Genomic DNA, 57671 nt, shown 5'->3' on the forward strand with positions numbered 1-57671 from the left:
CACGCCCATCTTCTTCTACACCGGCTGGCCGATCCACCGTACCGGTTGGCTGGCTCTGTCCCACCGCACCGCCGAGATGAACTCGCTGATCACGCTGGGCACCATCGCGGCGTACGGCTACAGCCTTGTGGTCACCTTCGTCCCCTGGGTGCTGCCCGACATCGCCCAGGAGGTCTACTACGAGGCCGTCGCCGTCATCATCACGCTCATCCTGCTGGGCCGGCTGATCGAGACCAAGGCCAAGGCCGGCACCGGCGAGGCGATCCGGGCGCTCATCGGTCTGCAGCCGCGCACCGCGCGGGTCGTCCGCGCGGGCCAGGAGGTGGAGGTCCAGATCGAGGAGGTCGCCGTCGGCGACGTCGTCGTGGTCCGCCCCGGGGAGAAGCTGCCGGTGGACGGGCAGGTCCTCCAGGGCGCCTCCGCGGTGGACGAGTCCATGGTCACCGGTGAGCCGATCCCGGTCACCAAGACGGTCGGGGACACGGTCATCGGCGCCACGATCAACCAGACGGGCGCGTTCCGGTACACGGCCACCAAGGTCGGCGCGGAGACGATGCTCGCGCAGATCATCCAGCTGGTGCGCGAGGCGCAAGGGTCCAAGGCCCCGATTCAGCGGGTGGTCGACAAGGTCTCCAGCTACTTCGTGCCGGCCGTGATCATGATCGCGATCTGGACCTTCGCCCTCTGGGCGATCCTGGGCCCGCCACCGGCCCTGGTCTTCGCGCTGGTCGCGATGGTGTCGGTGCTGATCATCGCCTGCCCGTGCGCGCTGGGTCTGGCCACGCCCATGTCGATCACCGTGGGCACCGGCAAGGGCGCCACGAACGGCATCCTGATCCGCTCGGCCGAGGCGCTGGAGAGCGCGCACAAGCTCGACACCGTGGTGCTCGACAAGACCGGCACCATCACCAAGGGCGCCCCCTCGTTGACCGACGTGCTTCCGGCCCCGGGGTTCTCACCCCAGGACCTGCTCACGCTGGTCGCCGCCGTCGAGGCATCCTCCGAGCACCCGCTGGCGACCGCCATCGTGTCCGGGGCCGCGGAGCGCGGGCTGAGCCTGCCCGGGGCGACCGCCTTCGACTCCATCACCGGCCAGGGCGTGCGCGCGCTGGTGGCCGGCCGGGAGGTGCTGGTCGGCAACGACAGGCTGCTGTCCGCCGCGAGGATCGACGCGGCCGCGCTGCAGACCGATCTGCGGCGGCTGGCCCGAGAGGGCAAGACCCCGATGCTGGTCGCGGTCGACGGTCAGGCCGCGGGCGTCATCGGCGTGGCCGACACCGTCAAGGACGGCTCCGTCGCGGCCATCGCGGCCTTGCAGGAGCGCGGCCTCGAGGTCGTCATGATGACCGGAGACAACCGCGACACCGCCGCGGCCATCGCCCGCCAGGTGGGGATCACGCGGGTCCTGGCCGAGGTCATGCCCGAGCACAAGGCCAACGAGGTCAGGCGCCTGCAGGCCGAGGGCAAGGTCGTGGGCATGGTCGGCGACGGCATCAACGACGCCCCGGCCCTGGCCCAGGCGGACGTCGGCTCAGCCATCGGCACCGGCACCGACGTGGCCATCGAGTCCTCCGACATCACCCTGATCTCGGGCAGCCTCTCCGGACTGGTCACCGCCATCGACCTGTCGAAGGCCACCATGCGCAACATCCGGCAGAACCTGGTCTTCGCGTTCGGCTACAACGCCATCGGCATCCCGATCGCCGCCGGCGTGCTCTACCCCGCCCTCGGGCTGCTGCTCAGCCCGATCATCGCCGCCGCGGCCATGGCGCTCTCCTCGCTGTCCGTGGTCGCCAACGCCAACCGGCTGCGCGGCTTCACACCCAGACCCCTCGCGGCCCTCACCCAGGTCCCGGCCACCGACCCGGTGGTCGAGCTCGGCGCCGACCACCTCCAGGAGGACACCATGACCCATCACGACCACGACCACGGGCACCAGCCCGAGACCACCGTCACCGACCCCGTGTGCGGGATGAGCATCGACCCGACCACAGCCGCGGCCACCCGTGAGCACGACGGCACCACGTTCCACTTCTGCTCCGGGCACTGCGCCACGACCTTCGACACCGACCCCCACCGGTACGGGCACCCCAGCCCGACACCCTGACCGGCGCCCGAGGCGAGGACCGACAGGAGCGGCACGATGACCACCGGCACCCGCACCAGCCCCGTCGCGCTCCAGGTGCGCCTGCACCGGATCGAGGGACAGGTCCGCGGCATCAACGCCATGGTCACTGACGACAAGGACTGCATCGACATCCTCACCCAGGTCGCCGCCACGACCCGGGCCCTGCAGGCCGTCGCCCTGCTCCTGCTCGACGACCACCTCCACCAGTGCCTGCGGCAGCCCGACCCCACCGGGCGACCGCCGGAGGACCGGGTGGAGCAGGCCTCACGGGCAATCGCCCGGCTCGTGCGCAGCTGACCAGGCCCGCACCGCCCGGGCTGCTCCACCGTCCACCGGTGGAGCAGCCCGGGACGTGCCGCACCGGCGGCGCAGAACCGCGGGCGAAGCGCCATGAGCGGAGGAGAACCCCAGCATGCACGACGCCCACCTGGACACCGCAGACCCTCGCCGGGAACGCAGCGCCGGTGCCCTCCGGCGGTTCGTCGCGACGGAGAACTCCGGCGCGGTCGTCCTGCTGCTCGCCACAGTGGCCGCCCTGGTCTGGGCGAACTCACCGTGGCGGGCCGGGTACGAGGCGCTGTGGGGAACCGAGGCGGGCCTGCACGTCGGCCGGGTGGACCTGGTCCACAGCCTGCGGGACTGGGTGAACGAGGGCCTGATGGCGATCTTCTTCTTCGTCGCCGGGCTGGAGATCCGGCGCGAGTTCGACGTCGGCGACCTGCGCGAGCGCCGACGACTGGCGGCGCCGGTGATCGCCGCCCTCGGCGGGATGATCGTGCCCGCGCTGATCTTCGTGGCCCTGAACGCCGGTACCGACTCGGTGCGCGGCTGGGGCATCGTCGTGGGCACCGACACGGCGTTCGCGCTCGGCGTGCTGTCACTGTCACGCGGTGTCTCGGCGCGGGCACGCACGTTCCTGCTGACCCTCGTGGTGATCGACGACGGGATTGCCCTGAGCGTCATCGCCGTGGTGTACACCGAGAGGCTGTCGCTGGCGTGGCTGGCCGGGGCGGTCGCGGCCTTCGCGGTGATCCTGCTCCTGCGCGCCGCCGACGTGCGGTCGCTGCCCTGGTACACCGGCCTCGCCGTCCTCATGTGGGTGGCGGTGTCCGCGTCGGGGCTGCACGCCACCGTTGCGGGGGTCGCGGCCGGCCTGCTGGCGACGGCGACGTCGCCGGGACGGGAGGAGCTGCGACGGGCGGGGCTGTGGTGGCGACGCTTCCGCATGACGCCCACGCCGCAGATGGCGCACCGCGCCAGCCGCTCCATGGCCCAGGCAGTCTCTCCGAACGACCGGCTGCAACGGATGTTCCACCCCTGGTCCAGCTACGTCATCGTCCCCCTGTTCGCCCTTGCCAACGCCGGCCTGAGCGTGGACACCGCCACGCTCTGGCGCGCGGCGAGCTCACCGATCACCCTGGGCATCCTCCTGGGTCTGGTGGTCGGCAAGGCGGCGGGCGTGGTCGGGTCCACCTGGCTGGCCGCCCGCCCCGGCGTCGGCGGCCTGCCGCTGACCGTCCCCTGGTCCTCCCTGGCCGGTATCGGCATGGTCGCCGGCATCGGCTTCACCGTCTCCCTGCTCATCGCCGACATCAGCTTCGACGGCCCCGAGCTGGAGGAGGCCAAGATCGGCATCCTGACCGGGTCCACCCTGGCCGCACTCCTGGCCTGGCTGATCTTCCGGCTCCTGCCCCGGATGCCGCTGCGGGTCCGCACCGCCGGAGCCGGACGGGTGGCAGCTCCCCTTCTCGATCTGGCGGTGCCGCCCGACCCGGCCATCGACCACCGCACCGGCTCCCAGGACGCCGGTGCCGTGATCCTCTGGTACGGCGACTACCAGTGCGCCCACAGCGCGCACGCCCAGGCCGTGGTCGAGCAGGTCCGCAGCGAGCTGCCCGACCGGGTAGGCGTCGTCTTCCGGCACCTGCCGCTGGCCGACATCCACCCGCATGCGCAGGTGGCCGCAGAGGCCGCAGAGGCCGCGGCAGTGCAGGGCCGGTTCTGGGCCATGCACGCCGAGCTGTACCGGCACCACGCCGAACTGACCCGCAGCCGCATCCACCAGATTGCCGCCAGCCTGGACCTGGACATGGAGGCCTTCACCACCGCGCTGGACGCCGGCCTGCATGCGGGCCGCGTCGCACGGGACGTGGCCTCCGCCGATGCCTCCGGCGCCGTGGGAACCCCCACGGTCTTCGTCAACGGCAGGCGCCACCGGGGACCCCTGGAGCCGGGGCCGCTGGCGCAGACGGTCACCGAGGCCCTGCTGCTGGTGGAGCCCGCGCGTGGCACGAGCCGCAGCCCGTCGGCGGGCGACCGGACGGCTGAGGCGTAGCCGAGCAGCACAACCATCAAGGAGGAGCGACATGAACCAGACCGGTCACGGCACCCACGTCCCTGGCGGAGGTGACCGACGAGCACTGGTGATCTCCGGCTGGCTCACCGGCATCTACTTCGTCATCGAGCTGGCCGTCGGGCTGTGGTCCGGCTCGGTGGCGGTGATCTCCGATGCGTTCCACACCTTCTCGGCCGTCGGCGGGGTGCTCATCGCCCTCGTCGCGCAGCGGCTGAGCCGACGTCCCGCGACCGCGCAGGAGACCTTCGGCTGGGGCCGGGCGGAGATCCTCGGCGCCCTCTTCAACGGGGTGTTCCTGGCCCTGATGGCGGCCTACGTGTTCTGGATGGGCGCGATGCGCCTGGCCGACCCGATCGAGCTGCCCACCACCGTGATGCTGTGGGTGGCCGCCGGCGGGCTCCTCACCGAGGTGATCGCCTTCCGGCTCCTCTACCAGCGGCAGAAGACCAACCTCAACATCAAGGGGGCCTTCTGGCACATCCTGCAGACCTTCGTCGGCAGCCTCCTCATCATCATCTCGGCCCTGGTCATCCGCCTCACCGGTTTCCTGGCCATCGACCCGCTGCTCGGTATGGCCTTCGGCGTGGTGCTGCTCTGGGCGTCCTGGACCATCCTGCGCTCAGCGCTGCGCATCCTGCTGCAGGGCACCCCGGACAGCCTGGACCTCGGCGCGGTGATCACCGCCCTGAGCCAGGTGCCAGGCGTTCGCGACGTCCACCACGTGCACGCCTGGACCATCACCACCGGGCGCACCGTCTTCTCGGCACACCTGCACGTCCCTGAGGCGGAACGCGATGGTGATGCGGTGCTTCAGCAGTCCGCGCGCGTCTTGCGGGACCGGTTCGACGTCTATTTCTCCACCCTGCAGGTCGAGCGCTCCTGCGCCGCCGAGGACGCAGCCGACCTCGACATCACACCTCCGTCCTGACCTGCCCCGCCGCCCGACGTCGGACGGCGGACGTGCCTCGCAAGCCGCCCCCGCGCCCCGACGCAGCGCAACGTGACACGGCCCCCGCCCTCCTCTCTTGCCGGTCCGCCCCGATGCACGCCCGAGCTGCGGGCCCAGCGAACCCTTCCAAGGGCTCCCGGTTCGCCGCCCCTGCCCTGCGGGGCGTCACCAGATCGGCACCGAACCGTCACCTCGGCGACGTGGACGAGGGTCCATGCTGGGCTGACGGCGGTGACGACCGACCGATCGTGGGGAATCTCGACCGTGGGCCCCGGGCAACCGCCCGCCGCGCTGGCAAGGAGGTGCAGATGGACCCCAGGTTGCTCCTCAAGGTGCTGGGCCTTCGTCGCGAGCTCACAGTGCGAGACCGCTGGGCCGCAGCGCAGGTGCGCACCCACCAGGCCCGGGAGCTGGCGGCGTTGCGTGATCACAGTCAACGGAGATCGCGGTTTACCGCGAGTTCCACCGCGGCCGGACGCGGGCGCCGCTGGCTGAGCTGCCGATCCTGACCAAGGCGGTCCTCATGGACCGGTTCGACGACCTCATCACCCGAGGCGACCTGCGGCTGGCTCATGCACAGGCGCACCTGGCCGCCGGGGCCGGGGCGCAGCGGCTCATGGGTCGGTACTACGTCGCAGCCACGGCCGGCACCACGGGCGAGCCGGGCATCTTCGTCTGGGATGTCGACGAGTGGGCGGACGTCCTGGCCTCCTACAGTCGCGCCTACAGCTGGGCTGGGGCATCGGTGCGGCTGACCACGCGCACCAGGATGGCGGTGGTCAGCTCGACGGCGCCTTCGCACCAGTCCGCGCTGGTCGGGGCGAGCGTCGACAGTCGGTTCATCCCGACACTGCGGGTCGACTCCGGGGAACAGCTCGAGGACGTCGTCCGGCGGCTCAACCACTTCCGGCCCGACGTTCTGGTGGGTTACGCCAGCATGCTGGGGCTGCTGGCGGGGGAGCAGCGAGCAGGGCGCCTGCACGTGCGGCCGGCCCTTCATCCGCATCGGCGGCGTCCAGGGCAGAGCCGAGGAGGCGCTGCGCCTCCGCGCGGCCCGCGGCGGTGACGTCCTTGTCCAGCCCAACGTCGTCCACCGGGTGATGGAGCTGCCCCTCACCGGCTGGCAGGTCGTCCTGGACGACACGGGGATCACCATCCACATCACCGGCCTGGCGGAGCGTGTCGACACGGGCCAGGTCGCCCGGCGTCTGGCTGACGCGCTCGCGCTGGCGGGCGCCGTCGTACCTCCGGTCCGGGCCGTGCGGGTGCCGGCCGTCTCTCGGACCGCCCTCGGCAAGGCACCGTTGATCCGGTCCGTGCGCGGGGGCGGCGATCACCCTGGCCGGGGACAGGACGAGACCGCGGGCACCGACTAACGGAATTACATCAAATCGCCACCGGAACGCCCGTTCGTCACCGTCCGGAGGACTCACAGTTGTGGCGGTACGGGTCGCACCAGGTGGCCCACGCAACAGGAGATGTCCCATGGCAGACGAGCGACCCGGCAGGACCGATTTCCCTCTAGACAGAGAGCACGGTCGTCCGCGGCGGGCGACGGGCTGGGTGGTGGCCGGTGGACTGGCGATCGCCGTCGGAGGCACGGCGGCGGCTGTCGCGCTCGGGGGGGACGGTGGGACCGCGGGCACCGTGCCGGCGGTGCCGGCGGCCGCCCCGGAGTCCGCCGCCGCAACCCTCGCCCCGTCAGCCGCCGCACCGTCCAGCGCGGCACCGTCCACCGCGGCGGAGCATGAGGGGATGGTCACCGGTGCGGTGTGGGTGGCCAACGAGGAGGGCGCCAGCCTGAGCGTCATCGACGCGGGGACGAACACGGTCGTCACCACGGTGCGCGGGGTGGAGGGGCCGCACAACGTGCAGGTCTCACCCGACAGCGCCAGCGTGTGGGCGGTGAGCGGTCACGACTCGCTCGCCGTCGCGCTCGATGCGCGGTCGCTGGACCTGACCCGCACGGTGACCACCGGTGGGGCGCCCGCCCACGTCGTGATCAGCCCGGACGGGCGCACGGCATACACCAGCGACGGCGCCGACGGCACCGTGACCGTGATCGACACGGCGTCCGGCGAGGTGCAGGCGACGATCCCGGTGGGTGCCGGGCCGCACGGGCTGCGCCCCAGCCCCGACGGCCGCTGGCTGGTCGTGGCCAACGTGGCGGGCAGCACGCTGAGCGTGGTCGACACCAGCACCCGCACCACGGTGGCCGACATCGAGGTCGGCAGGGCGCCGGCACAGGTCGCCTTCTCCCCTGACGGGCGGTTCGTGTACGCCTCGGTCAGCGCCCAGGACGAGGTGGTCAAGGTCGACATGGCCAGTCGCGAGGTCGTCGGCCGGGTCGCGGTCGGGGACGGGCCGATCCAGACCTACGTCAGCCCCGACGACCGTTACCTGCTGGCCGCCAACCAGGGCACCGAGGCAGCACCGGGGACGAGCCTGTCGGTCATCGACACCGGGACGTTCACGGTGGCGGGGACCGTGGAGACCGGTCAGGGTGCCCACGGGGTCGTGGTCGACCCCTCCGGGCGTCACGCCTACGTCACCAACCTCTACGCCGACGACGTTGCGGTCGTGGACCTGGACGAGCTGCGGGTCGTCGCGCGTGTCCCGGTCGGGGACACGCCCAACGGCATCAGCTTCTCCAGCACGCCCGTACCGGCCCAGGCACCGGTGACCCTGGACGTGCCGAAGGGCGCTACCGAGGACGGCGGGGGAACCGGCGGCCACGGCGGCCACTAGGGCCCGGAGCCCGGCCGGCCCAGGCCGGCCGGCCCGGAGCCCGGCCGGCCCAGGCCGGCCGGGCTGGACGCGCCCGCCCAGCGTAGGGGTGGTGGGGGACCGAGCGGCCCCGGGCAGGTCAGTGATGCCCGTCGTGCTCGGCGGGAGTCGTCACCGAGGGCGACGGAGTGGTGGGCGTCGGCGCGGGGGCGTCGGACGCGCCGATGCGTGGACCGATCACGAACGCGGACAGGGCGAACAGGGCGGTGAAGGCGACGACTCCCAGGGCCGGTGCCCACCCGGTGCCGAACCGCGAGCGGAGTCGGCGCAGCAGGGGGATGCTCAGCAGGAGGCCCACGACGTAGAGGACGCCGTTGCCCAGCGCACCGGTCAGCAGCGCGGTACCGGCGATCAGGCCGACGTGGTGCAGGACGTGCGGCACCATTCCCAGGGCCGCCCCGAAGCCGGCGCGGACCGTGGCCCACCAGCCCCTGGGAGATCGACCGGGCGGGGCGGACAGCTCGAGCGCAGATGTGGCCATAGCCACCACTGTGCAGGCCCCGCCCGGTCTCCCGACGGCAGTTCTGTGGAGATCCGATGGCGAGCCCCGCAGCGACGACAGCAAAACGCCATGAAACTGCCACGGCAGTCGCAGGGCGCGCCTGTGAGGCTGGTCCCGTCATCCCGGTGCAGGAGAGGAACCCCCGTGACCACAGTGCCGCGACCAGTGCAGGTCGCCGTCGTCGAGAACCCTGGCTGCCACTTCTGCGACGACGCGCACGCCGTGCTCGCCGGGCTCGCCCGGGACGGCCACGCGATCCAGGTCACCTCGCTCGACGCACGCGCCGCCGACGGCCAGGCACTGATGCGCGAGCATCGGGCCGCGATGACGCCGCTGGTGCTGGTCGACGGGTCCTTCTTCAGCCAGGGCAGGCTGCCGCGCCGCAAGCTCCTGCGCCTGCTCGGGGCCTGAGATGGGCGAGCTGCTCACCACCGGCTCCGTCCTGGCGGCCTTCCTCGCCGGCGGGGTGGCGCTCTTCGCCCCCTGCTGCATCGTGTTCCTCGCCCCCAGCTACCTCGCCGCCGCCGTGAAGAACCGGCGGTGGCGGTTGCTGCCGCTGACCTTCCTCTTCGCCGCCGGGCTCGCGCTGGTGCTGGTCCCGATCACCCTGGGCATCGGCCTGGTGGCCTCCGCAGTGGCGAACTACCACACCCCCCTGTACTACGCCGGCGGCGCGCTGATGCTGGCCCTCGCCGCGCTCAGCGTCTCCGGCCGCATGCTCACCCTGCCCGCCTCCCTGCGCGCCCCCGACACCCGAGGCGGTGACGGGCTGAGCTTCTTCAGCCTCGGCGTGTTCTCCGGCATCGCCAGCGCCTGCTGCGCACCCGTGCTGGCCGGCGTCATGACCCTGTCCGCGCTCTCCGGGTCGGCGGTCGGCGGCCTCACCCTGGGTATGGCGTACACGTTCGGCATGGTCTTCCCCCTGTTCCTCATCGCCCTGGGCTGGGACCGCTTCCGGCTCGGCGAGCGCAAGCTGCTGCAGGCACGGGCGATCCGGCTGCGGCTGGGCACCCGCGTGCTGCACACCAACTCGATCAACCTGGTGGTGGCCGCCGGGTTCGCCGCGATGGGCGTCTTCGTCCTCTACCTCGCCGGCACCGGCACGATGACCAGCGGCCCGGGCGTCCAGGTCGCGGCCGGTCGAGGCCTCGCCGGCTTCTTCACCCGGCTGGAGCAGTGGACCTCCCCGGTGCCAGAGCCGGTGCTCGGCCTCGCCGTGCTCGCCCTGGCCGCCGTCTTCGTCGTCGCCACCCTCCGCGACCGCCGTCGACCGGGAGCCGACGCCCCATCGGGCGAGGGCACGGACGGTGCGGACACGGCCGCCCAGGGCCCTGCCGGCGAGGGCTGCCACTCCGGCGCAGCACCACATACCCCAGGCGTCCCCGCAGACGACGCACGCACCTGAAGGAGCCGACGTGTCCACCAGATCAGCCCGTGAGTCCCGACTGGCCCGCATCGCCGACGAGACGCGGTCCGAAGAGCGCCGTCGCCGAGTCCGTCGGTACGGCCTAATCGGCACCGCGCTGGTGCTCGTCGCCGCGGTCGTCACCGCCATGCTGCTGACCTCGCGCCCGGCGTCCACCGAGCTCGCCGACGCCGCGCCGGACTTCACCCTGAGCGACACCGCAGGCGGCACCGTCAGCCTGGATCAGTTCCGCGGTCGCAACGTGGTCCTGTACTTCAACGAGGGAGCCGGCTGCCAGTCCTGCCTCGTGCAGATGGCCGAGATCGAGAAGAACGCGGCGCTGTTCGAGGGTCTCGACATCACCTTCCTGCCGATCGTGATGAACACCCGCGAGCAGATCACCACCGACATGCAGGTCAACGGGGTCCGCACCCCGTTCCTGCTGGACGACGGCCGCGTCTCCCAGGCCTACGGGACCCTGGGCAAGGGCATGCACGCCGGGCTGCCGGGCCACAGCTTCGTCCTCATCGACGGCGAAGGGCAGCGGCGCTGGTACGGGGAGTACCCCTCCATGTGGCTGCCACCGGCCGACCTGCTCGCCCAGCTTCAGAAGTCTCTGTCGGCCTGAGGGCACGGGCGGACACACTCGGGGAAGCGGTCAGGTCCGGTCATCTCTGAGGCGCCTCGCGTAGCTGGGGCCGGTCACGTCGAGGTGAAGGAGCCGAGTCGTCTGGACCCGTCGACGCGCCACCGAACGTGGAACTGGTCCGCGCCGATGCCGGTGTTCGGTTCTCTGGAACCGCTCTTGTAGTACACCTGGCCTGGTACGACCGCGCAGACCCCAGGGGCAGGGCGCCGGTCTGACCGCGCGGGGACCTACGACCGCCGCGACACCGCGCAGGTCGCGCACGACCGCTCGCGTTACTCTCCCACCGAGGGAGGACACATGCCGCGCATGTCCGCGATCGAAGCAGCGTTCTGCCGAGCGGCACCCTGGAAGGTGTTCTCGCAGCGGGTCCTCTTGCCGTGGGCGCTGGACGGTCACGTGATCTTCGGCGAGGTCTTGGAGGTCGGCGCGGGGAGCGGGGCCATGGCCGAGGCCGCTGCCCGCAGATTTCCGGAGGCCAGCATCACCGTGACGGACGTCGACGCGGCCATGGTCGCCGTTGCGCGCGCCCGGCTTGCCCCCTTACCGAACCTGCGCGTACGGACCGCAGACATGACCTCGCTGCCGTTCGCCACCGACCGGTTCGACGCAGTCATGTCGAACCTTGTGCTCCACCATGTCATCAGCTGGCGCGACGGTGCGGCCGAAGCCCTGCGGGTCCTCAAGCCCGGCGGTGTGCTTCTGGGGTACGACCTGACCAACACGCTCCTCGCACGGTTCGTGCACCACGCTGACCGATCGCCCCACCGCATGGTCTCCGCCGAGGAGCTCCTCGAGGGGCTGGCCGCTGCCGGCTTCACCGGCGTGAACGTCCAAGAGGCCGCACGGGATCACCTGATGCGGTTCCGCGCCTACAAGCCGGTCCGCACGCGTACGGGTGTCGATGCTCCTTTACCGCCGGGGTGACCCGTTGGCGGGCCTGATCCGCACTGTTCCGGTGCTGCTGCGGTCCTGGGAATCGCAGGCATGGATGGCTTCCCGCGCGCAGACGCGCTGCTCATGCCGGGTCCGGCGGGTAGGTGTCGACGTACGGCTCGGCCGCCTCGATCGGGTCGTGCGGGTCGGCGTCGTCCGGGCCGAGGCCGACGCGGAACTGGCCCATCATGTCGTGGTCCTCGTGCGGCAGGTTGTGGCAGTGCACCATGTACCTCCCCCTACGCTCGAACTTCATGATCACGCGCACGAGCTCGTCGGGACCGATGTACGCGACGTCCTTGGGGCCGCGTTCGTAGGCGAACGGCGCCCGCCCGTTGCGGCTGAGGATCTGGAAGTCCCCGAGGTGGATGTGCAGCGGGTGGAACCAGCCGCCGGAGCTGGTGTGCAGGTCCCAGATCTCCGCGTCGTCAAGGCCGGGGTCGGCGAGCACCTTCTTGTAGCCGCTGTCGATGACGTCGTCCCAGGTCGTCTCGTTGATGTTCCAGAGGTTGGTGACGTCCGACTTCTTCAGCTCCAGGTAGCGGCGCTTCACGCTCTGCGACGGCACCAGCGACATGGCGTCGCTCGAGGTGAGCGTCTGCGGGATGTTGGCCGGGCTCCACGTCGGGTCGGTCTTGTCGACCGGGGCGTCGGCGACCCTGAACGCCATGATCTTGTTGGTGGTCGAAGTCGACGTTCTTCTCGTTGCTGGCGTTCATCAGCCGGATCTCGGTGCCCGGGGCGTACTTGGAGAAGTCGATGAGGAACTCGTAGCGCTCGGCCGGCGCGTGCCGCCACCTGGTCACCTGGCGGGACGTCGGCATGAGGCCGCCGTCGGTGGCGACCATGGTGACCGGGGCGCCGTTGCTCAGGTAGGGCTGGTAGGAGCGGGAGACCGAGCCGTTGAGCAGCCGGAAGCGGTAGACACGGCGCTTGACCTGCATGACGGGCCACGGCTTGGCGTTGACCAGGACGATGTCGCCCCACAGGCCGGAGTGGTCCTTGTCGTCGTACCGGGCGACGCCGTTGCTGTAGAACATGATGTCGCTCAGCGTGAGCGGCACGTCGAACTCACCCTGCGGCAGCAGAGCCAGCTCCACCTTGTCGCGGATGTGGTACTGCGTCGCCAGGCCGGAGTAGACGTTCTCGCCCGTGATGTGCCTGGCGTGGTCGTGGTACCAGATGCTGCGCGCCGGCTGGTCGTTCTCGTACACGTACTCCTTCACGTACCCGGGCATCGTCCGGTCGTCGGCGTAGCCGTCGTACTCGGGCAGCGACGCGTGGCCGTGCAGGTGCGTGGACAGGGCAAACCCCTGGGACTCGTGACCGGCGTGCCCGCCGGTCAGGTCGAGCCCGTTGCGGACCCGCAGGCGGACCTTCGTGCCCCGCTCGACCGAGATGTACTGACCCGGGACCTTGCCGTTGTAGCCGATCACCGGCGTGAGGTAGTTGTTCAGGATCCGCGCCTGGCCCCTGCGGGCGGTCACGCTGTACAGCTCGGTCCGGACACCCTTCTCGACGTAGGTCTCGAGCGGGAGCTGCCGTTGCAGCGGCTGGAAGGCGGTCGTGAACGGGACCGGCATGTCGCGGCTGGATAGCTCGCTGGCAGCCTTGGCCTCCAGGGCGTTCCCCAAGGGTTGCGACATCCCGACGTAGCCGAGCGCTCCGATGCCCCCCGCGGCCATCAGCGTCCGACGTGTGAGTTCCATGGCTTCTCCTCGTGACAGGCCCCTGCCTGGTGGGCGTCGGACGCACGTTTCGCGGGGAGAGGTGCGCATTCCTTGCCCACGTCGAGTGTCTGCCGCTGACCTTGCGCGAACCTTGCACCGTGACCGACTCCGCGTACCGCCTGCCTGACCGACGGGCCCGCGCCGTCCGTACTCGGGCGGCATGCTCACAGGCAAGGCGGGTCGAGGCATGGAGGGCGAGAACGTGGCCGTGGCGCGGCAGCCGGACGAGCGACCCGTCCTGTCACGAGTTGGTAAAGGAGGGACCGGCGTGCGAGGCACGCGTCCGTGGTGGACCTAGGCTGGGCGCCGGGCAACAGTAGGGGCGGCCGCCCGGGGCACCGACCTGCGCGACGGCCTCGAGCGCATCCTGCGCGGCCGCACCGGCGCCCTGGTCGTGCTGGGCAGCGACCGCACGGTCGAGTCGATCTGCAGCGGGGGCTTCGAGCTCGACGTGGAGTTCTCGGCGACCCGGCTGCGCGAGCTGGCCAAGATGGACGGCGCGATCGTGCTCAACCGCGAGGGCACGCGCATCCTGCGTGCCGCCACCCAGCTCGTGCCCGACCCGAGGATCGAGACGGTGGAGAGCGGCACCCGGCACCGCACGGCCGAGCGGGTCGCCAAGCAGACCCACATGCCGGTCATCTCGGTGAGCCAGTCGATGTCGATCGTCGCGCTCTACGTGAGCTCGATGCGTCACGTCCTGGAGGCCCGCACGCAGATCCTGGCGCAGGCCAACCAGGCCCTGCAGACGCTGGAGCGCTACCGCTCCCGCCTCGACGAGGTCACCTCCTCGCTGTCGGCCCTGGAGATCGAGGACCTCGTCACCATCCGCGAGGTCTCCGCGGTCCTGCAGCGCCTGGAGATGGTGCGCCGGATCAGCGGCGAGATCGAGCAGTACGTCGTCGAGCTCGGCGTCGACGGCCGGCTGGTCGGCCTCCAGCTGGAGGAGCTCACCGGCGGCATCGGCCGCGACCGGGAGCTGGTCATCCGCGACTACGCCGCCGCCGCCGACGCCAGCCGCGACCCGGCCGAGGTGCTGGAGTCGCTGGCCACCCTCGACGGGGCCAGCTGCTCGACCTGTCCTCGGTCGCCCGCTGCCTGGGCATCACGGTCATCGGCGACGGCCTGGACCACCACAGCCTCACCCCCTCCGGTTACCGGCTCCTGCACCGCATACCCCGCCTGCCCGGCGCGATCGTCGACCGCCTCGTCGAGCACTTCGGCAACTTCCAGGCCCTGCTGTCCGCCGGCCTCGAGGGCCTCATGGAGGTCGACGGCGTCGGCGAGGCACGGGCCAGGGCCGTGCGCGAGGGCCTGTCCCGGCTGGCCGAGTCCTCGATCCTCGAGCGCTACTCCTAGTGCGCACCGCCCCAGCCTCGACCGGGAGACCTCACGCACGCCCCCGGGGGACCGTCGATGGGGAGCTGGCCGATTCATCACCTCGCCAGCGGGTCCCGTGGGTCGCGCATGGCCAGGCGTAGGCGACCGAGCACGGAGGAGCATTCGTCGGCGGCCGGGAGCTCGTCGATGAGGAGGGCCTCGCCGCCCTTGGCTTCGGTTTCCCGGGTCGCTGCGCGGGCGGCCTGGGCGACGAGCTCCCTGACGTCGCATGGGTTCGAGGGCAGGTCGGTCGGCCCTATGACCCCCGCAGGGCCGACCCGGGGAGCGCGGCCGATACCGCGAGCTGGCTCACGGGTGGGCGATCAAGTCGGCACGGTCGCTGCGCCGGTGAGCCGGTGCACCTCGTCGGCAACCATCACTGTCAGGACACCGTCCTTGGCCGGGAGGAGGACCGTGGCGGCCAGGCCGACGTCGTGCGCTGCGCTTGTCACCGGCTGGGGCTTCCCGCGCCCCGGAGGCGACGTCGAGCGGCCGGCGAGGCGGCCCTCGCCGCACGCGGAGGACAGGCCTTCCAGCACCTGCTCGGCAGAAGTACCCCGTGCCGTGCGGCTAAGCGTACGGTCAGCCGAGGCGGCCGTACCAGACGTTGTTCGACAGCAGGGGGCCGTAGCGGACGTCGGTGCTGGGGTTGAGGGCTTCGTAGGTCATGCCGTTGCCGGCGTAGATGCCGACGTGGTACCAGTCGTTGTAGAAGACGAGGTCGCCGGGCTGGGGGTCGGACACGGGGGTGACGGCGGCCTTCTGCCCGGCGACCGTGCGGGGGATGTCGATGCCGGCCTGCTTGAACACCCACCAGGTGTAGGCGGAGCAGTCGAAGGCCTGGGGCGGGGTGCCGTAGAGCACGTAGGGGTAGCCGACGTAGCTCGCCGCGATGTCGAACAGCGAGCCTCCCAGGGTGGTCGGTGTCGCCTCCTGCACCGGCGCGGGCGGGGCGGCAGGCTGCGGCTGCGCGGCGGGTGCCGACTGCCGTGGCTGCGAGTTGTCCACGGGCCGCTGCGGATGTGGCGCCGGCGCTTCGGGTTGCGGTGCGGAGCCTTGCGCGGTCGACGTGACGGGCGGATGCTCGTGTCCGCCCTCCATGGTGGTGGCGGTGAAGGGGGAGTGTCCCAGCGTGGTCTCGACCGGTTCGGCGCGGTCGGGGGCGCTGCGGGCGATGCTGCGGTCGGCGGCCGGTTGGGCTCGCAGCTCGGCGAGGGAGGGTCCGCCCAGCCGCTCTGGTGCTGGGTCGGGATCGCTGCCGGAGGGGGCGACGCGAAGGGGCGAGGACTGGTCGGGCGCGGGTGGGGTCAACTTCTCGGTACCGGGCTGGGTCAAGGGGGACGCCGACGCTGCCGTGACGGCGCTGGCGACGAGGCCGCCGACCATCAGGGCCGCGGCGCCGGTGCGGGGGAGCGCACTGGGCGCGCGGTGCCGACCAGTGGACTTCATAGAACCTCCGGGTCGTGCAGGGACGACCTGGTCTGTGACAGGACAAGGGACAGGTAGTGCCGTTGCCTCCGCCGCGGTACACGGGTGTGCGGCGTGGGTAGCGGGTTCCACGGTGGACCCTCGATGTTGGCCTGCGGGGCTGGTTGTGTGGAGATTTGATGCAGACGTGGGGGCCTGAGGTCGCTCAGTGGTGCTTGACGCCTTGGGACCGTGTCGGGGCCGGAATGCTGACGCTGAAGGTGGCGCCGTGGCCGGGTCCCTCACTGGCCGCGGTGATGGAGCCGCCGTGGGCGTCGACAATCGCCTTGCTGATCGTCAGCCCGATACCGGAGCCGGAGCGGTCACGGTTGCGTGCGCTGTCGCCACGATAGAACCGTTCAAAGACGTGCGGCAGCTGGGCGGCGGCGATCCCCTCACCCTCGTCACGGACGGTCAGCACCACCTCTGAACCGTCACGGTGGGCAGCCAGGAACACCGTCCCTTCGGCCGGTGTGTGCCGCAGCGCATTGCTCAGCAGGTTGGTGAGCACCTGGCCGATCCGGGAGCGGTCCACGTCCACGGTGGCCGCCAGCTCGGCCGAGGGCTCCACCTGAAGCTGGACGCCCATGGCGGCGTAGGGCTCGCGCAGGGCGTTGGTGGCCGCGGCGAACAGGTCGGCCACGGCGACCGGTTGACGGTTCATGACCAGCCGGCCCTCCTCGGCCCGGGACACCTCCTCGATATCGTCCGCCAGCCGGGTCAGCCGGACGGTCTGCTCGGTCAGCACCGCCCTCGTCCCGGGGCCAAGGTCGATGATCCCGTCGGTGAGGCCTTCGTGGTATGCGGCGAGGGTCGCGATCGGGGTCCGCAGCTCGTGCGCTAGGTCGGAGAGCAGCCGGCGACGGGTGTCCTCGACACCCTCCAGCCGGGCCGCCATGACGTTGAAGGCCGAGGCGAGGGTGTCGAGCTCGGTGCCGGACCCCGCGATCGTCACCCGAGCGCCGTAGTGGCCGCGTGCGAGCTCACGGGCCGCGTGCGTCAACTGGGTCAGGGGTCGGCGCAGGAGCCGGGCGAGCACCCAGGTCACGGCCCCGGCCGCCATGACGGAGATGAGCAGTCCCCAGCCCAGAGAGGTCAAGGAGGCGTTGCGATAAGCGAGCTCGATATGGACCAGCTCAGGGGAATCTGCCGGGTGCCCGGTCTGGAGCAGATGGTTGTGGAACATCGGCGGCCCGACCGCTGCGGCGACCAGAGCGACCGTCACGGCACCGGCCAGCAGCACGATCGACTGGCCGACCATCAACCGGCTGGCCAGACCTTGGGGTCGTACCGGGCGACGCAGGGCGCTCATCCCGGGCCCATCCGGTAGCCGACACCGCGCACGGTGGTGACGTAGCGCGCCGTCTCCGGGTCGTCGCCGAGCTTGCGGCGCAGGTGGGCGATGTGACTGTCGACGAGGTGCTCGTCACCCACCCAGCCACCACCCCAGACCTCCTCGATGAGCTGGCGGCGGGAGAAGGCGGTGCGGGGGCGCGAGGCGAGCGTGATGAGCAGGTCCCGCTGGGTCGGTGTCAGATCTACTCGTTCGCCCGCCAGACGCACCTCGAGCGCGGCCGAGTCGATCTGCAGGTCGCCGAAAACCCAGACGGGTTCGTGGGAGTAGGCGCGGGCCGGTGAGCCCGTCCGCGGGCGGCGCAAGACCGCCTGCACGCGCGCAACCAGCTCCCGGACGCTGAACGGCTTGGTGATGTAGTCATCGGCGCCCACCGACAGCCCGATGAGCCGGTCGACCTCGTCGGTGCGGGCCGTGACGACCACGATGTAACAGTCGGAGAACGTGCGGACCTGCCGGCACACCTCGAGGCCGTCCATACCGGGCAGCCCGAGGTCGAGGACGACGACGTCGGGACCGCGCTCGCGCACGGCGGCGACTGCGTCCGGGCCGGTGTGGACCACGGCCGTCTCGTAGCCGGCCTTCGACAGGTAGGCCGCGACCATGCCGGCAAGGGCGCGCTCATCCTCGACGACCAGGACCCTCGCCGCAGGGTCGGGTGCGCTTGCAGGTGTCATGCCCGCATCCTCCCGCACAGGCCACCGGCCGCCGAGGGCGCCAGCCCCTGCGGACGGGAACTTCACCAAACCTCCATGATCTGCGCGTCGGGGGTCAACCACCGCCGTCCAGACTGGTGGGGGAGTGACAGCCAGAGCGGGAGGTCGACATGCTGGTAGCAGGCATGGGTTGGGGCATGTGGCTGCTGATGGTTGGCAGCACTTTGGCGTTCTGGGCTGTGGTCTTCATCGCCGTCCGGGTACTGCTGAACGTGCCGAAAGGGGAACCGACGGAGCCTTCCGGGCCCGTCCTGTTGCTGCAGGAGCGCCTGGCCAGGGGAGAGCTCACCCCCGAGCAGTACGAGCAGCACCGCCGCCTCCTGGCCGACGGGCACTGAGATGTCCCGACCCTTCCTGGAAGGATCGATGATCCGCCCTTCACGACGCCAGCTCATCATTGCCGGCCTTGGCCTGGGCGCCTCGGCGACCCTGGCCGCCTGCTCCGGGGATGTTCCGGTGACCTCGAGGCCGACTGCCCCCTTCGGGCTCCCCGAGCCGGTGCCGCCCTCGCCGGGGCAGTCCGTCGTGAGTGCCCGCCTCACCGCGCGTCCAGTCACCCTCGACCTGGGCGGCAGGACGGTGCAGACGTGGGCTTACGGCGACTCGGCCCCCGGCGCGACCTTGCGGGCGACGGCCGGGGACCTGCTACGGGTCACCCTGGACAACCAGCTGCCCGCTGACACGACGGTTCACTGGCACGGGGTCCGGCTGCGGCCGCAGGCCGACGGCGTCCCCGGCCTCACACAGGATCCGGTCCGTGTTGGAAAGAGCTTCCTGTACGAGTTCACGGTCCCCGACCCGGGCACGTACTTCTTCCACCCGCACGTCGGCACCCAGCTCGACCGCGGCCTGTACGCACCCCTAATCATCGACGACCCCGCCGAGCCCGGTGACTACGACCTGGAGTGGGTCCTGGTCCTGGACGACTGGGTCGACGGCACAGGCACCACCCCCGAGGAGGTGCTGGAGCAGCTGGTCGCCGACGGCGCCTCCGGCACCGACGGCACGGACCACGGGACGATGGCCGGCATGGACCACGGTTCGATGTCAGCAGGGCGGTCCGACACGCCCTGGGGCACCGACACCGGTGACGTGGACTACCCTTACTACCTCATCAACGGCAGACCTCCCACCGACCCGCCGGTCCTGCAGGGTCGGGCGGGGCAGCGGGTCCGGCTGCGCGTCATCAGCGCCGCCTCGGACACCATCTTCACCGTAGCCCTGGGCGGGCACCGCATGACCCTCACCCACACCGACGGCTGGCCGGTCAGACCCGTGCAGACAGACGCCTTCTACATCGGCATGGGGGAGCGCTACGACGCGACAGTCACCTTGGGGTCGGGTGTCTTCCCGCTCGTGGCGCGCCCGCAGGGCGGGCGCACGGGCGGCCAGGGGCTGGCGGTGGTCCGCACCGCCACCGGTACCCTCCCCCCGGCCGACGTCACCCCGGAAGAACTTGACGGAAAGGTCCTGACCGGCTCGCAGCTGCAGCCCGACGACGCCGGCCGTTTGCCGAACAGGGGCACCGACGTCACGGCGGCGCTGAGGCTCGGGGGGTCGATGGCGCCCTACGTCTGGACGATCAACGGTGCCCCGTACGGGCAGAACGAGGCGCTGCGGGTGGCGCCCGGCCAACGCTTGCGCCTTGACGCGACGAACATGACGATGATGCCCCACCCGCTGCACCTGCACGGGCACACGTTCGCCCTGCCGAACGGGTTGCGCAAGGACACCCTGCTGATGGCCCCCATGGAGTCCGTGGCGCTTGACCTTGACGCGGACAACCCGGGTGACTGGATGATCCACTGCCACAACATCTACCACGCGGAGGCCGGCATGATGATCGACCTGAGGTACACGTGATGGTTCTGGCGTCGCGTCCGCTCCGGCACGTCACGACGGTGGCGTCCGTCGGCGTGGGGCTCACGCTCGCCGCGTGCTCCCCGGCCGCCGACAAGATCGGGGTGCAGGGCGACGCCGACGGCATTGCGATCACCCATATCCACGCCGCTGTCCGCGACCCCGGCCGCGGCGACCTGCTGCTCGCCACGCACGAGGGCCTGTTCCGTCAGGAGGGAGACCAACTGGTCGCCGTCGGCCCGGTCATGGATCTGATGAGCTTCACCGTCGACGCCGACGGCACCTACTACGCCTCGGGCCACCCCGGCCTGCAGACCGACCTGCCGCAGCCGCTTGGCCTGATCACCTCGACCGACGGGGGCGCCAGCTGGACGGTGGCCTCACGCGGTGGGGAGTCCGACTTTCATGCCCTCGCCGCCTCCGGCAGCACGGTGACGGGGTACGACGGGACGCTACGGACCTCCTCCGACCGGCGGACCTGGCAGGAACGCTCGATCACCGCTCCACCCCGCACGCTGGCTGCCTCCCCGGACGGGACGATACTGGCCACCACAGAAGCAGGGCTGCTGCGCAGCAGCGACGCCGGCGTCACCTGGGTCAGGCTGACTCCGCCGCAGCAGGCCATCCTGGTGGCCTGGGTCGACGCGAGCACCGTGGTCGCCCTGTCCACCGTCGGCAGGGTCGCCACCAGCACCGACGCCGGGCAGAGCTGGTCGTTGGCAGCGACCATTCTCGGCGAGGCAGGCGCCCTGTCTGCCGGTCGTACCAGCGACGGGTCCTTGGAGATCATCGCCGTGGTAGACGACACCGTGATCCGCACCCTGGACGAGGGCACCACCACCGAGGTCCTCGTGGAATAACCGCACGCACGACGAAGGAGCAGCACCATGACACCCCACGCCCGCCGGGACCCACCGCGCCCCAGCCTGACCGGCCACCCACAGACTCGGTCGATCCCGCTTCTGAACGCAGCCCACCAGCGCGATTGGCTCATGTGGGTCGTGTGCCTGCCCGTGCTCGCCCTGGTCGGTGTCCTGGTCCTGACCGGGGCGTGGGGTGCACTTGGCGTGGTCTACGCCCTGGTGTGCGTGGTCATCATGGCGGTCATGATGCTGTGGATGAGCCACGGCACGAAGCGGCCCACGGATCGCTTCGAGGAGCACAGCCAGGGATAGCACCCGCGGACCCGGACAAGACCGACAGGTCGTGGAGGACACGTCATGAGCTCGTCCCACGGACATCAGGTTCCCGTGGCCAGGCGGCTGCTCGCGGCGCGGCCGGTGCGCACCGGGGCGGGAGTGCTGGGTATCGGCCTGGCACTGGTGTTGATGCTGCTGCTCAACGGCTTGTGGACCGGAGTTCAGGAGCAGGTCACGGTGTACGACGACCACCTTGGCGCTGATCTGGTTGTCGTACCGCCCGGCACCGACAGTCTGTTCGCCGATCCGGGCATCGTCCCCCTCGCCGCAGTCGGCCAGATCGAGCGGGTGCCGGACGTCACCCGTACCTGGCCGATCCGGACCATGTACCTGATCCTGGAGCTTCCTGACGGGAAGGCCGCCGTGGCGGCGGTGGCGAGCGAACCAGGCGGAGCAGGGGGGCCGTGGGCGTTCGCCGAGGGCCGGGCGCCGGTTACTGCGGAGGAGGTCGTGCTCGACGCGCTGTTCGCCGACGGGCAGGACCTTGGTGTCGGTGACCGGCTCGACATGTTCGGGCACGCGATGAAGGTCGTGGGCCTCAGCGAGGGCACGGCGATGTTCATGACCCCGTTGCTCTTCGTCACGAACGACGCGATGACCGGGATGCTCGGTGCCGCGGACACCACGGGTGCGGTCCTGGTGAGCACCACCTCGCCGGAGGTCGTGGCCCAGAGGTTGCGTGACGAGGGGCTGAGCGTGCGCACGCCCGCGCAGCTGCGCGAGGCCTCGCTGAGCGTGGCCACCCAGATCTACGGGTCGCCGGTCAGGCTCATGGTCGCCGTCGCCTTCGCCGCCGGCACGCTGATCACGGCCCTCGTGGTCTACACCGGCATCACCGAGCAGCAGCGGGACCTTGGCGTTCTCAAAGCGCTCGGTGCCACACCCGGCCGGATCCGCCGGCTCGCGGTCGCGGAGACCGCCGCCCTCACCGTGGCCGGCGCCCTGGCCGCCGTCCTCCTGCTGCTCCTGGCCCGTGAGCTGCTGGGCTGGTGGCGACCGGCGTTCCCGATCGCGCTCACCCCCGCGACGGCAGGACGCACCGCTGTGACGGCGGCCGCCATGGCGACCCTGGCGGCGTGGCTGCCGGCACGCCGGGTCAACCGCCTCGACGCGGCGACCGTCTTCCGGAGCCGATGATGCACCGCGCTCTCGCGACCCTCCCGCGGCCGACGGCGGCTCGTCCCGCAGACGTGCCGATCGGGCGGCGGTTCTTGTTCGCCGACCCTCGCCGTGCCGCGCTCACGGTGCTCGGGGTCGCCGCCGCCTTGCTGCTGGTGCTGCTGCTGGAAGGAATCTTCGCCGGCGCCATCAACCAGGTCACCCGCTACATCCGCACCTCACCGGCGCAGGTGTTCATCTCCCAGGACGGTGTCAGGACGATGCACATGAGCGCCTCGGCCCTGCCGCCGGAGGTGGCCCCGCAGGTCCGGTCCGCGGTGGGGGTCGCCTGGGTGGCCCCGATCTGGTTCGCCTCCGGATCGGTCGCCGGACCCGCCGGCAGGCAGCTGTCCTACCTCATCGGCTACGACACCGGCACCGGGCGCGGTGGCCCGAACGAACTGCTCAGCGGGCGCGCGCCCGGACCGGGGGAGGCGATCGTCGACGAGCAGGCTGCCGAAGCCGTGGGTGCCGGTGTGGGTGAGACGGTGACGGTCCTGTGAGCGCGGCTGCTGGTCGTGGGTCTGTCCTCGGGTGGCTCGAGCATCACCAACACGACCGTGTTCGTCAGCCAGCCGGAGTTCGCCAGGATCCACCACGCCGTGCCGTCGTACCTTCTGGTCGGCATCGAGCCCTCCGCCGACGCGAGCACCGTGGCGGAGGGGGTCCGGCAGGCGGTGCCGGGCGTGACCGTCCAGACGCGCGAGGAGTTCGCCGCCTCTGAGGCCAGGATCGTCACCGACATGAGCGCCGACCTGCTCCGGCTGATGTCGACCATCGGCCTGCTGATCGCCATGGCCGTGGTGGCGCTCGGGCTGATGACGGCCACGCTGAACCGCCTCCAGGAGTACGCCGTGCTCAAGGCGCTCGGCGCGACCACCGGCCGGCTCGCCGGCGCCGTGACCGTGCAGGTGCTGTGGACCGTCACCCTGGCGGCCCTGGTCGCCAGCACCCTCGCCCTCGCGCTGTCCTGGGCGGTGCCGCTGCTCTCGCCGGCCGTCACCATCAGCATCACCGCGGCGGCGGTTCTGCGGACCACGGTCGGGACGCTGGCGGTAGGACTCCTCGCAGCGGCGTGGCCGCTGCACCGGATCGGGGTCCTGGACGCGGCGACCGCATTCCGGGAGACGCGATGAGCACGCCCCACCACACCACCCCCGGGGAGGCCGGCGGGCCGGAGCGGGCGGTCACGATCGCGGTGCGCGGCCTGACCAAGACCTACGGCGAGGGTGCCACCCAGGTCGCCGCCGTCCACGAGGTCGACCTCGACGTGCACGCCGGGGAGGTGCTCCTCGTGATGGGGCCCAGCGGCTCGGGAAAGACGACGCTCCTGCTGATGCTCGGGGCGCTGCTGCGACCCACCGTCGGCTCCGTCCTGGTCACCAGACGCAACCACGACCGTGTCGACCTGGCCAGGACGAGCGAGCGTGAGCTTCCGGCGCTGCGCGCCACCACCTTCGGGTTCATCTTCCAGGACTACGCCCTGCTGGACGCGCTGAGCGCCACGGAGAACATCGCGGTGGCGGCCAACTTTGCCGGCACCACGGGCGCCGCCGCCGACGAGCGCGCAGCTCAGCTGCTGGCCCGTGTCGGTCTGGCCCACCGGGCCACGGCTCGACCGTCGCAGATGTCGGGTGGGGAACAACAGCGCGTCTCGGTGGCCCGGGCGCTGGCCAACGACCCGCCCGTCCTGCTCGCCGACGAACCCACCGCGAACCTCGACGCCTCCCGCGGTCGCGACCTCGGGCGTCTGCTGCGCAGCCTTGCCGACGAGGAGGACCGCTCGGTGGTGATCGTCTCTCACGACGACCGGCTTCGTGTCGTCGCCGACCGGGTGCTCTGGCTCGAGGACGGTCGGTTCCGGACCGTGGCGTCCCTCGTGGTCGACCCGGTCTGCCAGATGCAGGTCGAACCGACCGGGGCGCACACCGAGTGGGAGGGCCGGACCCGGTGGTTCTGCTCGGAGGCCTGCCGCAACGAGTTCGTCGCCGAGCCACAACGTTTCCTGACCGGGTGAGCATGTCGGCCGTCCGCAGCCGAGATCGCTTCCGCGGGCTCGGGAGGCTGGGGCAAGACATGCACCCGGGCTCCTGGGCCACCGGCTCGACCTGGCGGAGGGGACCGGGGTGCGACGGAGTGTCACCACGCACCTCGACCTTGAGCGCGTCGGCCCAGAGCTGGTCGACGGCGACACGTGTGACACTGCCTCGGCAGCCTCCCCGACGCGCGTGCGTCGGCCTCCACTGAGGGCAGGGGACGGGGACGGGCGCAGCGTCCACGCCGGATCATGAAGGTTCGATGGAGAAACCCCTCTATGGACCACCAGGCACGACCGCGGATGCCATGATGGGTGGACGTTAAACCTCCTCCACCACCCACTCGTGCAAAGGGACCAAATGTACAATCATGCAAAGTTCGCAGCTGTCCTCTCCTTGACAGGCGCGGGGCTCCTCATCGCCGGACCGGCCCAAGCGGCCAGCGACAGCGCAGCGTTCGGCCAGCACGTGCAGATGCATGCGCAGGGCGAGATGGGGTTCTCCGGCGAGCACAATCCGGGCATGCACCACGGTAAGTCGGGCTGGGATCCCGAGCACACGCATAACATGACACCCTGAGCTTGCCCTAGGCCTGATGCGCCTCGACGCAGGCCTGCAGACTGACCACGCTCCCCCGCCGTCCCCGCCGTCCTCGTGGCCTTGCTCGTGCCGGCGAGGTGTTCCAGCCCGAGAACTGGCTCGCGTCCATCACCGGCATGCTTCTGGTCGGTGCCCCCTTAGGCTCCTGGGTGTTCTCGTCGGCCCGTTCCTCTTCCATGACATCGGCATCTCCCCAAGTCCGATGCTCAGCACGCAGTCGCACAGTTAGGCGCAATGGCCGCCCGGGGACGGCGCGACTCGGATACTCCTCCACGGTGCCCTCACCCCCGGCCTGGACGAATCTGTGCCCCTGATGTATGCGCTCGACTGGCTGGCTGCCGGTTGCTCGTGAACACCACCCCGTGGCACCGCGCCAGCGCCGTTCCCGGTTCACGCCGCCCGCGTCACGTACTGCGGGAGTCACGCACTTGACATGACGCTGAGCCGCGTGCGCGGTGCCGGTCACCGCTGGGAACGTTCCGGAGTCCGGAGAACCGGCGGCTTTCTCAGCCTCACACCGCTCGGCAGGTTCTCCGGCACACCGGCGCGATCCGACCGGTCCACATCGAATCTTCATCGGGTCTGCACCGCGTCTTTACCCAGGTTCGGCAGGCTGATCAGCAGGACGGTGGCCAGGGCGCCGGACACTCGCTCCACCTCCGGTCAAGGAGGCAGACCATGTCGAAGAGCTACGGGACCTGGGTCCTGCCGGGCGGCGCCATAGTCCTCGTGCATCTAGGCCACGGCGGCTGCGCGGGAGCGCACCAGCGGCACGACCAACCACGCGGTGACGTGCGGCCCAGCACCATCCCAGGGCAGCAGTCGTCGGCGCACCACCGCTAGCGAGCTCGGCGATGGACACCGCAGTCGCGCTGGTGCAGGCCTACCTGCACGTGAACGGGTACTTCACGGTTGCCGAGTACCCGGTCCTGGAGGCGCTCCACGACCGGCAGGCGCGGACCGTCACCGACCTCGACATCCTCGCCTACCGGTTTGCTGACGCCGGCCACGACCTGGTCCACGGCCCGGGCAACCGTCCGCTGGACGCGACGATGCTTGTGGTCGACCCCGCTCTGCGCTGCCCGTCCAACCAGGCCGACATGATCGTAGGTGAGGTGAAGGAGGGCTCGGCACGGCTCAACCCCGCCCTGAGAGATCCGGCGGTGCTGGCGGTCGCTCTGACCCGCTTCGGCTGCTGCCCCGCCGACGAGAGCCAGACGCTGACCCGGCAGCTGATCCGAACCGGCACCGCAACCACTCAGGCGGGCCATCACATTCGGATGGTGGCCTTCGGCGACGCGCACGACCAGGTGCCCCACGGGCCATGGCTGATCGTCCCCATGCGGCACGTCGTTCAGTTCTTGCAGGAGTACCTGAGCGCGCACTGGCCGGTGCTACGCCATGCGCAGTTCAAGGATCCCGCGTACGGAGTGCTGGCGCTCATCGAGAAGTGGGGCGTGGGTAGGGGTTTGTCGGGCTCCATCGATGGGGGAGCCTGATGGTGCCGTGCATGTGTGCGCAATCCCATGAGCCCCGGCTGGTTGTGGTGACCGGGGGACCGGGCGCCGGGAAGACCGCGGTGCTCGAGATGGTCCGGCGGTACCTGTGCGAGCACGTTCGGGTACTGCCCGAGGCGGCCAGCGTGGTCTTCGGCGGAGGATTCCCGCGGCACGACGACGCACAATGCCGACGCGCCGCGCAACGGGCGATCTTCCACGTCGAGCGGGAGCTCGAGGCCATCGGCGCCGGCCATAACGCAGCCATCGTGCTCTGCGACCGTGGGACCATCGACGGCCTCGCCTACTGGCCGGGCTCGGCCGAGGACTTCTGGGCAGCGACATCCACGACCCTGGAGGCCGAACTCGCTCGGTACCACGCGGTCATCCACCTCCGCACGCCCACGACCCTGCAGGGCTACAACCACCAGAACCCGCTGCGCACCGAGTCATCGACCATGGCCGCCGCGATCGACGCGCGCATCCTGGACCTCTGGGCCCGTCACCCGAAGCGCTACCTCGTCGACTCGACCGGGGACTTCCTCGACAAGACTGCTGACGCGCTCGCCTTCCTGCGACGAGAACTGCCCGAGTGCTGTTCCACCCACCTGGAGACCGTGCTGGCCACCTCATGACCGCCGGGAGGACGGTTGCGCTTTGCCACCAGCTCCCAAGTGCCGTCACCCCGACAGCCGCTCGCCTCCTGGGAAAGTGCCCCGCGGGGTGACGCGGAAGGAGGCGAGCCGCTGGAATCGCTCCCGGCCCCGGAGCGGTGGCTGAGGGATCCACCAGAGGTCGGGCTCCCGCTCCAGCTGAAGCGGGCCGCTGTCAGGGCGGCGGTGCATGGAGAGCGCGGATCAAAGGCGCTTTGCCGATGGCGGTGCGGGGAATCCTCTCGGCCTGGCGAACGGTGATCGCAAGATGAGAGACTCGCAGCCGGTCGAGCTCGCGACGCAGGCCAGCCTCGACATCCTCAGGGGCGACAACGTCAGCAAGACCCACCACCAGGACGGTCAGACCGTCTGTGTTCTGGGTGATCTGCCACGCGGACAGGGGGACCGTGTCCATGACCCGGTGGAAGACGATCGGCTGCACCACGATGTCGGTGCCGGACGTGCCGGTCAGGCGGAGCGCTTCCTGCTCGCGGCCCTGGATGGTGTCGAGCCGGAGGAAGGGCATGCCGCACGGGCACGGGCCCGCGGTGGACAGACGGACGCTGTCGCTCATCTCGTACCGGATCAGCGGTATGGTGCGCGATCCGAGCACGGTCACCAGGACCTTGGCACCGAACTCGCCGGCGGACACCGGGTGGTGGTTCTCGTCGACGATCTCGGTCACGACCAGGTCCTCGAAGAGGTGCAGGCCTGTGTGGTGCTCGCACTCGGCAGCGATCCCGGCCGTCTCCGTGGCGGCGTACACATTGAACGGCTGATGCCCCCACGCGTGGTCGATGCTGCGTCGCGTCGCCTCTGTCAGCACCTCTGACGCGCTGAAGGTTGCGGTCGGGGCGATGTGCAGCTGGTCCTCGGCCTGGGCATCGGCCAGCAGCCGGAGGATGGAGGCGTAGCCGACGAGCATCTGTGGTTGGAAGGCGTCCAGGCGGGCGGTCAGCTCCTCGAGCGGTGTGCCGGCGTCCAGTCGGAGGGTCGGGACGAAGGGGCTGTCGACGGTGGAGGCGACGAGCGCCGACTGGTGCCACGGTGTCGTCGAGCTCACCACGGCCATCCGGGCGCGCCTGGTCAGGCTCAGCGGCGCTCGTCCCCAGGCGTAGGGACGGCTGTAGGAGGCGAGCACACCGGCCCACTCGTCCGGCCTCCACGCGAAGACTCCTGGCCGGCCGGTGGTTCCGCCGGTGGCGGCCACGTAGTACCGGTCGCGGTACAGCTCGCCGGGCCGCATGCCGGTCAGGAAGGCCTGGACCTCGGGCAGGTGGAGGTCGCGGCTGGTCACGATGTCGTCGAAGTGCTCCATGAGCATCGTCTTCGTGAGCACGGGCAGCTCGGAGAGAGGCGCATCGTCCAGGCCCTTATGGAACCGCTGGTAGAAGGGTGAGGTCGTGCGCGCATGCTCCCGAAGGGCAGCGAGCGATCGGGCCTGGTGAGCGGCGAGCTGGGCTGTGGTCCAGGCCTCTCGTCGCCTCAGAAGGCGCCTGGCGCGCGGCACCTTGACCAGCAAGGACGTACGCATGACGCCCCCCGTCCTAGCCCGTCGGATTGGCGCGTTCGCGCGGTGGCCGGGAGGCGTGCCGTTCGGGTGAGGTCTGTGCGGGATCGGGAACGGGCAGCGGCGGGGGACTCGCCCATGACCTGTGATGCGCAGGTGCCGTGCCCGTCGCGAAGGCTGCGGTGCCCGATGGGGTCGGCGCGGTGTGCTCGCTGGGTCCTGAGCGGGTCACGACCATCCGCACGACGACGGCGACCAGCACCCAGAAGCTGACCGTGGCCAGGACCATCAGCGCCCACATCCACCACGTCGCTGTCGCGCTCATCCCGTGATTCCACATGGCTGCCTCCTCGCCCGAGGGCGCCGTCACACCCCCTATGGTCCTGGCGTCAGGGTGGGGATCTGCCTCATGCCTCATGAAGATCTGACGAAGATCTGCACGGGTGCGTGCGCAGGTTCTCCCCAGGATGCTGCGTCGGGAGAGACTCAGCGGTATGGACTCGACGCCGCACGCCGATGCGCAGCTGTCACGCACGAAGGTCCTCGTCGTGGATGACGAGCGGGCGATCGCCCAGATGGTGGGCACGTACCTGACCCGGGCCGGGTACGAGGTGTCGGTCGCGCACACCGGTCCGGCGGCCGTCTCCACCGCCCGCGCGGAGAGCCCTGAGGTTCTCGTCCTGGACCTGGGTCTGCCCGGCAAGCGGAGGAGGCGGCGGAAGTCCGGGTCCTGTGCCAACTCGAAGACCGATGCGGCTCCCACACCGTGCAGGAATGAGCACGAGGGCCCGGGAGGACTGTCACAAAACTGGCACACTGAGAAAAGATGGTGCATCCTCGCTGCTCAAGGCCTTATGGGCGCGATTCCCGCCACCTCCACTCCGATGTCTCACGCTGTGCAGTTCCTGTCACCCCCAGCCAGCTCAGGGGGTCGCGCCGAACCCCTGCCCGTCCCAGACGTCGTGAACGTGCGCGGCCAGGGCGCTCTGCCCGATCTGCGCGGACGTGTACAGCGTGGCCAGCTCGGCGCCGAGCGTCGTCTCGCCCGCGATGAGGCCGGTCCGGTTCACCAGCTGCACCAGGGTGCCCCGTGCGGCGAGGCTTGTCGGGGGGAGGAGTGGCTCGGGGTGGTACCAGCCCTGCGCCTCCAGCACGGGCGCGACGTCCAGGTAGCGAGCGGGGGCGGGCACGTCCTCGGCGACGGAGGTTGCGTCGGCACGGAGGCTCACCCACGAGGCCTCCGGGACGAGCGTGCCACCGTCGAGCTCACGCGCGACGAGCCGGAGGGGTTCGACAGCCGGCTGGTCCGGGCGCGCCACCGCCAGGGCGTCGACGGCTGGATCGATCAGGACCGTGCCGGGGAAGACCTCCAGGACCCGCCCGAGGGCGGCGAGAACCATCGACTGGTCCAGCGCGGGGGCGGGTCCAGGCACCACGGCGGGCAGGCCGGGAGCAACGGGTCGCAGGGGCAAGGCACACCCAGAGGTATGCAGCACCGCGAGCGCGCTCAGGAGTGCGGTGACGAAGTCGGCGCGGACCGAGATCATCGGCGGGATCGAGAACTGGGCGGGCCCCGCCGGGCGGTCGTTGGCGATCTCGACGAACCCGTGTCCGGCGACGGCGAAGCCGACGCCGGGGGTCGGCCCGGCGATGCCGAGGGCGCTGGCCACGGCGTTCGCCCTGGTGTCGTGCAGGCTCATCTCCGAGAGCAGGTTGAGATAGCCGCCGACCTCGGTGATGTTGCGCGGCGGCGGCACCCGCGAGGGGAACACGTCTCCCTGCAGCGCCAACCGCTGGAGCAGGATGCGCTGGGCCTCGAGGACCTCGGGCCGGGTGGCCGTGCGCATCAGCTCGGTGAGCACCTCGATGATCTCGGCCAGGCCCTCGTCCGCATCCGTGGTAGGGATCTCGGTCATCGTGTCCTCCTGGGGTCTGGCTGCATCGTGACCAGTGGGTCGAGGCGTGTCGGCGGCCGCCGGCTCAGAGCAACCCGAGGGTGGTGAGCCAGGCGGTACTGCCCTGGGTGCGGGTGCCGTTCTCCTCCTGGCTGAAGGCGTCGAAGAGCGTGATCGCCTTCGTCGTCGGGATCGGCTCGGGCGTCAACGAGGTGATCACCGAGGTGGCCAGTTCCTTGGCGGCGTCCAGGTCGGCCTTGGCGTTCGCGGCGGCGAGGTAGGCCTTCGCGTTGTCCTTGAGGTTCTTCACCGCGGTGTCGATCTTGTCGTTCTTCGCCTTCTCCTCGGCCGCCTGCTTCTCCTTGGCCTCTTTCGCGGCCTTCTCGTCCTCCGCCTTCTGCGCCTGCTTCGCCGCGGTGGCGGTCTTGTGCACGTCGACGGCAGCCGTCATCGCCTGGCTCGCCAGCGCGGTGGCCTTGCCCAGGGCGTCGGACCGTGCCGACTCGGCACTGGCGATGGTCTTCTCACCCAGCGCCTTGAGGACGTCCTGCCCGAGGAAGTCGGTCGAGAAGGACTGCTGCTTGGCCGCCTCGGCCGCCAGGGCCGCCGTCAGCGTTCCCGGAGTGAGGGTCCCGCCCTGTCCGGGGGTGATGTTGATGACGGAGGGCACCTGGGTCAGCGTCGACGGGGCGGCGAGCTGGGCGATCGACGACTCGCGCAGGGTCACACCCTCGATCGCGGTGGCCTCGTCGCCCGGCGAGTCCTGCCAGTTCCAGAATCGGGTCAGGTCGATCTTCTCCGCGGAGGGACAGTTGCCCAGCACGGCCTCGCCGAGCACTCCCTTGGTCGGCAGGGTGAAGTGCGACTCCGGTGGCGAGAAGGCCGTGCGGTGGAAAGCGGTCAGGGCATCCTGGACCGCACCCGTGGTCAGCGAGGGCGGAGGCTCCTGCTCGTCACCGTCGACACCATCGTCTCCGTCGTCCACCGGCGCTCCGGCAAGGTCACCGGCCAGCGACGCTGGGATCGAGAACGGCATGATCATGGAGTTGCCGTAGTAGCCGAGCACTTGGTTGGCGACGCAGTTGAGCAGGGGCACGTGCTGGCTCGCGTCCGCGAGGCCCTCAGCGTCGAGCCCGGTGTCGGGCAGGCCGATCGTGTAGCCCTCCAGCATCACCACCCGCTCCTCGGCGGTGAGTGAGGACCAGACAGCTTTGGAGTAGGTCATCGTGCTACCCACCACGTGCTGCAGCATCCGCTCGACCTTGAGCAGGTCGCGGAAGCGCAGCGGGGAGTTCTGCTCGACCGCCGCGAACAGCTGCGGGGCCGGTGTCAGCTCCAGGAGCGTGTCGGTCGGGTCGGCCACGATCGAGGACGGGTCCGCGTTGAGGGTGACCGTGAAGTCCTTGATCCTCGGGCCGCCCAGGTGTCCTTCCAGATCAGACGGGGACAGGGCCACGCTGGTCATCCGGTCCAGGTCGAAGAAGCTGTTCAGGAAGCTGCCGTCCTCGAGGTTCTCCAGAGCCTGGTAGTACGGGTTGTCGGACATGTCCAGCTGGTAGGTCAGGGTCCGGAAGGACCGCGTCACCTCGAAGCCGGTGACGTCACCGCGGTCCACCGGTTCCATCAGCGGGACGGTCGCCGTCCGTTGCGTGAGGCTCGCGACGTTGTTGCGCACTCGCTGGAGCTCGGCGACGACCTCAGCCCGCGTGGCGAGGGTCTTCGGAGCCAGCTCCGTCTGCGAGTGCGCCAGCTCGACCCGCCGCAGCCGTCGCCCGCCTCGCAGCAGCACGGTGACCCAGATGGTCTCGTAGGGCACGAAGCTGCCGTCGACCGTGATCTTCAAGGAGTCCGACGCGGCGCCGTCGATGGCGACCTCCTGCCGCGGGTTCGCGAAGAAGTCCTCGAGCAACCGCATACCCTCTCGGTGCCGTCCCGGCAGCCACGGCTGGATCGCGTCGGCGTGCCGGTGCAGCAGGGCCCAGCGGTCCACCAGCTCGGTACGTTCGTTGAAGGTCTCGGTGTCCGTGATCTCCAGAGGCTGCCCGGTGGGGAGGAAGCGCACGATGTCCAGCGGCACGAAGCAGACCAGGGTCGTGCCCTCGACCTCGGTGGAGGCCGCGAACTTCCGCAGCACCTCCCAGTACTGGATCGTGAGCGCGTGCGCCTTGTTGTGGTTGGTGATGACCTTGGTCGTCACCGACTGAGTCTCGCTCTCCCGGGCGAGCCTGATGCTGGAGCGGGTGGCGCTGCGTCGCCCCGAAGCCTCGGACTCGACCGTCCGGTGCAGGCCCTCCGCCGCGGTGCTCGTGGACGTGCGGACGCCGTCGAGCGCGCTCGCGGTGCTGCCCTTGTTGGTGCTCTTGCCGCCACCGCCGCCGGCGCCGACGCCCAGCACCACCGGTCCGAGCACGGCGCCGATGCCGCCCGCCACGCCCCAGCTCGAGGAGCGGGCCTCGTTCGAGTACTTCGAGCTGGCCGTGACGTGCTCCTCGAAGGCCGTGGTGAAGACCGCGCTGGCGGAGGCGTCCTCCTGCAGCCTGGCCTTCTGCTGCTCGACGACCTCGAGCACCTCGGAGTCCCGGACGGAGGCGGTGCTGACCCGCTCGGACACCGCGATCCGCTGCTGCTCGCCGGGGGCCAGGGGGAGGGAGTAGACGAGGTTGCCCAGCGTCAGACCCTTGTACTTCCAGACCTGGGCGAGGTTGAGCACGTAGCCGAGCCCGAGCGTCCCGGCGACCGGGACAGGTCGCTCCGCCGTGATCGTGTCGCCGCGAAGGCCGATGATCCCGTCCCGGAAGCGGTCCACTCCGATGGGTCTGTCGATGGGGACCCGGTCCACGTATGACGTCTGCGCGAAACCGAACGCGGGCGCCCAGTCGGCGTTCCACAGCACGAGGGGCACGCCGGCACCGTCGCGCCGTGGCCAGGACACACGGGTCACCGTCGTGGTCCGCGGCTCGACGAGCCTGACGAGGACCTTGTAGGGGAAGCGCCGGACCGCGGTGTCCTCCTCGAAGACCATCGTGCAGGCGTCCTGCCCGAGGCTGACCCGTACCGGCGGGGTGGGCGGGTCGTCGGCCGGGTCTTCGTCGGTGAACGGGCCGAGCCCTTCGACGAGGTCGACCAGAGCACCCACCACGCTTCGCGGAAGCGGGGCGAGCGACTCCCGCAGCTGGATCACGCCCAGGGCGGAGCCACCTGCGGGAGGTAGGTCGAGCACGAGGTGGTGCAGGCCGTCGGCACCCCTGATCCGCAGGCCCAGCCCCTGGGCGAGCAGGGTCGAGCGGTCATCCCCCGAGATGTCGCGCAGGGGGAGCACGAAGACGCCTTCATCGCCCGTGACGACGCCGCGCCCGAGGACGCGGCCGTCCGGCAGGGTCGGTTCCACCGAGAGCCGGTCGACCGGGGTGTCGTTCGGCTGGAGCACCTGCCCGCGGACTCGCGCCGGCAGGGACCTGACGGCCGGGGCGAGGAAGCGGGCGACGTCCAGGGTCTGGCCCAGGCTCTCCAGACCGACGTAGAAGTGGGTGACGTCGGCGATCTTGTCCTCGACGACCCGCTTCCGGTCCTCCTCCGTCAAGGACGACAGGCCCTCGCGGTCGAGATGGACGAGGTCGAGGCTGGGGACGAAGTCCTCGGTGACCCGGACGCGTCTCGGGCGTGGGACGTCAGCCTGTGCATCGGAATGCTCGGTGGTGGCCATGACGCCCCTTAGTGAACTAGGTCACACCTGTTCACTGAAAAATGTACGCCTGGACACCGGTCTGTGGCAATGGGCCGACGAGGCTCTCCGCGCGCTGGTAGAGGGCCGTCGCGCGCAGCGCCGCCCTGACGTACATGCGCATGAGTGACGGTGCACCCATGTCACCGCAGGTCAGGAGCTCCCAGGTGCGCCACCCGCCACGTCCAGCGAGGTGAGCAGGTCGACGACCCGCCCCCGGATATCGTCGCGGATGGGTCGCACGGCCTCCACCCCTCGACCTGCGGGGTCCTCGAGCGCCCAGTCCTCGTAGCGCTTGCCGGGGTAGATGGGGCAGGCGTCGCCGCAGCCCATCGTGATGACCACGTCGGAGAGCTGTACGGACTCGGCGGTGAGGACCGTGGGGCGCGCGTGGCTGATGTCGATGCCGACCTCGCGCATGGCCTCGACCGCAGCGGGGTTGACGGAGTCGGTGGGCGCGGACCCGGCGGACCGGACCTCGACGGCATCGCCGGCGAGGTGGGTCAGCCACGCCTGCGCCATCTGCGAGCGTCCGGCGTTGTGCACGCAGACGAAGAGGACAGAGGGTCGGGGACTGCTGCTCATCGGAGCTCCTCGGAGGGCGTCGGTGGCGGGAGGGGGGTCAGTCGAGGACTTCACGCAGGAGGGCGGTGACCCGGGCCTGAAGGTCGTCGCGGATGTCACGCACGGTGTCGAGATCGGCGCCTGCGGGGTCCGCGACGGTCCAGTCCTCGTAGCGGCGCCCTGGGTAGATCGGGCAGGCGTCGCCGCACCCCATGGTGACGATGACGTCGGCCGCGCGGGTCACCGAGTCGGTCAGCGGCTTGGGGTATGCCTCGGTCAGGGAGATCCCGCGTTCGGCCAGGGCTTCGACGACCAGGGGGTTGATCTCCTGGGAGGGTCGTGAGCCGGCCGAGCGCACGTGCACCCGCCCGCCGGAGAGGTGCTCGGCCAGGGCGGCGGCCATCTGTGAGCGTCCGGCGTTGTGCACGCACACGAAGAGCAGCTCGGGCACCTTCTTGGTGATGCGTCCCTCCGCCTGGGCCGCGGCGCTCAGCCGCTCGCGGGCGTCCTTGGCGACGAGCACGGGCAGGTAGGTGTGGATGGTGGAGACGGCGTCGAGTCGCTGCCAGGCCTGTTCCACGGCGAGCTGGACCGACTCGCGGGGGAAGATCCCTTCGTAGGTGTAGGTCAGGTCGTCGACGATGGCGGTGTAGGTGTCGGGGCGGGATGTGGTCATGGCCTCTCCTGGGTGGAGGTCGGGCCCCCGGCACCGGAGCGGCGTCGCAGGGCGAGCGATACGTAGACGAGGGCCACGAGGACGGGGACCTCGATGAGGGGCCCGACGACACCGGCCAGCGCCTGGCCAGAGGTCACCCCGAACGTGGCGATGGCGACGGCGATGGCGAGCTCGAAGTTGTTGCCCGCGGCGGTGAACGCCAACGTGGTGGTGCGCTCGTAGCCGAGCCCCAGCGCGCTCCCGAGGGCGTAGCCGCCACCCCACATGATCGTGAAGTACGCCAGGAGGGGCAGCGCGATGCGGGCGACGTCCAGGGGCTGGCTCGTGATGCGCTCGCCCTGCAGCGCGAAGAGCAGCACGATGGTGAACAGCAGGCCGAGCAGGGCGAAGGGGGAGATGCGGGGCAGGAAGGTGCCCTCGTACCACGCCCGCCCCCTCGCCCGCTCGCCCAGGGTTCGGGAGAGGTAGCCGGCGAGCAGCGGGACGCCGAGGAAGACCAGCACCGAGACCGCGATCTGGGTGAAGGAGACGTCCAGGGCGCTCTGCTCGAGGCCGAGCCAGCCGGGCAGGACGGTCAGGTAGAACCACCCGAGCCCGGCGAACGCGATGATCTGGAACAGCGAGTTGAGCGCGACGAGCAGGGCGGCCGCCTCACGGTCGCCGCAGGCCAGGTCGTTCCAGATGATGACCATCGCGATGCACCGGGCGAGACCGACGATGATGAGGCCGGTGCGGTACTCGGGCAGGTCGGGCAGGAGCAACCACGCGAGCGCGAACATCAGCGCGGGGCCCAGGACCCAGTTGAGGACCAGCGAGCCGGCCATCAGCCGGCGGTCGGAGGTCACGGCGCCGAGACGGTCGTAGCGGACCTTGGCCAGCGGGGGGTACATCATGACCAGCAGCCCGATGGCGATGGGCAGCGAGATGCCGTGCAGCTGCACCGCGTCGAGTGCCGCGCCCAGGCTCGGGACCGTGCGGCCGAGGGCCAGGCCGAGGATCATGGCGACCCCGATCCACACGGGCAGGAAGCGGTCGAGGGGGGAGAGCCTGCCGGCCACCTGCTCCGGCGCGTCCTGGACGGTCGTCACCCGTGGCCACCCGCGGGCGTGCAGCAGGCCGGGGAGGACTCCAGGACCGGGAGAGAGGCCGTGGCCGGCTGGGCGTTCGCCGGGTTCTCGTCCTTGACGACGTAGACCTCCCACGGCGCGCCGGCGGGGTCGTGGACCCACACCTTGTCCTGCAGGGCGTAGCAGCAGGTCGTGTCGCTCTCGTCGAAGGTGGCCAGGCCGCTGTCGGTCAGGCGGGTGCGTGCCCCCGCCACCTCTTCCACGCTGTCGACCTCGACGCCGAGGTGGTTCAGGGCGCCCTTCGCCCCGGTGCCCCGGGTGGCCCCGTCGGTCTGGATGAGCACGAGCTTGAGCGGTGGCTCGCTGATCGCGAAGTTCGCGTAGCCCGGGCGGCGCTTGTGCGGACCGACGCCGAAGAGGGTGGAGTAGAAGTCGACGGACGCGTCGAGGTCCACGACGTCGAGAGCGAGCTGGACGCGGCTCATGGGGTTCCCTTCTCACGAAGATATCGATGGATGTCAATATGCAGATCCTGACACTTCATATCGATATATGTCAATATGGAGAGGTGATGACCGCACCAGCACCGGACGGACGTGCCCAGCTCGCCCAGGCGGTGGACCGCTGCTGTGCCACCGAGGGCAGCTCGCCGATGACCCGCGAGGACGCCGTGCTCGTGGCCCGTCTGCTGAAGGCCGTGGCGGACCCGGTCCGTCTGCAGATCCTCGGCATCGTGCGCTGCTCGCCCGGCCAGGAGATCTGCGCCTGCGACCTGCCCGTCCCGCTCGACCTCAGCCAGCCCACCGTGAGCCACCACCTCAAGGTGCTGGTCGAGGCGGGTCTGCTCACCCGCGACCGGCGTGGCCAGTGGGCGTGGTTCGCCCTCGTGCCCGACCGGCTCGCGCTCGCCCGTCGCGCGCTCGAGGTCTAGCAGCGCCACGTCGTCGCCACCCTCCACGTGCGGGGGAGGACGTGGCGCCGCCGGGCGGGCCGGCGTCCCGGGGCGTCGGTGGGTTGAGAGACTGGGCCGATGAACTCCCCCCGGTCGAGCAGTCCGCGGCCCTCGGCCACGGTGGGCCGGATCCTCGACGACCTGGGCAGCACCTTCCTGCGCCCGCTCGTCCTCGGGAGCCCGGGGCGTGCCGTGGAGGGCGTGGTGATCCACGATCCGCTCGATGACCAGCACGGCCCCGCCTCGCCGGTCGTCCTCGGCGTCGGGGTGAGCGGCGCGGAGCAGGTCGCGGAGCTGGCCGACCGGGCGGGGGCCAGAGGTGCCGCCCTGCTGATCGTGCGGGAGCCGGTCGAGGCGGGTGCCACCCTGACCACGATCTGCCGCAAGCACGGGATGACCGTGGCCGGCCTCACCCGCGGGGCCTCGTGGGCGCAGCTCACCGCCATGCTGCGCTCGCTGCTGGCCGAGGGCGACGTCGGTGGGGCCGACGACGAGACCGTGGGGGGCCTCCCCTCGGGAGACCTGTTCGGGCTGGCCAACGCGATCGGCAGCCTGGTCGACGCCCCGGTCACGATCGAGGACCGCAGCTCGCGCGTGCTCGCCTTCTCCGGACGTCAGGACGAGGCCGACCCCTCGCGGATCGAGACGATCCTGGAGCGGCAGGTCCCCGAGCGCTACGCCCGGCTCCTGGACGACCAGGGGTTCTTCTCCGTGATGTATGCCGCGGACCGGCCGGTGAGCATCCGGCTCCGGGGCGAGGACGCCGTCAGCAAGCTCCGGGTCGCGATGGCGGTCCGGGCCGGCACCGAGGTGCTGGGGTCGATCTGGGTGGCCGTGGACGAGGAGCTCGACGACGAACGCACCGCGGCGCTGCAGGAGTCGGCGAAGCTGGTGGCGCTGCACCTGCTGCGCATCCGTGCGGGCGCCGACGCGTCGCGACGCCTGCGGGCCGACCTGCTGGGCACCGCCCTCGAGGGAGGGGTCCGCGCACGGCACGCCGTGACCCGGCTGGGCCTGGCCGGCGTCACCGTCGCCGTCCTGGCGATGCAGGTGGGCGCACCCTCCGCCGGGTCGACGGCGGGCCGCGACGACCTCGGCACGCTCGGTCAGGACGCCGTCGAGAGGGAGCGGCGCAGCGACGCGCTCGCCCTGCACCTGACGTCGGTCCACCCCAAGGCCGCGACGGCCCTGCTGGGCGAGGTCACCTACGGGCTGATCCCGGTCACCGACGGCCTGGTGTCCGCGGAGCGCATCGCTCGGGACTTCGTCGCCCGCACGGGTCCGGGGCTCACCTCACGGGTGGGCATCGGTCCGCCGGCCGCCGACGTCGACGCTCTGGCGGCGGCCCGGCGTGGTGCCGACCGTGCCCTCCGGGTCCTCATGGAGGGGAGGACCAGCTCGGTCGACGGGGCGGCAGGCGCCGTGGCTGTCTATCGCGACGTGCAGATCCAGTCCTTCCTGCTGGAGCTGCGCGACCGCCTGCTCTCCGACGACGAGCAGCCGAGCGGGCCGGTCTCCCACCTGGTCCAGCACGACCGGGCGCAGCAGACCTCGTTCGTGCAGACGCTGCGGGCCTGGCTCGATGCCCACGGCGACGTGGCGGCCGCGGCCGGTGCGCTGCACATCCACCCCAACACCCTGCGGTACCGGTTGCGGCGCATCGAGAGCATCAGCACGATGGACCTGGCAGACCCCGAGGCCCGCTTCGCCGCCCAGCTGCACCTCCGCCTCCTGCCCCCGTCCTGAGGGCCGGGCTCAGGGCGTGAGCTCCAGCCTGGCGGTGCTGAACCGGTCCAGCGCGTCGGGGCGCACCTCGACGCCGAAGCCCGGACCGGTCGGCACGTCCACCTCACCGTCCCGCATGACGATCGGCTCCGTGACGTCCTCGCTGTAGAAGCGGTCCGAGCCGGAGATGTCCCCGGGCAGCACGAAGCCCGGCAGCGCGGCGAGGGCCGCGTTGGCCGCCCGGCCCACGCCGGTCTCGAGCATCCCCCCGCACCACACGGGTATGCCGTGCGCCCGCGCCAGGTCATGGATGCGGCGCGCCTCCAGGTAGCCCCCCACCCGTCCCGGCTTGATGTTGATGACGGAGGTCGCCCCGAGGGCGATGGCGTCCGCCGCCGCCTCGGCCGAGACGATGGACTCGTCCAGGCAGACGGGGGTGCGCACCTGGCGGGCGAGCTCGGCGTGCTGCCGCAGGTCGGCCTCCCCGAGGGGCTGCTCGATGAGCAGGAGGTCGGCGTCGTCGAGGCGGCGGAGCAGGCCGACGTCGGCCAGGGTGTAGGCGGCGTTGGCGTCCACCTGGAAGAGCAGGTCGTCACCGAATGCCTTCCGGACCGCCCGGACCGGGACCAGGTCTGCGCCCGGCTGGATCTTCAGCTTGATCCGGGCATACCCCTGATCCAGGAAGTCGCCGACGACGCGGACGGTCTCCTGCGCCGAGGGCTGGATGCCGACCGAGACCCCGCTGGGCACGCTCGTCCGGACCGCCCCGAGGTAGTCGGCGAAGGACAGGTCGTGGGCCCGCAGCTGGGCGTCGAGCACCGCCATCTCCAGAGCGGCCTTGGCCATCGGGTGCCCGACGACGTGCCGCAGGTGCCAGCCGACGGTCTCGGCCGTCAGGTTCTCCACCGCGAACAGCGAGGGCGCCAGCCAGCGGCGGGTGACCTCGACCGCGCCCGAGAGGTGCTCCGCGGAGTAGAGGGGGGCCTCCATCGCGACGCACTCTCCCCAGCCGGTCACCTCGCGACCGTCGGGGGTGCGGGCCTGGGCCTCGACCAGGTAGCAGCTGCGGGCGGTGGTCGTGGCGAAGGAGGTGGTGAAGGGGGAGCGCAGCGGCATCTCGATCTGGTGCAGGCGCAGGCTGGTGAGCCTCATGGTTCCCTCCGCAGGATGTAGTGCCGGTCGTCGTCGAAGTCGTGCACCTGCCAGCCGTTCGCCAGCAGACTCTCCAGGGCGAGCCGGGTCTCCCGCCGCCACCGCAGGGCCAGGTCCGGGTCGTCGCGGCGCAGCCCCTCGATGTCCCGGGGGACGCCGACCAGCACGTCGGTGGTGCCCGGTGGGACGTCCAGCGCGAGCCCACCCGGCTCGTCCTGCTGGTTCGACAGGGCCACGTGGGCGGTGGTCGAGGAGGGGGCGCCGGCGGGGGGCCGGGCGCGGTCGGAGGGGGTCCCGGTCGGCAGGTCCCAGCGGACCACCATCCGGTCGGAGGCCTGTCCCGCGTTGACCGCGTCCCGCATCGGGCCGTAGAACTCCTCGTGGTAGTGGCGCGGGAAGGCGCCGAGCACCCGGATGTTGAAGTGGGCGTTGCGCGCCACCAGCGGGTCGAACGTCCACGCCATCGTCGCTATCCCCCGGTCGAGGCACCAGCGACGCTGGTGCTCCTTGATGGCACGGCCGATGCCGTGGCCGCTCGCCTCCGGGCGCACGCCCACGATGTGCGAGTGGAAGGGCCGGCCGGGTGGCCCGCAGAAGCCGACGGCCGCACCGACGGGACGGCCGTCGAGGCTGGCCAGCAGCACGTAGTTCTGGCTGTGGACGAGGGCCACCATCATGTGCCGGTCCAGGATGGTGCCCTGCTGGACCGACCAGATCCGGTCGAAGAGCCGTGCCACCTCCAGGCACTCCTCGGGACGGGTCACCAGCGTGAGCACGAGGTCTCCCGCGGGCCGTCTGCCGCCGACCGTCGGTGGAGGCGCCGTGGGGTGGGGACCGGCCATCTCAGTCCGTCTCCCGTCCGGGTGTCGCTGCGGCCCCGCCCTGGGCAGACGCCGCGTCGCGCAGCTGCTCGACGAGCCTGGCCAGGACCGCCGTCCGGGGTGCGATCTGGTCGACGAGCACGTGCTCGTGCTCGGCGTGGGCTCCGCCGCCGACCGCTCCCAGACCGTCCAGCGTCGGGATCCCGGCAGCCGCGGTGAAGTTGCCGTCGGAGGCGCCGCCGACCGCGGCCGCGTCAGGGACCGGCAGTCCCAGCGAGACGCAGACATCGGCATACCTGCGCCAGAGGTCGTCGCTGTGGTGCCGCTCCATCGGGTAGCGGTTGATCTCCCCCACGGTGCGCACCTGCGCGCCCTCCTGGGTCGCGCGCAGCGTGTGCAGCCCGGTATGCACGCGTTCCAGCTCTTCGGCGGAGCCGGCGCGCACGTCGATGTCGAGGGTGGCCGCGGCCGGCACCGTGTTGCTGGTGGTCCCTCCCGCGAACGTGGTGGGGGTGACGGTGGTGCCCTGCTCCGGGTCCGCCAGCTCGAGGATGCGGGGCAGCTGCGACGCGAGCTCGAGCAGGGCGCTCACCCCGCGCTCGGGGTCCAGCCCCGCGTGCGCGGCCACCCCCTTGAGCTCGAGGCGGTAGCGGCTGGCGCCCTTGCGGGCCACCTTGACGGCCCCGCCGTCGGCGGAGGCCTCCAGGACCAGGACACCGGCCGCCCCCTGCGCCGTCTGCAGGATGAGCTCCCGCGAGTGCTCGGAACCGACCTCCTCGTCACCGGTGACCAGCAGGGTGACGCCGTCCAGGGCCTCTGGTCCGGAGCTCTCCTGCAGCAGCGCGCAGGCATGCACCGCCATCACCAGACCGGTCAGCATGTCGAAGGTCCCCGGGCCGCGCACGACCCCGTCCTGGTGCGACCAGGGGAGTCGTTCCAGGGTGCCGACGGGCCAGACGGTGTCCTGGTGGCACAGCAGCAGGACCCGCGTGGGGCCACCCAGGCGCAGCAGGAGGTGCGTGACCCCCTGCTCGACGATGGTCTCCGGGCGTCGGCCGAGCCGCTTCTCGACGACGTCGGCCACGACCGCGGCGCCCTCGGCCACCGCCGCGAGGTCGGCGGACGGTGACTCCACCTCGACGAGCCGCCGCAGGTCCGCGAGCAGGTCCGGCACCATCGCGTCGGCGGCGGCCAGCAGCGGTGCGGGGGTGTCGGGAGCGGTGTTCACACTGCGCCACGCTAGAGCGGCGCACACCGCGGGTTCAATGGGCGATAGGACCAAACAGACAGAGAATCTTCGGCCGATCCGACGAAGCCGAGGTCTGGAGAGGGTTGCCATCATGAACGCACGTCCCAGACGAGGAGACCTTCGTGCACCGTTCAGCCAAGACCCTGGCCATCGCCGCCGCCACCGCCACCCTGCTCGCCGCCTGCAGCGGCGGAGGGGGTGACAGTGGTGGCACCGGCACGGACGACGCCGGACAGCCCAGTGCCCCGCCGGTGGACGACGGGAGCTTCGTCCTCGGCGTGGGCAACGACCCGGGGAACCTCGACCCGTCCATGACCGTCCTGTCGGTCACCCGGACCGTGAGCCGGCTGAGCTACGACACGCTCGTCCACCAGCGCCAGGACGGTTCCTTCGTGTCCCAGCTCGCCACCGACTGGCAGGTCGGGCCGCAGGAGATCGAGTTCACCCTCGACCCGGACGTCACCTGCTCGGACGGCAGCCCGTTGACCGCCACGGACGTCAAGGACAACCTGGACTACATCACCGACCCCGAGAACCAGAGCCCGCTGCTGGGGGTCTTCGTCCCCGCCGGCCTGACCACCGAGGCGGACGACGAGGCAGGGACCGTCACCGTCACCGCGCCCGAGCCGAACGCCTTCCTCCTCAACGGCTTCACCAACGTCTTCATCCTCTGTCGCAGCGGGCTCGACGACCACGACGCGCTGGCCCAGGAGACCCACGGCACCGGCCCGTGGGTGCTCTCCGAGGCGGTGGCCGACGACCACTACACCTACACGCGGCGGGCCGACTACGCCTGGGGGCCCGACGGCACCTCCCTGGAGGGTGAGGGAGTGCCCGAGGAGGTGGTCGTGCGGGTGATCGCCAACCCCACGACGCTGACCAACCTCGTGCTGTCGGGGGAGGTCAACGCGGCGACCGTCATCGGCGCAGACGCGGACCGGCTCGACGAGGAGGGTGTCGACAAGATCGAGCTGCGCTCCCCGCAGGGCGAGTTCGTCTTCAACCAGGCGCAGGGGCAGCCCGGATCGGACCCCGCCGTCCGGCAGGCCCTGCTGCAGGCCCTGAACATCGAGGCCCTGGCCACCGTCGCCACGGGGCGGGACGACGCGCAGTCGGTGGGCCTGGTCACCACCGAGCCCAAGCCCTGCCAGGGGGACACCGTCTCGGGCAACCTTCCGACCTACGACACCGCAGCAGCAGCCGAGGCCCTGGACGCGGCCGGCTGGAGCGCCGGCCCCGACGGGGTGCGGGCCAAGGACGGAGAGCCTCTGGCGATGACCTTCATCTACCCCGCCAGCACCGGAGACTCGGTGGCCGCCGCGGCGGAGCTGGTCGAGCAGATGTGGCGCGAGGCCGGGGCAGACGTGACCCTGCAGAGCGTCACGTCGACGCAGCTCAACGAGGTCCTCTTCGCCACCGGGGACTGGGACGCGGGCTGGGTGCCGATCACCGTCAGCCTGCCGAGCCAGCTGGTGCCCTTCTTCTCCGGCCCCGCGGCCCCCGACGGGACGAACTTCGGCCACCTGGACAACGCCACCTACGACGAGAGCTCGGCCGAGGCGCTGGCCACCGGTGACACCGAGACCGCCTGCGAGCTGTGGAACGAGGCCGAGGAGGCCCTGATCTCCGAGGGTGACGTGGTGCCGATGTTCGACGCCGTCGCCGGCGTGTACCTCAGCGGTGGCACCCTCGAGTACCCCGGTGGCGAGCTGGACGGCAGCTCCCTGCGCCTCGGCCAGTGACGGCGACGACCGACACCCACGCCGCCGCGCCGCACCTCGGCACCGGGGCCAGGGCCAGGAACACCTGGGCGACGCGCACCTGGACGAGGTATGTCGTCCGCCGCCTCGGGGTCTTCGCCCTCTCCCTCTGGATGCTGGTCACCTTCGCCTTCGCGATGATCCACCTCATCCCGGGCGACCCGGTGCGGGCGGCCCTCGGCGTCAACGCCTCGCCCGAGCTCGTCGCTGCGCGGCGCGCCGAGCTGCACCTCGACGAGCCCCTGCTCAGCCAGTACGTCCGGTACCTGGGCGGCCTCGTGAGCGGCGACTGGGGGGTCTCGCTGCAGTCGCGGCTGCCGGTGACGCAGGTCATCGCCGAGCGGCTGCCGAACACCCTGCTGCTGGCTGGCCTGACCTTCGTGGTCACGCTGCTCATCGCGCTGCCGATCGGCACCGGGATGGCGGTGCTGACCCAGCACGGACGGCACCGCCTGCTGGAGCTGGGGTACACCGGGATCGCGATGGTGGTCTCGGCCGTCCCCGAGTTCCTCATGGGTGTGGTGCTCGTCTACGTCTTCGCCGTGCGGATGGAGGTGCTGCCCATCGCCGGCAACGCCGGCCCGGGCTCGGTGATCCTGCCGGTGGCCGCGCTCTCCCTCGGCTCGGCGCTGGCCCTGTCGCGCATCGTGCGGGTCGAGCTGCTCAGCGTGCTGGGCCGGGACTTCGTGCGGACCGCGCGGGCGAAGCGGCTGCGCCCGCGCCGGGTCTACCTGCGGCACGCCCTGCCGAACGCCCTCACCGCCACGATCACCCTCGGGGGCCTGCTGCTCTCCGGTCTCATCGCCTCCACCGTCATCGTCGAGAGCATCTTCGCCTGGCCCGGCCTGGGCCCCACGATGGTCAGCTCGATCATCACCAAGGACTACCCGCTGATGCAGGCCATCGTGCTGATCTACGGCGCGATGGTGCTCAGCATCAACCTGGTGGTGGACATGGTGCTCTCGGTGCTGGACCCGCGCTCCACGATCCGGGAGGCCTGAGGTGCCGGGCAGCGGAGGTGCGGGGCGGCGCGTGTCGGACACGCTCCGCAACCCCCTGGCCGTGGCAGCGCTCCTGGCGGGCACGCTCGTCCTCGGCACGGCGCTCCTCGGGCCGGTGATCTGGGGCGAGGCGGCGGAGACCAACGACTTCACCAGCCTGGACCAGCCGGCCAGCGCGGCGCATCCCTTCGGCACGGACAAGCTGGGGCGCGACATCCTGGCACGGGTGCTCGTGGCGGCCCGCCTGTCCATCGGTCTGGCGGTCGCCGCGACCGCCATCGGGATGGTGCTCGGTGTGCTCGTCGGGGCGGTGGCGAGCATGTCCGGACGGCGGTTGCGCCGGTTCCTGGCCATGATGATCGGCATCGCGGTGGCCTTTCCCGGCCTGCTGCTGGCGCTGTTCTTCGCGGTGATCTTCGGGGTCGGCCCCCGGGGGGCGGTGCTCGCGCTCGGCTTCGCGATGGCGCCGGGGTTCGCCCGCCTCACCCAGACCCTCGCGGCCTCCGTCACCAGCCAGGACTACGTCTCCGCAGCCCGGGCCCTCGGGGTCTCCCGGGTCCGGATCCTGGTCCGGCACGTGCTGCCGAACCTCGCCGAACCGCTCATCGTCAACGGCACGGTGGCAGCGGGGTCCGCGCTCCTGGCCTTCGCCGGGCTGTCGTACCTGGGGCTGGGCGTCCAGCCGCCGGCCTACGACTGGGGGCGGATGCTCTCGGAGGGTCTCAACTCGATCTACACCAACCCCTCGGCCGCCCTCGGGCCCGCCCTGGCCATCGTCGTCAGCGGCCTCGCCTTCAACTTCGCCGGCGAGTTCGCGGCCCAGACCGTGGGCGGTCGAGCTCGGGTGCACCGCAAGGTCCCCGCCCACGTCCCCGCGGACGCCGGACCCCGCCTCTCGACGTCGTCCGACGACGCCCCTGGCACGGTGCTCTCGGTGCGGGACCTGACGGTGCGCATCCCGACCGCCGACGGCCTGATCCGACCCGTCCGGGGGGTGGACCTGGACCTGGCACCCGGCGAGGCGGTGGGCGTGCTCGGCGAGTCCGGGTCGGGCAAGAGCCTCACCGCGCTCGCGATCTCCCGGCTCACGCACGACCCGGTGCGGGTGGACGCCCAGCGGCTGACCTTCGACGGGATGGACCTGCGGGGCCGGCTCGGGGCCACCGAGCGGACCCGGCTGGGGACCTCGCTGAGCATGGTCTTCCAGGACCCGATGAGCTCCCTGAACCCGACGATGCGCGCCGGCGACCAGCTCGCCGAGGTCGCCACCGAGCACCAGGGGAGCAGCTGGCGGGACGCCCGCGCCCGGGCCGTGGAGCGCCTGCGCGCCGTCCGGATGTCGGCGGCCGAGCGCCGGTCCCGGCAGCTGCCGCACGAGCTGTCCGGCGGGATGCGGCAGCGGGTGATGATCGCCATGGGCCTGATGGGCGACCCGCGGCTGATCATCGCCGACGAGCCGACCACCGCGCTCGACGTGACGGTCCAGCAGCAGGTGCTGGAGGTCATCCAGTCGACCCGGGAGCGGACCGGTGCGGCGCTGCTGCTCATCTCGCACGACATCTCGGTGGTCAGCAGCATCTGCGACCGGGTCCTGGTGATGTATGCCGGTCGCGTGGTCGAGGACCTGCCGGTCGCCGACCTGGAGCGGGCCCGTCACCCGTACACCCGCGCCCTGGTCGAGGCGGTGCCCACCATGCAGACGCCCCGCGACGAGCGGCTGAGCAGCATCCCGGGCCGCCCCCCGGACCCGGCAGCACTGCCGACCGGCTGCCCCTTCGCGCCCCGCTGCCCGCGGGCCGACACCACCTGCACGATCGAGCCGCCCCTGGTCCGGTACGCCGCCGGCTCCGGCGCTGTCGCGTGCCACCACCCCGTCGAGGAGACCTCATGACCGCGGCCCTGGACTTCCGCGACGTGACCGTGACCTACGGCACCGGGGCGCAGGCAGTGCGAGCTGTCGACGGCGTGAGCCTGCAGGTGCCCGCCGGGTCGGTGGTGGGCCTGGTGGGGGAGTCCGGATCGGGCAAGTCCACCCTGGCCAGGGCCGCGATCGGGATGGCTCCCCTGACCGGCGGCAGCATCACCGCGAGCGGTCGACCGCTTCCCCGCCGTGGCAGACGACCGGTGCAGATGGTGTTCCAGGACCCGGTGGCGGCGCTGGACCCCCGGATGAGCGTCCGGGCCAGCCTGACGGAGGCGCTGGGGGTGGCCGGGGCGGTGCCCCGCCGCGAGCGGGAGGCGGAGGTGATGCGGCTGCTGGAGCTGGTGCACCTCGATCCCGGGCTCGCCGGGCGGATGCCCGCCGCGCTCTCGGGTGGGCAGCGACAGCGGGTCTCGGTGGCCCGGGCCATCGCGGCACGACCGGAGGTCATCATCGCCGACGAGATCACCTCGGCGTTGGACGTCTCGGTGCAGGGCGCGATGCTGAACCTCATCCGCGACCTGCGCGCCGAGATGGACCTGTCGATGCTGTTCATCTCGCACAACCTCGCGGTCGTCTGCTACGTCTGCGACGTCGTCGCGGTGATGTATCTCGGCAAGATCGTCGAGGTCGGGCCGACCGCCCAGCTGGTGGCCGACCCGCAGCACCCCTACACCCGCCTGCTCCTGTCCACGGCTCCCCGTGTGGGGGCCTCACTGGCCGACAGCTCGTTGCCCCCGCAGGTGCAGGACACCGAACCCGCGGACCCGCACGCGCCACCGACCGGGTGCCGGTTCCACCCCCGCTGCCCGCAGGGGCCCGCGGTCGTCGCCGGGCGGGAGATCTGCGCCCAGCAGGACCCGGCGCCCGGGGCACGGGACCGCCCCCACCAGGCGGCCTGCTGGTTCCCCGGCGGGCCCGTCGACCTGCCGTCCCCCCGTCCTCGTGACCCCCAGCCCGCGGAGGCGACATGACCACCCTGCCCGACCTGGCCGCCGTCGAACGGCTGCAACGGCCCAGCGACCCGGCGGTCCTGCCGGACGGCCGCGCGGTCGTCTACGTGGTCACCACCGTCGACCGTGAGGCGGACGAGGACGTCAGCCGGCTGTGGATCGCGGCCCCGGGGACCGCGCCCCGGGCGCTGACCCACGGCCGGCACGACAGCGCGCCCCGGGTCAGCCCCGACGGCAGCCGGCTCGCCTTCCTCCGCCCGGTCGACGGGGTGCCCCAGCTGCACCTGCTGCCGCTGGACGAACCGGGTGAGGTGACCGTGCTGACCGGTCTCGCCTCGGGTGCGGGCGCGGCCGTCTGGAGCCCGGACGGGTCCTCGATCGCCTTCACCGCCCCGGTCGACGAGGAGTCGGGGGCGGTGGAGGAGCAGGGTGCGGGGGCGCACCGACCGGTCGTGATCGACCGGCTGGGCTACAAGAGCGACGGGGCCGGGTGGGCACGGTCCGCCCGTGCCCAGGTGCACGTCCTCGAGCTCGGCACCGACAGTCACGCCGGCCCCGGGCCCGGTCGATGCCGCCGGCTCACCACCGGGCATGCCGACCTCGGCCCGCCCCGCTGGCACCCGGACGGCGACCGGCTGGTCGCCTGCGCCGCGCTGGGCGAGGACGCCGACCTGAGCCTGTCCAGCGCCGCCTACGAGGTCCCGGTGACGACCCCGGACGGACCCCGCCCGCAGGAGGAGCTGCGCCGGCTGACCCCCGAGGACGCGATGGTCGTGCTCGCCGACTGGCACCCGGACGGTTCCCGGCTGCTGACCGTCGGACGGGCCGACCCCGGGCTGGGGCACCTGTACGTGCTGGAGTCGGTCGGGGGCACCCTGACCTCGCTCACCGCGACGCTCGACCGCAACGTGATGCCCGGCGGCCCCGGATACCCGGGAGGGCTGCCGCAGGTGAGCGTCACGGGCGACCTCCTCCTCTGCGCCCGCGACCAGGGGGCGACCGGGCTCTACCGGATCCCGGCGTGGGCGCCGGGGGCCCGCGTCCGGGCCGAGCCGGTGGCGGTGGCGAGCGAGGGGCATACCGAGGTCTCCGGGCTGTCCCTGGCGGCGCGGGCCCCGGTCGCTGCCCTCGTGGTGGCCGACGGGAGCAGCTACGGCGAGATCCAGCTGCTCGACCTCGGGGACGGCAGCCGCACCACCCTCACCTCGCACACCGCCGACTCGGTGCCGGGCCTGGCGCCCTGCCGCCCGGAGGAGCGCTTCTTCCCCGTCTCCGACGGACGGACGGTGCACGGTTTCCTGCTCCGGCCCGACGGGGTCAGCGGGCCCACCCCGCTGCTGCTGGACGTGCACGGGGGGCCGCACAACGCGTGGAGCCCCACCGCCGACGCCGCGCACGTCTACCACCAGATGCTGGTCGCGCAGGGCTGGTCGGTGCTGCTGCTGAACCCCCGCGCCAGCGACGGCTACGGCGAGGACTTCTTCCTGGCCAACGTCGGCCGCTGGGGATTCGGTGACCAGGCCGACTTCCTCGAGCCGCTCGCGCAGCTCGTCGAGGAGGGGGTGGCCGACCCCGCGCGGCTGGCGCTGACCGGCTACAGCTACGGCGGCTACATCACCTGCTGGCTGACCGGGCATACCGACCTGTTCGCGGCGGCGGTCGCCGGAGGGGTCGTGGCGGACACCGTGAGCATGCTCGCCTCCGACGTCGGCCACCCCACCATCGCCCTGGAGCACGGCTCCCTGGACCACGACCGGCTGTGGGAGCAGTCCCCGATGAACGCCGTGGACCAGGTCCGCACGCCCACGCTGATCCTGCACGGTGCCGAGGACGAACGCTGCCCGGCCGGGCAGGCGGAGATGTGGTTCGCCGCGCTGCGCGCCCACGGTCAGCGTCCCGAGCTGGTCCTCTACCCGGGAGCCTCGCACCTCTTCATCCTCAACGGGCGACCCTCGCACCGGCGGGACTACACCCTCCGGATCGTCGAGTGGCTGACCCGTCACGTCGACCCCCGACCCGCCGAGAAGGAGCCCTCATGAGCACCGAGACCACACCGTCCGACACCGAGCAGGCCACCCGGAGGCCCACCTCGACGACCCCGGCCGACAGCGCGTACTGGCGGCACCGGCTGACCGAGCTGATCGCCACCTACCAGGTGCCGGGTGCCTCCCTGGGGATCCTGCGCGGCGGTGCCATCACCGAGGTCACCGCCGGTGTCCTGTCCACCGAGACCGGCGCGGCGGCCACCCCCGACTCGCTGTGGCAGATCGGCTCCATCTCCAAGGTGTGGACCGCCACCCTGGTGATGCAGCTGGTCGACGAGGGAAGCCTCGAGCTGGACCAGCGGGTCGCCGAGGTGCTGCCCGACTTCACCCTGGTGGACGAGGCCGCCGCCGCCGAGATCACCGTCCGTCAGCTGCTCAACCACACCAGCGGGATGGACGGTGACGTCTTCACCGACACCGGCCGGGGTGACGACTGCGTCGCCCGCTACCTGGCGGAGACGGCCACGATCGGGCAGAACCACCCGGTCGGGGCGACCTGGTCCTACTGCAACTCCGGTTACGTCGTGCTCGGTGCCGTCATCGAGCGGCTGACCGGGCAGACCTGGGACCAGGCCCTGCGCAGCCGCATCATCGAGCCGCTCGGGCTGAGCCACACCACGACGCTGCCCGAGGAGACGATGCTGCACGCCGCGGCGATCGGGCACATCGGCACCCCGGGACAGGCCCCGCACCCGACCCCGCAGCTGCTGCTGCCGCGCTCCATGGGGCCGGCCGGGCTGATCACCAGCCGGGTCCACGACCTGCTCTGCTTCGCCCGGGCGCACCTGGCCGGGGGCGTCGCCCCTGACGGGGAACGGCTGCTGACCGAGGAGTCCGCGCGCCGGATGACCGAGCACCAGGCCACGGTGCCGGACCCGCACACGCTCGGCGGCGACTCGTGGGGGCTGGGCTGGATCCGCTTCGACTGGGGCGGGCACCGGCTGCTCGGGCACGACGGGACCACCCTGGGGCAGAACGCCTTCCTGCGGATCCTGCCCGGCACCGACGGCGATGCCGACGACGCCTTCGCGGTGGCGCTGCTGACCAACGGGGGGCGCACCCGGGAGCTCTACCAGCAGCTGTTCACCGAGCTCTTCGAGGAGCTGCGCGGGGTCCGGATGCCTCCTGCCTTCGCTCCCCCGGAGGACGGACCGGAGCTGGACCTGACCCCCTGGCTGGGGACCTACGAGCGGGCCTCGCTGACCACGCAGATCTCGGTCGAGGACGGCACGCCGATGATCACCCAGACGATGCGCGGGGCGATGGCCGAGCTCGAGCCGGACAGCGCGGTGCAGCGGTGGCCGCTGGTCCCGGTGTCCGAGAGCCTCTACGCGGCGACGCCACCGGGGATGGACACCCACCTCCCGATCACCTTCTACCAGCTCGACAACGGCACCAGGTACGTGCACTACGGGGTCCGGGCCAACCCGATGACCGCCCCCGCCACCCAGCAGGACGCAGGAGAGGACGCATCATGAGCACCCAGGACCGACTGCAGGAGATCGTCACCGAGGAGGCCGAGAAGGCGGGCGTGCCCGGGGTCGCCGTGGGGATGGTGCTCGACGGCGAGGACCACTTCGCCTACCACGGGGTGACGAGCGTGGAGCACCCGCTGCCCGTCGACGCGGGCACCCTGTTCCAGTTCGGCTCGACCGGCAAGACGTTCACCGCGACCGCCGTCATGCGGCTGGTCGACCGTGGTGACGTGGACCTGGACGCGCCGGTGCGGCGCTACCTGCCGGACTTCGCCGTGGCCGACGAGGAGGCCTCCGAGCAGGTCACCGTGCTGAACCTGCTCAACCACACGGCCGGCTGGTCCGGGGACCGGATGGGCGACGTCCGGGACCGCGGTGACGACGCGCTCGCCCGGTTCGTCAGCGGCCTCGCGGACGCCCAGCAGGAGTTCCCGGTCGGGGCCGGGATGTCCTACAACAACGCCGCGCTGTCGGTGGCCGGCCGGATCATCGAGGTGGTGACCGGCAGCGGGTACGAGCAGGCGATGCGCGAGCTGATCTTCGCCCCGCTGGGGATGGAGCACAGCCTGTTCCTGCCCGAGGACGTGATGACGCACCGGTTCGCCGTGGGGCACGTCCCGGCCGGGGAGACGATGGCGATCGCCCGGCCCTGGAACATGCCGCGCGGCAGCGCACCCGCCGGCGGGATCACCGCCGACGCCGGCGACCTGGTGCGCTGGATCCACTTCCACCTGGGCGACGGCACCGCCGCGGACGGCACCCGGGTGCTGGAGGCCGCGTCACTGCGCCGGATGCAGGAGCCCACGGTGACCGTCAAGGGCTCGGCGCTGGGCGACCACATCGGGATCTCCTGGATGCTCGAGGACCTGGACGGGGCCCGGGTGGTCGCGCACGGTGGCAGCACCATCGGCCAGGAGTCCGCGTTCACCATGATCCCCGAGCGGGGCTTCGGCATCACCAGCACCACCAACGCGTCCGGGCCGGGCACCGTCTTCAACAACGCGGTGGTGCGCCGGGTGCGCGAGGAGTTCCTGGGTCTGACGCCGCGCACGCCGGTGCCGGTCGACCGTGACCCGGAGCAGCTGCAGGCCTACGTCGGCAGCTACGACACGGTGGCGCTGACCGTCGAGGTCTCGCTCGCCGACAAGGCCCTCTCGGTGATGATGGAGCCCAAGCAGTCCTTCCTGGACTCGCTCGGGGCCAGCCGGGAGGACTTCGTCGAGCCGCCGATCACGCTGGGCATGGTGGACGACGACGAGTTCGTCGCCACCAGCGGCTCGGCCAGCGGGATGAAGGGCACCTTCGTCCGGGAGGCCGACGGCACGGTGTCCGGTGTGCACATGGGCGGCCGGCTGGCCCGGCGGCTGCCGGTCGGGTGACGGCGTCCACCACCCCCGCGCAGGTCGTGCTGCGCGGGGGGAGGGTCGCCGACCCGGCCCGTGGTGACGAGCGGGTCGTCGACGTGCACCTGGCCGGCGGCCGGGTGCACGCGGTCGGTCCCGGGCTGCCGGTGCCCGACGGGGCCCAGGTGCTGGACGTGGACGGCTGCGTCGTGGGGCCCGGTTTCGTCGACCTGCACAGCCACGTCAACTCCGTCGCCGGTCAACGGCTGCAGGCGATGGACGGCGTCACCACGGCGTTGGAGCTGGAGGGCGGGCTGATGCCGGTGGACCTCGCCTACCGGCAGACCGCCGACGAGGGGAGGCCGCTGAACTTCGGCTTCTCGGCCTCCTGGGGCCAGGCCCGGGCGGTGGTGCTGCTCGGCTGGCAGCCGACCCTGGACCTGACCTCCTCGCTCGGGATGCTCGGCGAGCCCGACTGGCAGCGCTCGTCCTCACCGGCCGAGCTGGGACGGTGGATGGAGCTGCTCCGGGCCGAGGTGGCCGACGGTGCGCTGGGCATCGGCATCCTGCAGGGGTATGCCCCGCGGACCGACCCGGCGGAGTTCACCGCGGTGGCCCGGCTGGCGGCCGAGACGGGGGTGCCGACCTTCACCCACGTCCGGGAGCTGGCTGCGGCGGACCCGAGCACCCCGGTCGACGGCAGCTCCGAGATCGTCGTCGCCGCCGCCGAGACCGGTGCCCGGATGCACCACTGCCACGTCAACAGCACCTCCCGCCGGCACCTGGACCGGGTGCTGGACACCCTGGCCTCGGCCCGGGCGGAGGGCTCGGCGGTGACCGTCGAGGCCTACCCCTACGGTGCGGGGAGCACCGGGATCGGCGCGGCCTTCCTGGCGCCCGAACGGCTCGGTGTGTGGGGCCTGGGCCCCACCCACCTGGTGCTGCTGCCGGAGGGCACCCGGATCCGGGACGAGGCGCACCTGCGCCAGGTCCGCCGCGAGGACCCCGGGCACGCCTGCATCGTGGAGTTCCTGGACGAGCGCGAGCCCGCGGACCTGGCCTTCCTGCAGCGGGCCCTCGCCTTCCCGGACGCCATCGTGGCCAGCGACGCGATGCCGGTGCTCTGGCCGGACGGCGTCCGGGAGTCGCGGCGCTGGCCGTTGCCGCCGGGCGGCAGCACCCACCCGCGGACCAGCGGCACCTTCGCCAAGGCCCTGCGGCTGATGGTGCGGGAGCTGGGTGCCTGGTCGTGGGTGGAGGCGTTCCGCCGCTGCAGCTGGCTGCCGGCGCAGGTGCTGGCCGAGGTCAGCCCGGCCGCGGCCCGCAAGGGCCACCTGTCGGTCGGGGCGGACGCCGACGTGGTGGTGCTGGACCCGGAGGAGGTCGCGGACCGCGCGAGCTACACCGACCCGACCCGGCACTCCACCGGGGTGCGGCACCTGCTCGTGCACGGCGAGCTCGTGGTCCGCGACGGCGAGCTGGACGAAGGGGCGTTCCCGGGGCAGCCGGTCCGGGCGGGGCACTGAGCCCGGCCGGGGGCTGAGAGGCGATGCCGTGTGCGCCGGTGGCCCTGTGGGGGCCACGACCGCACACGGCATCTCTCGGGTGGGTGTCCAGGACGGTCCACCCCTCGAACTCCGGGACCACAGGTGACCCGACTCAGGACACCGTTCCTTCGCCCGTGGTGGGGCGATGCGGGGGCGACTCCACCGCCGGGTCCTCGTCCCGCAGGGGTACGGACACGTCGGAGCCGCCCTGCTCGGTGACCCGGTCGCGCATCCGCACGAGGGTCGGCCGGGGGACGAAGGTGCCGGCGACGAGCGCCTCGCCCAGCCGGAACTGGGCGGCGCGCCGCAGCATGTCCTCCGGCACGTGTCCGAAGATGCCGGCCAGCTGTTCGAGGTCCGTGCGTGAGGTCATCCGCATCAGGGTCAGGTTGTCGCACTGGGTGACGATCCCCGGGTGCACCTTGGACGGTCGTTGCGTGGAGACCAGCAGCCAGAGGCCGTACTTGCGGCCCTCCGCCGCGATCTGCACCAGGCGGTCACGCACCGCTACCCCCAGCGGGGTCTCGGCCTGCGGCGGGCACAGGTTGTGGGCCTCGTCGACCACGATGAGCAGCGGGCGTCGCTGCGACCGTCGCTGCCAGAGGTGGTCGAGCACACCCAACGCCACCGCGAGCTGCTCCTCCTGCTCGTCGTAGCCACCGAGGTCGAGCACCGTCGCCGCCGGACGACGGTCGAGGACGTCCGTGGCGGACGTGGTGTGGTCCGACCAGACGGTGCGCCAGTCCAGCAGCCCCAGGTTCTCCAGACGCTGGGCCAGCATCACGGCCTCCGGCGTGTCCGCCTGGTTCAGGGTGGGCAGGACGTCGGCGAGGTGACGCTCCTCGAACGAGGCCGCGAGCTGCAGGAGCGCGTTGTACTCCACCCGGTCGACGACCGGGTCCAGGCGCAGCACCGCGGCCTGGGCCCGCGCGCTGAGGTCGGTGAAGCGGATGCGCAGCGGGCGCTCCTGGCTGTCGGGGCGCAGGACCTGCACGTCCCGGTCGGCGAGGGCACGCGACTCCTGCGGGTCCGCCGTCGGCACCGTGGTGTCCAGGTGCACGAAGTCGCTGTTGGGGTCGAGGACCAGGACGGGCAGGTCGGTGGCCGTGAGGATGCGCTCGAGCAGGACGCCGAGCGCGTAGGTCTTGCCCGAGCCGCTCTGCCCGCACCAGAAGGTGTGCCGGTTGAGCTTGCGGGAGAGGAGCCCGAGCGGGACGCCGGGCATCGACTGGAGCCGCCCCACGTGCAGCCGGCGGTCCGCCCCGGAGACGACCGCGGCGACCTCCTCGTCGGAGGCCGGGGACACCTCGACCGGGGTGGGCACCGGCGCCGGGGGAGGGCCGTCGACGGACACCAGGGTCCCCGAGGCCACGTGCTGGTCCCGGCCCTCGGCCTCCAGCCGCTCGACCTGGCCCAGCAGCGTCGCGCCGCCGCTCTCCAGGTGCAGGAAGTCCCCGACCCGCGGCGGGGTCCAGGACCCCCGGACGCGGAAGGAGCGACCGTCCGCGGAGTCGAGGTAGGTCGAGGCCCCCCCGGCGGACGTGGCGTCGGGGGGGCTCGCTGTCGTGCTCACGGCGATGGCCTGTCTCCTGCGGGAGCCGGGCTCAGCGCTGCTCGCCGCTGTCGGCCGCGGACTCCTCCGAGTCGAACATGTCGCGCACCGCGGTCTCGTCCTCGGCGCTGAGGTTGGTGGCGATGAGCTCACCGTCCATGTCGCCCAGCTCCTGGGCGATCCGGTCGCGGACGCCGTCGCTGGACATGAGGAACAGGGCCGAGGTTCCGGGGGTGACCTTCTCGCGCACGGTGTTGATGAACTCGTCGCTGATGCCGAAGTCCCGCATCGACCCGGAGAGCGCGCCCATGGCGGCGCCGAACGCCATACCGAAGAGCGGCACGAAGAAGATGATGCCGAAGAGCAGACCCCAGAACGCGCCACCCGACGCCCCCGCTCCGGTGGGGGAGAACGCCTGCTGGGTCTTCGGCTTCTTCTTGTCCTCCGGCCAGGAGACCACGACGGCGTCGTGGACCTTGATGAGCTGCTTCTTCTGCAGCTCGATCACCTGGGCGCGGATCTGCTGGGCCCGCTCCGGGTCGTTGAACTTCCACACGGTCAGGGTCGCCATGGGCAACTTCCTCTCGTCACCAGCGGGTCTGCCCGGGTGGCAACCCCACACACGTGGGACGAGTCTGGCACTGGCGGCCCGCGCCGTCTATACACCGAGGGTGAAAGGACGGTGACGTCGCGGGGCCGGCGGGATCGCGCTCGATGGTGGCGGGGGCCGCCTCCTCGCTCAGGCCTGCTGGGAGGCCTGCTCCTGCTCGGCCTCGGCGAGCTTGGCGCGAACCTCGTCCATGTCGAGCTCGCGCACCTGGTCCACGACGGACTCGAGGTCGCGGGCCGGGAGGGCGCCGGCCTGGCGGAAGACGAGCACGCCCTCCTTGAAGGCCATGATGGTCGGGATGGAGCTGATGCCTGCGCCCTGGGCCAGCGCCTGCTGGTCCTCGGTGTCGACCTTGCCGAAGACGACGTCGTCGTACTTCTCGGAGGCCTTCTCGTAGTTCGGGGCGAACATCTTGCACGGGCCGCACCACTCGGCCCACCAGTCGACCAGGACGATGTCGTGGTCCGTGACGGTCTGCTCGAAGGTGTCTGCGGTCAGGTCTACGGTGCTCATGGGCGTTCCAACGCGGGCACCGCTCGCCTTCTTCCATGCGCCTGCCCTCCTGCTACCGTCGCGTCATGCGAATGTTTCGCAACAGGTATTCCGCGCCGCTCTCCTCCCTCCTCCTCGTGGGTCTGGTGCTCGCCGGCTGCACCGACCCCACCACCAGCCCGTCCGGGGAGCGGGAGGGAGCGGCCGCCACCTCCTCCCGGGCGACCGAGGTCGTCGTCGCGACCGGCGGCGAGCCGGACAGCTTCAACCCGGTGCTGGGGT

The 57671-nt window shown here is 71.5% G+C and carries 53 protein-coding genes and 2 pseudogenes (2 of these 55 running past the window's edge); 35 read left to right on the top strand and 20 right to left on the bottom strand.

What is annotated here, in order from left to right:
* From Q0795_RS05610 to Q0795_RS05640, 7 genes are all read left to right on the top strand, one after another.
* A protein-coding gene (locus Q0795_RS05610) for a heavy metal translocating P-type ATPase (RefSeq protein ID WP_298887762.1) crosses the window boundary here: on the top strand, positions 1-2107 show its 3' portion. It extends 653 nt beyond the left edge of the window; 2107 of the gene's 2760 nt are visible here — the last part of the coding sequence; its start codon lies beyond the left edge, outside the window; the stop codon is at positions 2105-2107.
* A 36-nt stretch (positions 2108-2143) separates the two neighbouring features.
* Entirely contained in the window at positions 2144-2425 is a 282-nt protein-coding gene (locus Q0795_RS05615) for a metal-sensing transcriptional repressor (protein ID WP_298887765.1), read from the top strand.
* Between the two features lie 115 nt (positions 2426-2540).
* Positions 2541-4463, top strand: a complete 1923-nt coding sequence (nhaA, locus tag Q0795_RS05620; RefSeq protein ID WP_298887768.1) for a Na+/H+ antiporter NhaA — start codon at positions 2541-2543, stop codon at positions 4461-4463.
* A gap of 31 nt (positions 4464-4494) precedes the next feature.
* On the top strand, positions 4495-5412 hold the full coding sequence (locus Q0795_RS05625) for a cation diffusion facilitator family transporter (protein ID WP_298887770.1): 918 nt from the start codon (positions 4495-4497) through the stop codon (positions 5410-5412).
* A gap of 544 nt (positions 5413-5956) precedes the next feature.
* Positions 5957-6499 (top strand): hypothetical protein, encoded by a 543-nt coding sequence (locus tag Q0795_RS05630; protein WP_298887772.1) that lies wholly within the window; start codon positions 5957-5959, stop codon positions 6497-6499.
* Positions 6500-6530: 31 nt separating this feature from the next.
* The gene (locus tag Q0795_RS05635) at positions 6531-6809 is read left to right on the top strand and encodes a hypothetical protein (RefSeq protein WP_298887774.1); all 279 of its coding nucleotides are present in this window, start codon (positions 6531-6533) and stop codon (positions 6807-6809) included.
* Between the two features lie 379 nt (positions 6810-7188).
* Entirely contained in the window at positions 7189-8181 is a 993-nt protein-coding gene (locus Q0795_RS05640) for a cytochrome D1 domain-containing protein (protein WP_298887777.1), read from the top strand.
* A 118-nt stretch (positions 8182-8299) separates the two neighbouring features.
* Here Q0795_RS05640 and Q0795_RS05645 read toward each other — a convergent pair whose 3' ends face one another.
* Positions 8300-8701: a hypothetical protein gene (locus tag Q0795_RS05645; protein WP_298887780.1), complete on the bottom strand. Its 402-nt coding sequence runs from the start codon at positions 8699-8701 to the stop codon at positions 8300-8302.
* A gap of 165 nt (positions 8702-8866) precedes the next feature.
* On the opposite strand from Q0795_RS05645, the gene Q0795_RS05650 reads away from it, so the two are divergent.
* The 4 genes from Q0795_RS05650 (at position 8867) to Q0795_RS05665 (ending at position 11700) form a co-directional block, all read left to right on the top strand.
* Positions 8867-9133 carry a glutaredoxin gene (locus tag Q0795_RS05650; RefSeq protein WP_298887782.1) on the top strand — a complete coding sequence of 89 codons (267 nt, stop codon included), beginning with the start codon at positions 8867-8869 and terminating at the stop codon, positions 9131-9133.
* A gap of 1 nt (position 9134) precedes the next feature.
* On the top strand, positions 9135-10127 hold the full coding sequence (locus Q0795_RS05655) for a cytochrome c biogenesis CcdA family protein (protein WP_298887784.1): 993 nt from the start codon (positions 9135-9137) through the stop codon (positions 10125-10127).
* Positions 10128-10137: 10 nt separating this feature from the next.
* Positions 10138-10755, top strand: a complete 618-nt coding sequence (locus Q0795_RS05660; protein ID WP_238695430.1) for a peroxiredoxin — start codon at positions 10138-10140, stop codon at positions 10753-10755.
* Between the two features lie 318 nt (positions 10756-11073).
* Positions 11074-11700 (top strand): class I SAM-dependent methyltransferase, encoded by a 627-nt coding sequence (locus Q0795_RS05665; RefSeq protein WP_298887792.1) that lies wholly within the window; start codon positions 11074-11076, stop codon positions 11698-11700.
* A 91-nt stretch (positions 11701-11791) separates the two neighbouring features.
* On the opposite strand, the gene Q0795_RS05670 is transcribed toward Q0795_RS05665, so the two are convergent.
* Both Q0795_RS05670 and Q0795_RS05675 read right to left on the bottom strand, forming a co-directional pair.
* On the bottom strand, positions 11792-12247 hold the full coding sequence (locus Q0795_RS05670) for a multicopper oxidase domain-containing protein (protein ID WP_298888274.1): 456 nt from the start codon (positions 12245-12247) through the stop codon (positions 11792-11794).
* Positions 12138-13418: a multicopper oxidase domain-containing protein gene (locus Q0795_RS05675; protein WP_298887794.1), complete on the bottom strand. Its 1281-nt coding sequence runs from the start codon at positions 13416-13418 to the stop codon at positions 12138-12140. The genes Q0795_RS05670 and Q0795_RS05675 overlap by 110 nt, the downstream gene beginning before the upstream one ends.
* A 364-nt stretch (positions 13419-13782) precedes the next feature.
* Between Q0795_RS05675 and disA the strand changes: the two are divergent.
* Positions 13783-14798: pseudogene (gene disA / locus Q0795_RS05680) on the top strand (DNA integrity scanning diadenylate cyclase DisA).
* A gap of 344 nt (positions 14799-15142) precedes the next feature.
* Here the strand turns inward: disA and Q0795_RS05685 are convergent.
* The 4 genes from Q0795_RS05685 to Q0795_RS05700 all read right to left on the bottom strand — a co-directional run bounded on the left by Q0795_RS05685 (position 15143) and on the right by Q0795_RS05700 (position 18317).
* A complete protein-coding gene (locus tag Q0795_RS05685) occupies positions 15143-15271 on the bottom strand; it encodes a hypothetical protein (RefSeq protein WP_298887796.1) in 129 nt (42 codons plus the stop codon).
* A gap of 130 nt (positions 15272-15401) precedes the next feature.
* On the bottom strand, positions 15402-16268 hold the full coding sequence (locus tag Q0795_RS05690; protein ID WP_298887798.1) for a C40 family peptidase: 867 nt from the start codon (positions 16266-16268) through the stop codon (positions 15402-15404).
* Between the two features lie 184 nt (positions 16269-16452).
* Complete coding sequence (locus tag Q0795_RS05695; RefSeq protein WP_298887800.1) at positions 16453-17598, bottom strand: ATP-binding protein; 1146 nt, start codon at positions 17596-17598, stop codon at positions 16453-16455.
* The gene (locus Q0795_RS05700; RefSeq protein WP_298887802.1) at positions 17595-18317 is read right to left on the bottom strand and encodes a response regulator transcription factor; all 723 of its coding nucleotides are present in this window, start codon (positions 18315-18317) and stop codon (positions 17595-17597) included. The genes Q0795_RS05695 and Q0795_RS05700 overlap by 4 nt, the downstream gene beginning before the upstream one ends.
* Positions 18318-18493: 176 nt before the next feature.
* Here Q0795_RS05700 and Q0795_RS05705 point away from each other — a divergent pair, with 176 nt between their 5' ends.
* From Q0795_RS05705 to Q0795_RS05750, 10 genes are all read left to right on the top strand, one after another.
* Positions 18494-18694, top strand: a complete 201-nt coding sequence (locus Q0795_RS05705) for an SHOCT domain-containing protein (protein ID WP_298887803.1) — start codon at positions 18494-18496, stop codon at positions 18692-18694.
* A gap of 28 nt (positions 18695-18722) precedes the next feature.
* Entirely contained in the window at positions 18723-20219 is a 1497-nt protein-coding gene (locus Q0795_RS05710) for a multicopper oxidase family protein (RefSeq protein WP_298887805.1), read from the top strand.
* Positions 20219-21076, top strand: a complete 858-nt coding sequence (locus Q0795_RS05715) for a F510_1955 family glycosylhydrolase (protein WP_298887807.1) — start codon at positions 20219-20221, stop codon at positions 21074-21076. The genes Q0795_RS05710 and Q0795_RS05715 overlap by 1 nt, the downstream gene beginning before the upstream one ends.
* Positions 21077-21208: 132 nt before the next feature.
* Positions 21209-21391: a hypothetical protein gene (locus Q0795_RS05720; protein ID WP_298887809.1), complete on the top strand. Its 183-nt coding sequence runs from the start codon at positions 21209-21211 to the stop codon at positions 21389-21391.
* Positions 21392-21436: 45 nt separating this feature from the next.
* Positions 21437-22552 (top strand): ABC transporter permease, encoded by a 1116-nt coding sequence (locus tag Q0795_RS05725; RefSeq protein WP_298887811.1) that lies wholly within the window; start codon positions 21437-21439, stop codon positions 22550-22552.
* Positions 22549-23076, top strand: a complete 528-nt coding sequence (locus tag Q0795_RS05730; protein ID WP_298887813.1) for an ABC transporter permease — start codon at positions 22549-22551, stop codon at positions 23074-23076. Before Q0795_RS05725 ends, Q0795_RS05730 begins: the two co-directional genes overlap by 4 nt.
* Before the next feature lie 15 nt (positions 23077-23091).
* A complete protein-coding gene (locus Q0795_RS05735; protein WP_298887815.1) occupies positions 23092-23709 on the top strand; it encodes an ABC transporter permease in 618 nt (205 codons plus the stop codon).
* On the top strand, positions 23706-24590 hold the full coding sequence (locus Q0795_RS05740; RefSeq protein ID WP_298887817.1) for an ATP-binding cassette domain-containing protein: 885 nt from the start codon (positions 23706-23708) through the stop codon (positions 24588-24590). Before Q0795_RS05735 ends, Q0795_RS05740 begins: the two co-directional genes overlap by 4 nt.
* Before the next feature lie 1473 nt (positions 24591-26063).
* Positions 26064-26708 carry a hypothetical protein gene (locus Q0795_RS05745; RefSeq protein ID WP_298887818.1) on the top strand — a complete coding sequence of 215 codons (645 nt, stop codon included), beginning with the start codon at positions 26064-26066 and terminating at the stop codon, positions 26706-26708.
* 47 nt (positions 26709-26755) lie between these two features.
* Positions 26756-27340 carry an ATP-binding protein gene (locus Q0795_RS05750; protein ID WP_366942451.1) on the top strand — a complete coding sequence of 195 codons (585 nt, stop codon included), beginning with the start codon at positions 26756-26758 and terminating at the stop codon, positions 27338-27340.
* 193 nt (positions 27341-27533) lie between these two features.
* Here the strand turns inward: Q0795_RS05750 and Q0795_RS05755 are convergent, their stop codons facing one another.
* Positions 27534-28880 (bottom strand): phenylacetate--CoA ligase family protein, encoded by a 1347-nt coding sequence (locus tag Q0795_RS05755; RefSeq protein ID WP_298887823.1) that lies wholly within the window; start codon positions 28878-28880, stop codon positions 27534-27536.
* Between the two features lie 149 nt (positions 28881-29029).
* On the opposite strand from Q0795_RS05755, the gene Q0795_RS05760 reads away from it, so the two are divergent.
* Both Q0795_RS05760 and Q0795_RS05765 read left to right on the top strand, forming a co-directional pair.
* Positions 29030-29200: a hypothetical protein gene (locus tag Q0795_RS05760; RefSeq protein ID WP_298887825.1), complete on the top strand. Its 171-nt coding sequence runs from the start codon at positions 29030-29032 to the stop codon at positions 29198-29200.
* A 162-nt stretch (positions 29201-29362) separates the two neighbouring features.
* Positions 29363-29569 (top strand): annotated as a pseudogene (locus tag Q0795_RS05765) (response regulator); the annotation flags it as partial.
* Positions 29570-29791: 222 nt separating this feature from the next.
* On the opposite strand, the gene Q0795_RS05770 reads toward Q0795_RS05765, so the two are convergent.
* From Q0795_RS05770 to Q0795_RS05795, 6 genes are all read right to left on the bottom strand, one after another.
* Positions 29792-30784 carry a hypothetical protein gene (locus tag Q0795_RS05770; RefSeq protein ID WP_298888307.1) on the bottom strand — a complete coding sequence of 331 codons (993 nt, stop codon included), beginning with the start codon at positions 30782-30784 and terminating at the stop codon, positions 29792-29794.
* 64 nt (positions 30785-30848) lie between these two features.
* On the bottom strand, positions 30849-34466 hold the full coding sequence (locus tag Q0795_RS05775) for a hypothetical protein (protein ID WP_298887826.1): 3618 nt from the start codon (positions 34464-34466) through the stop codon (positions 30849-30851).
* A 171-nt stretch (positions 34467-34637) separates the two neighbouring features.
* Positions 34638-35069, bottom strand: coding sequence for an arsenate reductase ArsC (locus Q0795_RS05780; RefSeq protein ID WP_298887828.1), 432 nt, complete (start codon positions 35067-35069; stop codon positions 34638-34640).
* Positions 35070-35106: 37 nt separating this feature from the next.
* Positions 35107-35724, bottom strand: coding sequence for an arsenate reductase ArsC (locus Q0795_RS05785; protein ID WP_298887830.1), 618 nt, complete (start codon positions 35722-35724; stop codon positions 35107-35109).
* Positions 35721-36812 (bottom strand): ACR3 family arsenite efflux transporter, encoded by a 1092-nt coding sequence (gene arsB / locus Q0795_RS05790; RefSeq protein ID WP_298887832.1) that lies wholly within the window; start codon positions 36810-36812, stop codon positions 35721-35723. Before arsB ends, Q0795_RS05785 begins: the two co-directional genes overlap by 4 nt.
* On the bottom strand, positions 36809-37276 hold the full coding sequence (locus Q0795_RS05795; RefSeq protein ID WP_298887833.1) for an ArsI/CadI family heavy metal resistance metalloenzyme: 468 nt from the start codon (positions 37274-37276) through the stop codon (positions 36809-36811). The genes arsB and Q0795_RS05795 overlap by 4 nt, the downstream gene beginning before the upstream one ends.
* An 86-nt stretch (positions 37277-37362) precedes the next feature.
* Here Q0795_RS05795 and Q0795_RS05800 point away from each other — a divergent pair, with 86 nt between their 5' ends.
* Both Q0795_RS05800 and Q0795_RS05805 read left to right on the top strand, forming a co-directional pair.
* Positions 37363-37722, top strand: a complete 360-nt coding sequence (locus Q0795_RS05800) for a metalloregulator ArsR/SmtB family transcription factor (RefSeq protein WP_366942452.1) — start codon at positions 37363-37365, stop codon at positions 37720-37722.
* Between the two features lie 99 nt (positions 37723-37821).
* Entirely contained in the window at positions 37822-39489 is a 1668-nt protein-coding gene (locus Q0795_RS05805; protein ID WP_298887837.1) for a CdaR family transcriptional regulator, read from the top strand.
* 9 nt (positions 39490-39498) lie between these two features.
* On the opposite strand, the gene menC is transcribed toward Q0795_RS05805, so the two are convergent.
* From menC to Q0795_RS05820, 3 genes are read right to left on the bottom strand one after another with little or no spacing between them, the layout of a single operon-like run.
* Positions 39499-40620, bottom strand: coding sequence for an o-succinylbenzoate synthase (gene menC, locus Q0795_RS05810; protein WP_298887839.1), 1122 nt, complete (start codon positions 40618-40620; stop codon positions 39499-39501).
* Complete coding sequence (locus tag Q0795_RS05815; protein ID WP_298887841.1) at positions 40617-41462, bottom strand: GNAT family N-acetyltransferase; 846 nt, start codon at positions 41460-41462, stop codon at positions 40617-40619. The genes menC and Q0795_RS05815 overlap by 4 nt, the downstream gene beginning before the upstream one ends.
* Position 41463: 1 nt before the next feature.
* Positions 41464-42669, bottom strand: a complete 1206-nt coding sequence (locus tag Q0795_RS05820) for a M20/M25/M40 family metallo-hydrolase (protein WP_298887844.1) — start codon at positions 42667-42669, stop codon at positions 41464-41466.
* A 143-nt stretch (positions 42670-42812) separates the two neighbouring features.
* Between Q0795_RS05820 and Q0795_RS05825 the strand changes: the two genes are divergently transcribed.
* The 8 genes from Q0795_RS05825 to Q0795_RS05860 are packed head-to-tail and all read left to right on the top strand — an operon-like array spanning position 42813 to position 54714.
* Positions 42813-44432, top strand: coding sequence for an ABC transporter substrate-binding protein (locus Q0795_RS05825; protein WP_298887846.1), 1620 nt, complete (start codon positions 42813-42815; stop codon positions 44430-44432).
* Positions 44429-45451 (top strand): ABC transporter permease, encoded by a 1023-nt coding sequence (locus Q0795_RS05830; protein WP_298887848.1) that lies wholly within the window; start codon positions 44429-44431, stop codon positions 45449-45451. Before Q0795_RS05825 ends, Q0795_RS05830 begins: the two co-directional genes overlap by 4 nt.
* A gap of 31 nt (positions 45452-45482) precedes the next feature.
* On the top strand, positions 45483-47342 hold the full coding sequence (locus tag Q0795_RS05835; RefSeq protein ID WP_298887849.1) for a dipeptide/oligopeptide/nickel ABC transporter permease/ATP-binding protein: 1860 nt from the start codon (positions 45483-45485) through the stop codon (positions 47340-47342).
* On the top strand, positions 47339-48346 hold the full coding sequence (locus tag Q0795_RS05840) for an ABC transporter ATP-binding protein (RefSeq protein WP_298887851.1): 1008 nt from the start codon (positions 47339-47341) through the stop codon (positions 48344-48346). Before Q0795_RS05835 ends, Q0795_RS05840 begins: the two co-directional genes overlap by 4 nt.
* Positions 48343-50364, top strand: a complete 2022-nt coding sequence (locus Q0795_RS05845) for a S9 family peptidase (protein ID WP_298887853.1) — start codon at positions 48343-48345, stop codon at positions 50362-50364. The genes Q0795_RS05840 and Q0795_RS05845 overlap by 4 nt, the downstream gene beginning before the upstream one ends.
* Positions 50361-51848, top strand: coding sequence for a serine hydrolase (locus tag Q0795_RS05850; protein ID WP_298887855.1), 1488 nt, complete (start codon positions 50361-50363; stop codon positions 51846-51848). Before Q0795_RS05845 ends, Q0795_RS05850 begins: the two co-directional genes overlap by 4 nt.
* Positions 51845-53224 (top strand): serine hydrolase, encoded by a 1380-nt coding sequence (locus Q0795_RS05855; protein WP_298887857.1) that lies wholly within the window; start codon positions 51845-51847, stop codon positions 53222-53224. Before Q0795_RS05850 ends, Q0795_RS05855 begins: the two co-directional genes overlap by 4 nt.
* Entirely contained in the window at positions 53221-54714 is a 1494-nt protein-coding gene (locus Q0795_RS05860; protein ID WP_298887859.1) for an amidohydrolase family protein, read from the top strand. Before Q0795_RS05855 ends, Q0795_RS05860 begins: the two co-directional genes overlap by 4 nt.
* Positions 54715-54847: 133 nt before the next feature.
* Here the strand turns inward: Q0795_RS05860 and Q0795_RS05865 are convergent, their stop codons facing one another.
* The 3 genes from Q0795_RS05865 to trxA form a co-directional block, all read right to left on the bottom strand.
* Entirely contained in the window at positions 54848-56308 is a 1461-nt protein-coding gene (locus tag Q0795_RS05865; RefSeq protein ID WP_298887860.1) for an ATP-binding protein, read from the bottom strand.
* Positions 56309-56339: 31 nt separating this feature from the next.
* A complete protein-coding gene (locus Q0795_RS05870; protein ID WP_298887862.1) occupies positions 56340-56858 on the bottom strand; it encodes a DUF1269 domain-containing protein in 519 nt (172 codons plus the stop codon).
* A 168-nt stretch (positions 56859-57026) separates the two neighbouring features.
* The gene (gene trxA, locus Q0795_RS05875; RefSeq protein ID WP_298887864.1) at positions 57027-57410 is read right to left on the bottom strand and encodes a thioredoxin; all 384 of its coding nucleotides are present in this window, start codon (positions 57408-57410) and stop codon (positions 57027-57029) included.
* 71 nt (positions 57411-57481) lie between these two features.
* Here trxA and Q0795_RS05880 point away from each other — a divergent pair, with 71 nt between their 5' ends.
* Positions 57482-57671: the 5' portion of an ABC transporter substrate-binding protein gene (locus Q0795_RS05880; protein ID WP_298887865.1), read on the top strand. 1415 nt of this gene lie beyond the right edge of the window; the window shows 190 of its 1605 coding nt (coding positions 1-190); it begins with the start codon at positions 57482-57484; its stop codon lies off the right edge, out of view.

The sequence above is a fragment of the uncultured Serinicoccus sp. genome (genome assembly GCF_947487915.1).
Classification (GTDB): Bacteria; Actinomycetota; Actinomycetes; order Actinomycetales; family Dermatophilaceae; genus Ornithinicoccus.

Coding starts and splice junctions, on each gene's coding strand:
- Q0795_RS05615 (WP_298887765.1), top strand. CDS start 2,144: ATGACCACCGGCACCCGCACCAGCCCCGTCGCGCTCCAGGTGCGCCTG.
- nhaA (WP_298887768.1), top strand. CDS start 2,541: ATGCACGACGCCCACCTGGACACCGCAGACCCTCGCCGGGAACGCAGC.
- Q0795_RS05625 (WP_298887770.1), top strand. CDS start 4,495: ATGAACCAGACCGGTCACGGCACCCACGTCCCTGGCGGAGGTGACCGA.
- Q0795_RS05630 (WP_298887772.1), top strand. CDS start 5,957: ATGGACCGGTTCGACGACCTCATCACCCGAGGCGACCTGCGGCTGGCT.
- Q0795_RS05640 (WP_298887777.1), top strand. CDS start 7,189: ATGGTCACCGGTGCGGTGTGGGTGGCCAACGAGGAGGGCGCCAGCCTG.
- Q0795_RS05645 (WP_298887780.1), bottom strand. CDS start 8,701: ATGGCCACATCTGCGCTCGAGCTGTCCGCCCCGCCCGGTCGATCTCCC.
- Q0795_RS05655 (WP_298887784.1), top strand. CDS start 9,135: ATGGGCGAGCTGCTCACCACCGGCTCCGTCCTGGCGGCCTTCCTCGCC.
- Q0795_RS05665 (WP_298887792.1), top strand. CDS start 11,074: ATGCCGCGCATGTCCGCGATCGAAGCAGCGTTCTGCCGAGCGGCACCC.
- Q0795_RS05675 (WP_298887794.1), bottom strand. CDS start 13,418: ATGGAACTCACACGTCGGACGCTGATGGCCGCGGGGGGCATCGGAGCG.
- Q0795_RS05690 (WP_298887798.1), bottom strand. CDS start 16,268: ATGAAGTCCACTGGTCGGCACCGCGCGCCCAGTGCGCTCCCCCGCACC.
- Q0795_RS05695 (WP_298887800.1), bottom strand. CDS start 17,598: ATGAGCGCCCTGCGTCGCCCGGTACGACCCCAAGGTCTGGCCAGCCGG.
- Q0795_RS05700 (WP_298887802.1), bottom strand. CDS start 18,317: ATGACACCTGCAAGCGCACCCGACCCTGCGGCGAGGGTCCTGGTCGTC.
- Q0795_RS05705 (WP_298887803.1), top strand. CDS start 18,494: ATGTGGCTGCTGATGGTTGGCAGCACTTTGGCGTTCTGGGCTGTGGTC.
- Q0795_RS05710 (WP_298887805.1), top strand. CDS start 18,723: ATGATCCGCCCTTCACGACGCCAGCTCATCATTGCCGGCCTTGGCCTG.
- Q0795_RS05715 (WP_298887807.1), top strand. CDS start 20,219: ATGGTTCTGGCGTCGCGTCCGCTCCGGCACGTCACGACGGTGGCGTCC.
- Q0795_RS05720 (WP_298887809.1), top strand. CDS start 21,209: ATGTGGGTCGTGTGCCTGCCCGTGCTCGCCCTGGTCGGTGTCCTGGTC.
- Q0795_RS05725 (WP_298887811.1), top strand. CDS start 21,437: ATGAGCTCGTCCCACGGACATCAGGTTCCCGTGGCCAGGCGGCTGCTC.
- Q0795_RS05730 (WP_298887813.1), top strand. CDS start 22,549: ATGATGCACCGCGCTCTCGCGACCCTCCCGCGGCCGACGGCGGCTCGT.
- Q0795_RS05740 (WP_298887817.1), top strand. CDS start 23,706: ATGAGCACGCCCCACCACACCACCCCCGGGGAGGCCGGCGGGCCGGAG.
- Q0795_RS05745 (WP_298887818.1), top strand. CDS start 26,064: ATGGACACCGCAGTCGCGCTGGTGCAGGCCTACCTGCACGTGAACGGG.
- Q0795_RS05770 (WP_298888307.1), bottom strand. CDS start 30,784: ATGACCGAGATCCCTACCACGGATGCGGACGAGGGCCTGGCCGAGATC.
- Q0795_RS05775 (WP_298887826.1), bottom strand. CDS start 34,466: ATGGCCACCACCGAGCATTCCGATGCACAGGCTGACGTCCCACGCCCG.
- Q0795_RS05780 (WP_298887828.1), bottom strand. CDS start 35,069: ATGAGCAGCAGTCCCCGACCCTCTGTCCTCTTCGTCTGCGTGCACAAC.
- Q0795_RS05785 (WP_298887830.1), bottom strand. CDS start 35,724: ATGACCACATCCCGCCCCGACACCTACACCGCCATCGTCGACGACCTG.
- Q0795_RS05795 (WP_298887833.1), bottom strand. CDS start 37,276: ATGAGCCGCGTCCAGCTCGCTCTCGACGTCGTGGACCTCGACGCGTCC.
- Q0795_RS05800 (WP_366942452.1), top strand. CDS start 37,363: ATGACCGCACCAGCACCGGACGGACGTGCCCAGCTCGCCCAGGCGGTG.
- Q0795_RS05805 (WP_298887837.1), top strand. CDS start 37,822: ATGAACTCCCCCCGGTCGAGCAGTCCGCGGCCCTCGGCCACGGTGGGC.
- menC (WP_298887839.1), bottom strand. CDS start 40,620: ATGAGGCTCACCAGCCTGCGCCTGCACCAGATCGAGATGCCGCTGCGC.
- Q0795_RS05815 (WP_298887841.1), bottom strand. CDS start 41,462: ATGGCCGGTCCCCACCCCACGGCGCCTCCACCGACGGTCGGCGGCAGA.
- Q0795_RS05840 (WP_298887851.1), top strand. CDS start 47,339: ATGACCGCGGCCCTGGACTTCCGCGACGTGACCGTGACCTACGGCACC.
- Q0795_RS05845 (WP_298887853.1), top strand. CDS start 48,343: ATGACCACCCTGCCCGACCTGGCCGCCGTCGAACGGCTGCAACGGCCC.
- Q0795_RS05850 (WP_298887855.1), top strand. CDS start 50,361: ATGAGCACCGAGACCACACCGTCCGACACCGAGCAGGCCACCCGGAGG.
- Q0795_RS05855 (WP_298887857.1), top strand. CDS start 51,845: ATGAGCACCCAGGACCGACTGCAGGAGATCGTCACCGAGGAGGCCGAG.
- Q0795_RS05870 (WP_298887862.1), bottom strand. CDS start 56,858: ATGGCGACCCTGACCGTGTGGAAGTTCAACGACCCGGAGCGGGCCCAG.
- trxA (WP_298887864.1), bottom strand. CDS start 57,410: ATGAGCACCGTAGACCTGACCGCAGACACCTTCGAGCAGACCGTCACG.